Below are 42,163 nucleotides of genomic sequence, written 5' to 3'. Positions count from 1 at the left end.
GCTGGTGTGTAAGACCAGAGCTCTAACCACTGAGCTATACGCGCTGATGGCGCGCCACGGCGCCGATGCAGACAAGAATCTATCGCGCCACCGGGCGACGCGAAAATCGCCCGAGTGGGTCCGCTACGAGTGCAGAGCGGTGAGAGCCCGCTCCCAGAGCGTGTCGTCGCGTGCCTCCCCGGGCCCGACCACGTCGGAGAAGGTGATGATGCCGTCCTGACCGACGACGAACGTGCCGCGATTGGCGTACCCGGCCCGCGCGTTGAACACCCCGTAGTTCATCGCGGTCACCCCGTGCGGCCAGAAGTCCGACAGGATCGGGAACAGGAATCCCTGCGCCGACGACCAGATCTTGTGCGTCGGGGGCGGACCGACCGAGATGGCCGCCAGGGTGGTCCGGTCGGTCTCGAAATCGGGGAGACGGTCACGCAGGATGGCGAGTTCGCCCTCGCAGGTACCGGTGAAGGCGAGCGGGAAGAAGACCACGAGGACCTTCTTGGTGGCGCGTGCCGCCTGCAGGCTCACGCGCTGGTTGTTCTGGTCGCGGAGCTCGAAGTCCGGCGCGATCGAGCCGGGCGGTAGCGGTCGCGACGGAGTGGCGGCCGGGGAGTCCATCGCCACGCGAGCCATCTGGTCGAGCGATCCCGCACCGGTGGCGGAGGAGTCGATCACGCGCGCTTCGCCGACCGCGACTTGGGTTGCACCAAGCGCGATCCGGACCAATCCCCCAGGCTGATGACCGAGGTCTGGGTGAGTCCCGCCGTCGGCGCGGACTCCGCGATCTCGGCCGGGTCGACATATCCCGACGTGCCCGTCTTGGGGGAGAACACCCAGACGTATCCGTCGTCGGCGAGCGGTCCGATGGCATCCATCAGGGCGTCCACGAGATCGCCGTCGTCATCGCGCCACCAGAGGACGACGACATCGATGACCTCATCGGAGTCCTCGTCGAGCATCTCGGCGCCGACGCGATCCTCGATGTCGACGCGGAGGTCGTCATCGGTGTCCTCGTCCCACCCGAGCTCCTGCACCACCATGCCCGGCGTGAATCCGAGCTTCTCGGCGCGATTACCATCCGCAGCGGCAACCAACGCGTGCGACCTCCTCATAGGTTTCCCGACCGAACATGTCGTGCGCCGACGTCCCGATGGGAAATCGGCCGATTGGTACTAGAGAACAGCGTGTGCGGCCAAGTTGCAAGCCGAGTCGCCGATCCCGCGCGGGTGTCGGACGGCGTCGTGGCCGGTGAGCCCGATATCGGACCCACCGAAGGCGTTCATCCTCCCGGCGAGCCGGACGGCGACGCCGGAACCGCGGGCGTGGCGGAGGAACTCGATGCCGCGTACGGGCCGCAGGAATCGAGGATGGCGTCGCGGGCGCGGATCCAGGCAGTCGATGCGGCGTTGAGCGGCGCCCGCGTCCTGGTGCCGACCGCTCGCGACAACGCAGCTGTACGGTCGACGAACGCCTGGGCCGGCGCACGGACTCCGTCGGACACCTCACCGGTCAGCGCGTCGGTGATAGCCCCTGAGCCGCGGGCGAACTCATCGACCGCCCGCCGGTCGACTCCCCCGAGATCTGCATAGTCCTGCTTCGAGTTCAGGGCGGCGACGAACGCGTTGTAGGTACGCAGCATCGACACCGCGGAGGTGGAGACCGTCGCGCACAGACTGTACTCGGCCTCCGACGTCGCGGCCTGACTGCTGCGGGCCGCACTCGAGGACTGATCGGCGCGGTACTGGCCGGCCGCGACCGCGTCGACCCGGCCGGACCCGTCCACGGCGGAGGTGCACCCCGTCGCCAGGCAGAGCAGCGTGCCCATCATCAGCGCGCCGACCGCGTGATGCGTGCGCGCCGACGCGCCCGCGCTCTGACCCTTCACAGATGAATAGTGCCTCAGCCGACACAGGCGGACCAACACGTCAGCCGAGTCCGACACGCCGCTGAGCACCCGCTGGAGGAGACCTATCGCACCTAGTTGACCGCTGCGGTGCCAATCGGAGATCACATACGGCACGATTGGTGACGTACCTCGCTCCGGCGCCACCATGCCGGGTTCGGGGTCGCACCGACGCGGACGCACATTCCGCTCTCGGTGAGCCGATCAGGTTCCGGCCACAACATGCCGGTCGACACGAGGAGTTATCCACCAGTGACAGAGCAGAGCACGCAGGAAGCACGCGGCGGCAGCGGCAAGGACCGCTCCTCGGGCACCGACCGGGTCCGCGTCATCCGCGAAGGCGTGGCGTCCTACCTACCCGACATCGATCCGCAGGAGACCGACGAGTGGTTGGAGTCCTTCGACGGGCTGTTGGAGAACGCCGGTCCGGGACGCGCGCGCTACCTCATGCTGCGACTGCTCGAACGCGCCAGCGAGAAGCGCGTGTCGATCCCGTCGTTGACCTCGACCGACTACGTGAACACCATCCCGACCGAGAACGAGCCGTGGTTCCCCGGTGACGAGGACGTCGAACGTCGATTCCGGGCGTTCATCCGCTGGAACGCCGCGATCATGGTGCACCGCGCCCAGCGACCGGGCGTCGGCGTCGGCGGGCACATCTCCACCTACGCCTCCTCGGCGGCGCTCTACGAGGTCGGCTTCAACCACTTCTTCCGCGGCCAGGACCACTCCGGCGGCGGCGACCAGATCTTCATCCAGGGCCACGCCTCCCCCGGCATCTACGCGCGCGCCTACCTCGAGGGCCGGATCGACGAACACCGCATGGACGGGTTCCGTCAGGAACACAGCCACGCAGGCGAGGGCGGCGGCCTGCCGTCGTATCCGCACCCGCGGCTCATGCCCGAGTTCTGGCAGTTCCCCACCGTCTCGATGGGCCTCGGACCGATGAACGCCATCTACCAGGCGCGGTTCAACCACTACCTCAACGACCGCGGCATCAAGGACACCTCCGACCAGCACGTGTGGGCGTTCCTCGGCGACGGTGAGATGGACGAACCCGAATCGCGCGGCCTCGCCCACGTGGCGGCCACCGAGGGTCTCGACAACCTGACCTTCGTCATCAACTGCAACCTGCAGCGTCTCGACGGTCCCGTCCGCGGCAACGGCAAGATCATCCAGGAGCTGGAGTCGTTCTTCCGCGGCGCGGGCTGGAACGTGATCAAGGTCGTCTGGGGCCGCGAATGGGATGCCCTCCTGCACGCCGACCGCGACGGCGCCCTGGTGAACCTGATGAACACCACGCCCGACGGCGACTTCCAGGGGTACAAGGCCAACGACGGCGCGTTCGTCCGCGAACACTTCTTCGGGCGCGATCCGCGCACGAAGGAACTGGTCAAGGACATCTCCGATGACGACATCTGGAAGCTCAAGCGCGGCGGCCACGACTACCGCAAGGTTCATGCCGCGTACGCCTCGGCGATGGCCCACAAGGGGCAGCCGACGGTGATCCTGGCGCACACCATCAAGGGCTACACCCTCGGCAAGCACTTCGAGGGCCGCAACGCGACGCACCAGATGAAGAAGCTGACGCTCGACGACCTCAAGGACTTCCGCGACAGCTGCCGTATCCCGATCACCGACGAGCAGCTCGAGAAAGACCCGTATCTGCCGCCGTACTACCACCCCGGCGCGGATGCACCGGAGATCCAGTACATGCTCGACCGGCGCAAGACCCTCGGCGGATTCCTGCCCGTCCGACGGACGAAGAGCAAGACGCTCAAGCCGGCGACCGACGGTGTCATCAAGGCCATGGCCAAGGGTTCGGGCAAGCAGCAGGTCGCCTCGACGATGGCGCTCGTGCGCATCTTCAAGGAACTGATGCGCGACAAGGAGGTCGGCAAGCGCGTCGTGCCGATCATCCCGGACGAGGCCCGCACCTTCGGTATGGACTCGTGGTTCCCGTCGCTGAAGATCTACAACCGCAACGGTCAGCTCTACACCTCGGTCGACGCCGAGCTGATGCTCGCCTACAAGGAGAGTGAGATCGGTCAGATCCTGCACGAGGGGATCAACGAGGCCGGCTCGACCGCATCGTTCACGGCGGTCGGGACCTCGTACGCGACCCACGACGAGCCGATGATCCCGCTCTACATCTTCTATTCGATGTTCGGCTTCCAACGGACCGGCGACGGCCTGTGGGCCGCGGCCGATCAGATGGCGCGCGGGTTCGTGATCGGTGCGACCGCGGGTCGGACGACGCTGACCGGCGAGGGTCTGCAACACGCCGACGGGCACTCGCTGGTGCTCGCGTCGACGAACCCGGCGGTGGTGGCCTACGACCCGGCCTACGCCTACGAGATGGCGCACATCATCGTCGACGGGCTGGGGCGGATGTACGGCGACGACCCGGAGAACATCTACTACTACATCACCGTCTACAACGAGCCGATCTCGCAGCCGGCGCAGCCCGAGGACCTCGACGTCACCGGTGTGCTCAAGGGCATCTACAAGTGCCACACCGCACCCGAGAAGAAGCAGTACCCGGCGAACATCCTGGTCTCGGGCGTCACGATGACCGACGCGATCCGGGCGCAGGAACTGCTCGCCCAGGACTGGGACGTCGCGGCCGACATCTGGTCGGTGACGTCGTGGGGTGAACTCACCCGCGACGGTGTCGCCTACGAGAAGGCATCGCTCCGTGATCCGGACGGCGAGCACGAGCAGCCGTTCGTCACCTCGGCCCTGTCCTCTGCGCAGGGACCGTTCGTGGCGGTCAGCGATTTCATGCGTGGGCTGCCCGAGCTGATCCGCGCGTGGGTGCCCGGCACCTATCTGACCCTGGGTACCGACGGGTTCGGGTTCTCCGACACCCGTCCGGCCGCGCGCCGGTTCTTCAACGTCGACGCCGAGTCGATCGCTGTCGGCGTGCTGGCGGCCCTCGCTCGGGAGGGACACATCGAGTTCTCCGTCGCCGCGAAGGCCGCCGACCGGTACGACATCACCGACGTCCTCGCGGCGCCGGAGCAGACGTCGGATCCGGGCGTGTCCTGATCGATCACCGTCGTCCCACACCGCGCCGCAGCTCATGCGGTGGCGCGGTGCGGGGCGATCGGCGGATCCCCGCACGTCGAGCACCTACAGTGATCAGGTGACCGACAGCCCCCACGTGCCCGAACAGAACCCCGGTGACCTGTTCAGCGCGCGGGGCGCGCGCGTGCCGGCTCCGGCCAACATGCACGACGCCCTGCCGGACACGTTGTTGCGGCGCGTCAAGCAGTACAGCGGTCGGCTGGCCACCGAGGCCGTGCACTCGATGCAGGACCAACTCCCCTACTTCGCCGATCTCGAGGCCGGTCAGCGCGCCAGCGTGCAGCTGGTCGTGCAGACCGCGGTGGTCAACTTCGTCGAGTGGTTGCAGGATCCCGACGGCAACGTGAAGTTCACCGTGACCGCGTTCCAGGTCGTGCCCCAGGATCTGGCGCGCCGGATCAGTCTGCTGCAGTCGGTCGAGATGGTCCGCGTGGCGATGGAGTTCTTCGAGAAGTGGCTCCCACTGCTCGCCCGCAACGACGCGCAGCTGCGGGCGCTCACCGAGTCGGTCCTGCGTTACGGCCGCGAGATCGGCTTCGCCGCCGCGGCCATCTACGCCTCGGCGGCCGAGTCCCGTGGCGCATGGGACTCACGGCTCGAGGCCCTCGTCGTCGACGCGGTGGTCCGCGGCGACAGCGGCCCGACTCTGCTGTCGCGCGCCGCGGCCCTCAACTGGGACGCCGATGCGTCCGCGACGGTCGTCGTCGGGTACCCACCACCCGAACTCAACGTGTCGGTCCCGCTCGCCATCCACACCACCGCCCGCCAACACGAACGGTCGGCGCTGTCGGTCGTGCAGGGAACGCACCTGGTCGCCATCGTCAGCGGGCAGATGGACGCGAGTGATCCCTTCGTGGCGAAACTGCTGACCCATTTCGCGGACGCGCCGGTCGTCATCGGGCACACCACCGCCAACCTCGGCGCGGCCCATTCGAGTGCCGTGGAGGCCCTGGCGGGCATGGACGCGGTGGCCGGCTGGCCGGGGGCACCACGTCCGGTGCACAGCTGGGAGCTGCTCCCCGAACGCGCGCTGCTCGGCGACTCCGCCGCCGTCACGACGCTCAACGACTTCCTGGTGATCCCCTTGGCCAAGGGCGGGGCCACCCTGACGACCACGCTCGACGCGTACCTGGATTCCGGCGGATCGGTCGAATCGTGCGCACGGGAACTGTTCGTTCACCCAAATACTGTGAGATATCGACTAAAGCGGATAGCCGAGGTGACCGGCCGGGACCCCATGAATCCGCGCGACGCGTACGTCCTGCGGGTGGCTTCGACGGTTGGACGTCTGGCACAGGTTCGACACGAACCGCATACATGAGTCCCATGCGTCACACTGGTTTCGGTTTTTCTGGTGAACCTCCTATTGAGCCCCGGTTTCGACTGTTCACTATCACGAGTCTCGATACGGTGACAAACGGGATACGTGCAGACAGCCGTTTGTAGGAACCGCACAAAAGCTCGGCGCAAGGTTCGGCCCCACCAACACCCACACGACGAGCCCACAGGGTGTTCTCTGATCAAGTGCTCTCGTTGCTAGCGCCCGGACAGGGCTCACAGACCCCCGGGATGCTCGAGCCGTGGCTCGAGCTACCCGGCGTACAGGACCAGGTCGCCACGTGGTCGAAACTCACCGGCCTCCAGCTCGAGCGGCTCGGGACCACCGCGACCGCCGAGGAGATCACCGACACCGCGGTGACGCAGCCGCTCGTCGTCGTGTCCGCCCTCATCGCGTACGACGAGATCGTCAAGCGCGGATCCCTGCCGTCGGAGCTCGTCGTCGCGGGCCACTCGATCGGGGAATTGGCCGCGGCCGCGATCACCGGCGTCATCAGTCGTGACGAGGCCGTCTCCCTGGCTGCCATCCGAGGCGCCGAGATGGCCAAGGCCTGCGCGCTCGAACCCACCACCATGGCCGCGGTCCTCGGCGGCGACGAGCAGCAGGTGCTCGACCGCCTCGCCGAGCTCGACCTGATCCCGGCCAACCGGAACGCGGTCGGCCAGATCGTGGCCGCCGGACGGGTCGAGGCGATCGACGAGCTCATCGCCAACCCGCCGGAGAAGGCGCGAACCCGTAAGCTGTCCGTCGCAGGCGCCTTCCACACCCGGTACATGGCGCCCGCCCAGGACGCGGTGGCCGCCGCCGCCGCGTCGATCACGCCGCAGGACCCCACCTGCGTGCTGCTGTCGAACTTCGACGGCAAGCCGGTCACGACGGGCACCGACGCCCTCGCGAAGCTGGTCGCCCAGGTGACCAACCCGGTTCGATGGGATCTCTGCTCGGCAACGATGCGCGAGCTCGGGGTCAGCGGACTGGTCGAGCTGCCCCCCGCCGGGGCGCTGACCGGTATCGCCAAGCGCGAGTTGAAGGGCACACCGACCCGTGCCCTCAAGACCCCCTCCGATCTCGAGGCGATCACAGAGCTTGGATAGCGGCGCCGCACACCGCAGGCGCCCCCGGAGGACGAGCACACCGTGATCGTCGGTCCAAACGGTGGTCAGACCACCGCTTCCGGAACCATGTGAAGTCGAAGAACGAACAACAGAAGGGAGTCACCCAGTGGCGACTCAGGACGAACTCATTGCCGGCATCGCGGAGATCATCGAAGAGGTCACCGGTATTGAGCCCTCCGAGGTCACCGTCGACAAGTCCTTCGTCGACGACCTCGACATCGACTCGCTGTCGATGGTCGAGATCGCAGTGCAGACCGAGGACAAGTACGGAGTGAAGATCCCGGACGAGGATCTGGCCGGCCTGCGCACCGTTGGTGACGCCGTCTCGTACATCCAGAAGCTCGAGGCCGAGAACCCGGAAGCCGCCGCAGCCATCAAGGCGCAGGTGGACTCCAACAAGAAGGCTGAGTGAACTAATTGACATCATCTCTTCGCGAATTCTCAACAGCGGCGGGGAACTTTCCCAGCGTCGTGGTGACCTCCATGGTCGCCACGACGTCCGTGGGTGAGGATCTCGACTCCACCTGGAAGGGCCTGATCGCCGGCGAGTCCGGTATCGGTGCTCTCACCGATGACTGGCTCACCAAGTACAACCTGCCGGTTCGTATCGGCGGCAAGTTGGTGAAGGACCCCACCGAGGAGGTGTCACGCGTCGAGGCACGACGCATGAGCTATGTCGAGCGCATGGCCCATGTGATGAGCAAGCGGTTGTGGGAGCAGGCGGGCGAGCCCGAGGTCGACCACGACCGTCTTGCGGTCGTTCTCGGTACCGGCCTCGGTGGTGGCGACGCCCTCATCGCGGCCCACGACGCCATGACCCTGACCGGCAACTACCGCAAGGTGTCGCCGCTCGCGGTGCCGATGACCATGCCGAACGGACCCGCAGCGGTCATCGGCCTGAACATCGGTGCCCGGGCCGGGGTCATCACCCCGGTGTCGGCCTGCTCGTCGGGCTCGGAGGCCATCGCGCACGCCTGGCGGCACATCGTGCTCGGCGACGCCGACATGGTCGTCACCGGCGGCGTGGAGGGCTTCATCGACGCGGTCCCGATCGCCAGCTTCGCCATGATGCGTGCGATGAGCACCCGCAACGACGATCCGGCGGCGGCGTCGCGTCCGTTCGACAAGGACCGCGACGGCTTCGTCTTCGGCGAGGCCGCGGCTCTGATGGTGATCGAACGTGAGGACCACGCCCGGGCTCGTGGCGCGCACATCCATGCGCGTCTGCTCGGCACCGGCATCACGTCCGACGGCTACCACCTGGTGGCACCGCATCCCGAGGGAACCGGTGCCGCGCGTGCGATGCGTCGCGCGCTGGAGACCGCCGGGCTGCAGAGCAGCGACATCTCCCACGTCAACGCGCACGCGACATCGACGTCGATCGGCGACACCGCCGAGGCGCTGGCGATCAATTCGGCAATCGGCGAGCACGCTGCGGTGTACGCACCGAAGTCTGCGCTCGGGCACTCCATCGGGGCTGTGGGTGCATTGGAATCGGTACTGACCGTCAAGGCGATCGAAGACGGGGTCATCCCGCCGACGCTCAACTTGGAGAACCAGGACACCGAGTGCAATCTCGACGTCGTCGCCGGTGAGCCGCGGTACGGGCAAATCGACTACGCCATCAACAACTCGTTCGGATTCGGTGGGCACAATGTGGCGCTCGCCTTTGGGCGCTACTGACACACGTGCTGCGCTCGCGCACACAGTGACTCTGTCGAAATCGTTAGGAGAATCGATGACCACCATGGCTCCGATCACTTCCCAGGAGGAATCCGTCGATCCACGCGACCCCTTGCTGCGATTGACCAATTTCTTCGATGAGGGCTCGATGTCGCTGCTGCACACCCGCGACAAGTCGGGTGTGCAGGCCGCGGTCGGCCGGGTGAAGGGCGTGCGCACCATCTCCTACTGCACCGATGGGACCGTCATGGGCGGTGCCATGGGCGTGGTGGGGTGTGCGCACATCGTCAACGCCATCGACACCGCCATCGCCGAGCAGGCACCGATCGTGGGCATCTGGCACTCCGGTGGGGCCCGCCTCGCCGAGGGTGTCGAGGCGCTGCACGCGGTCGGCAAGGTGTTCGAGGCCATGGTGCGTGCCTCGGGGTACGTACCGCAGATCTCGGTGGTCGTCGGCTTCGCCGCCGGCGGCGCCGCCTACGGGCCGGCCCTCACCGACATCGTCATCATGGCGCCGGCCGGTCGGGTGTTCGTCACCGGACCGGACGTCGTCCGCAGCGTCACCGGCGAGCAGGTCGACATGGAGTCGCTCGGCGGACCGCTGACGCACGGCAAGAAGTCGGGCGTCTCGCACATCACCGCCGATTCGGAGCCGGACGCGCTGTGGCGTGCCCGCCGCCTGATCGGGACGTTCAGCCAGCAGGGGCACTTCAGCCGTCAGCGCGCCGAGGCCGGGGACACCGACCTGAGGGCGTTGCTGCCCGAGTCGAACCGTCGGGCCTACGACGTGCACCCTGTCGTGCACGGTCTGCTCGACACCGACCTCGCCGCCGACGGTGAGACCGAGATCTCCAGCTTCGAGGAGATCCAGCCGAAGTTCGCACCCAACATCGTGGTCGGTTTCGGGCGGTTGTCCGGCCGGAGTGTCGGTGTGGTCGCCAACAACCCGCTGCGCATGGGTGGTTGCCTCAACTCGCTGAGTGCGGAGAAGGCAGCGCGGTTCGTCCGCCTGTGCGACGCATTCGGTATCCCGCTGATCGTGCTGACCGACGTCCCGGGCTACCTGCCCGGTGTCGGTCAGGAGTGGGACGGCGTCGTCCGTCGTGGGGCCAAGCTGCTCCACGCGTTCGCCGAGTGCTCGGTCCCCCGCGTGACGCTGGTGACCCGCAAGATCTACGGCGGCGCCTACATCGCGATGAACTCGCGGGCGCTCGGCGCCACGGCCGTGTTCGCATGGCCCGGTTCCGAGGTCGCCGTCATGGGGGCCAAGGCCGCCGTGGGCATCCTGCACAAGAAGGCGCTGGCCGCTGCGGCCGACGACGAGCGTGAGGCCCTGCACGAACGCCTCGCCGTCGAGCACGAGGCCATCGCCGGCGGTGTCGGACGTGCGCAGTCCATCGGTGTCGTCGACGAGATCATCGATCCGGCGAAGACCCGCAGCATCGTCGCCGAGGCGCTGGCCTCGGCGCCGGCACGACGCGGACGGCACAAGAACATCCCGTTGTGACCGTCAGCTGATTCTCGAACGAGAAAGGCCCTGGACTCCGCGGAGTCCAGGGCCTTTCTCGTCGTACCGGTCGGGTCAGCCGACGCGCTGGTGCAGCCAGGTGACCTCGGCGCCGGCACCGCCCATGCGGAACGCCTCAAGGGCCTCGTCCCACGCGGTTCCCAGAGCGGCGTCGAGTCGTCCGGCGAGGCCGGCGCTGTCGGGCTGAGAGTCCATCAGGGCGCGCAGCTGGAGCTCCCCGATCATGACGTCGCCGTTCGCGCTCATCGAGCCGCGCCACAGCCCGAGACCGGGCACGTGGCAGAACCGTTCGCCATCGACGCCCTCGCTGGCGTTCTCGGTGATCTCGAACCGCAGGGCCGACCACTCGCGCAGTGCGTTGGCCAGACGGGACCCCGTGCCGACCGGACCGGTCCAGTCGACGGTGGCGCGCTGCAGACCGGGCGCGGCGTCCTGCGCCGACCACTTCAGGTTGGCGCGCGCATCCAGGGTCGACGACAACGCCCACTCGACATGCGGGCACAACGCTGTCGGCGACGAGTGGATGTAGACCACGCCCGTCGTCAGGTCAGCGAACTGCGAAAGAGTGCGCATTGTTCTACCTCCGGGTCTCGACGAGGAACGTCTTCCCCAACGACCTTGCGACACCGCGGATAGCACAACTTCGATCACAAGTGTGCCTCATGTGACCCGTGTTGCGCCAGTGTCAGTTGAGATCGAAGTGATCAGGCCCGGTGTTCGGCGCGGATCGCGGCGACGACCGCATCGTTGAAGTCCGCCCACAACGGCTTCGCCCAGGCGCCGAATGGGCGATCGGTCAGCACGACGCAGGCCGCCTTCAGGTCCGGATCGACCCAGAGGAAGGTCCCCGACTGACCGAAATGGCCCACGGTCGCGGGCGAGTTCGTCGACCCGGTCCAGTGTGGTGATTTCTCGGCGCGGATCTCGAACCCGAGCCCCCAGTCGTTGGGGCGGTGTCTGCCGTACCCGGGCACGAAACCGTCGAGACCGGCGAAGTGGACCGAGGTGGCGTCGGCGAGCGTCTCGGCGGCGAGCACCTGCGGGTCCAGCAGTTCGGCGGCGAAACGCGCGAGGTCGGTGACCGTCGAACGCACACCGTGGCCGGCGGGCCCGTCGAGATCGGTGTCGGACAGACCCAGCGGCTCGCACACGGCCTGCGCGAAGTAGTCGGCGAAGGCGATGTCGGTCGCCGTGGCGACGGTGTCGGCGAGGACGGCGAATCCCGTGTTGGAGTAGATGCGTTGCTCCCCCACGCCCGCCTGCGTCTCGTCGGAGTCGAACGCGAGACCGGATGCGTGCGCGAGGAGGTGCTCGACGGTCGCGCCGGGCGGGCCCGCCTCCGACGTCAGGTCGACGGCCTCCTCCTCGACGGCGACGAGGACTGCGTAGGCGGTGAGCAGCTTGCTGACCGACGCGAGAGGGAACCGTCTGTTCGGGTCCCCGTGGTGCGCGACGGTCGAGCCGTCGCGCACGATCGCCGCGGCGACGTTGTCCACCGGCCAGTCGTCGAGATGATCGAGTACGGACATGTCGTCCATCTGATCACGACCGACCGGCGGACGAGACGTCGCACGCCGGACGACGAGGGGTCAGCGATCCTCGTCGGTGAAGCGGATGACCCCGCGGATGTTCTTGCCGTCGAGCATGTCCTTGTAGCCCTCGTTGATCTGCTCGAGCTTGTACTGGCGCGTCACCATGTCGTCGAGATTGAGCTTTCCCGACTTGTACAGCGACAGCAGCATCGGGATGTCGAGCTTGGGGCTCGAACCACCGAAGATGGTGCCCTGCAGGTTCTTCTGCAGCAGCGTCAGCATCGCGAGGTTGAGCGTCACATCGGTCTCCATCATGGAGCCCATGCCGGTCAGCACACAGGTGCCTGCCTTCGAGGTGATGCCCATCCACAGGTCGACGTCCTTGCCATGGACCTCACCGACGGTGACGATGACCTTCTTGGCCATGGCCCCTTCGGTGACCTCGGCGATGGTCATCGCGGCCTCCTCGACGCTGGCGAAGGCGTGTGTCGCGCCGAACTTCATGGCCTGCTCGCGCTTCCACTCCACCGGGTCGATCGCGAACACGTAGCGGGCACCGGAGATGACCGCGCCCTGCAGCGCCGAGATCCCCACGCCACCGACACCGACGATCGCGACGTCCTCGCCGACCTGCACGTCGGCGCTGTGGGTGGCCGAACCGAAGCCCGTCGGCACTCCACAGCCGACGAGGCAGGCGACCTCGAACGGGATGGACGGATCGATCTTCACCACCGAGGTCTCGTGCACCACCATGTACGGCGAGAACGTGCCGAGCAGTGTCATCGGGTAGACGTCCTCACCGGCCGCGGTGTGCACGCGGAAGGTGTGGTCGGAGACGGCCTCACCCTGGAGCAGCATGGCGCCGAAGTCGCACAGGTTGCTCAGACCGGATCGGCACGACGGACACTTGCCACACGACGGGATGAACGACAGCACGACGTGGTCGCCGACCGCAAAGTCGGTGACACCCTCACCGACGGCGTCGACAACACCGGCGCCTTCGTGGCCGCCGAGCACCGGGAACCCCGCCATCGGGATACCGCCGGTGACCAGGTGATGATCGGAGTGGCACATACCGGCCGCTTCCATCCGGATCCTGACCTCGCTCGCGCGCGGGTCCCCGATCTCGATCTCCTCGATCGCCCACGGCTCGTTGAAGTTCCTGAGCAATGCACCTTTGGTCTTCATCTGACTCCTACTCCTCGCCTGCCTCGGCCCACGGCCGAACAACACCTTGCCCGTGACACTAGTCACTACCGAGCAAAAATGAAACGTGTTCTAGTGAGTGCTCGGCGTTTGCGCGCGGGCACGGCGCGGGTGGTCGCCGCCTGAGCGTGAGCTAGCGTTGTCGTACTCGTCGCGGGCCGAGTTCGAGGTGGATCGATGGCCCCGTTGGTCGAACGTTTCCCGTCCCGGTGTCCGCGCGGGCACCGTCTCGGCATCCGTCGGATGCTGGTCGGTTGGGACAATCAGTGCGACCCTCCGCAACGCATCTGGGTGTGCCTGCGGTGCAACGCGGTGATGCACCGACACGACTACTCGTGGCCGGAATGAGCCCGACGGTCGCAGCTGCGGCGACGGTCATCGGCGAACGGCGATCCCAGCGAGATGAGCCGACCTGGAATCGCATCCCGCTCGTCTCTCACCAGGAAACCCAGACGCACCAGTCGGCTGCCGAAGCGCTTCGGACAGGGCATAGTTGAACGGGTGTACACCGACCCCGAGGCACCGAGAGGCGCCCTCGATGCGCCCGGCGCGGCCCCGTCGGTGTCCGACGAATCCTCCCGGACCCGGTGGTCCGCCACGCCGCATCGGCGGGCCGCCGAGACGTCCGACCGACCGGTGACGTCGGCCGTGCGTCCCGGCCGTCGGACGTCCGGGATCGTCGCGCACTTCGATGCGCGCTCGGCAGCAGTGCTCCTCAGTACGAGCGGAGCGCTCCCGCTCCCCCTGCTCGCCTTCATCTCACCCGGCATCATCCGCGCCGGCGGATGGCCCTACCTGGGCGCGATCTGGGTGTTCACCTTGATCGTCTTCTCCACGACGGCGATCGTCGGCCGACTGAGCGACCGACTCTTCGCCGTGTTCGGGATGATCGGGATGTTCGGCATCGCGGGGTCGGCCTACCTGGTCACCGAACCCGCCGCCGCGGGCGTGATCATCACCCTGCTCGCGGCCATCCCGGCCATATCGGCGATGTCGTCGACCCCTCGGGTGGTCGTCACCTTCTCGCTCGTCGCCGTCGTCCTCGCCCTGGGGCTCGCTTTCGTGGACCCGTCGTCAGTCGCCGGGGTCTTGGTGAAATGCGGTGCCGGCGTTGCCAATGTCATGGTTCCGGTGTTCATCGTGGCGGCGCTGCGCAGCTCGCTGGAGATAACCATGGCTCGGTACGCCGTGCTCGGCGACACCGACCCGCTCACCGGACTCCTCAACCGCCGAGGTTTCCTCACCCGCAGCAGAGAGCTGCTCGCCGAGGTCGCCGAGTCCGGCGATCAGATCGGGTTCCTGCTGATCGACGTCGACCACTTCAAGGCGGTCAACGACCGCCTCGGCCACGCTGTCGGTGATTCGGTGCTCGTCGACACGGTCGTCGCGATCGGCCGCGCCGCGCCGGGGCGGTCGCTGATCGGTCGATTCGGGGGCGAGGAGTTCGTACTCCTCTGCCCCACCAGTGGCCAGGCTGCGCTCGCCGCAGCAGCGGAGCGGATCCGACTGGCCGTGTCGTCGATGTCGACGGTGACGGTGAGCATCGGGGCAGTCACGGCGCCGTTGTCCAGCCGGGGCGCGGGGGCGCCCAACATCTCTCAGGTCATCGACCATCTGACCCACCTCGCCGACCGTTGGGTCTACGTCGCCAAGAGCGCCGGCCGCGACAGAGTCGTGTGCCTGTCGTCGTCCCCGATTCACTTCGTCGGCGGTGACTCGTCGTCCCCCGGTGCACCGGGGCGCTGACCGACGCGGGCTCAGGCGACCGACTGGTTCTCCGTCTCGGCGACGAATCCCTGCCAGACGAGCGCGTCCTCGCGTATCTGCCGCCAGACCGCGGGATCGGCGAGCCGCTGCATCGTCTCGCGGTCCCACCACATGAGGCTGGTGCGGTAGCGCTGGTCGGGGTACGGGGTGTCGGCGACTCGCTTGTCCACGCGGCCACCCGAACTCGACCAGCGCCGCAGGACGTGTTCTGCCGCGGTGGCCATGATGAAACGCGCGCCGGTCGTCGTCATCGTCGGGATGGCGACACGGGCGAGCAGCGCCGACACCGCCCCCGGATCGCCCACCGCCGGATCGACCCACGCCGTCTTCATCTCCACCACCCCGAACGCCAACCGCGACTCGATCGCGCGGATGAGCTCGTCGCGACCCTCGTTGCCGTCCCATTCGACGAGCGCATGGCTGTCCCGCACATCGAGATAGGGCCCCTGCGCGCGATGGCCTCCACGGACCACTCCCGACGAGTCCACAGCCACATAGAAGAGGGTCGTGGTGTCGCCCCGGACCACCTCGTCGTGGTCGAGCGCGGCGCTCACCCCGTGCGCGGCGTAGAGCCGTCGTGCGCCGTCGAGGTACTCGATCCACAGATCCGGGGCACTGCGAGGAGTACCGAGGACGAGGTTGCACCCGCTCGCGACGTCGAAGACCGATATAGGTTCGGACAGTCGCGGCGATGTCGACCGGAATCCATCGATCACGAAATCCGGATTTGTCAGGGACATGGATCAGTTCCTCCTCGTGCACTGGCCGATGACGTCGATCAGAACAAAGAGCGTCCGCCGGGATCTGATCAGATCAATTGTGATGATGTGAATCGGGAATGACAGAAAAAGCGTCGTGGATGGCAATGGAAATACCGCACATCGCAGACCGCTCGCACCATAATCGAAGTTACGCGCATTGTTGTGGATCATCGACCGGACAGGGCTGAAGATGGCGAATACAGAAAGCGTGTCGAGAACGCGATGGAAGCGATCAAATGATGTGGGCGTCGAGATCCTCGACTCAGAAGATGCCGCCCATCACGCCCGACTCGCGACGATCAGGGCGGACCCTGCCGTCGCGCTCCTCGACACGCTGGGCGACCAACGGACCTCGCTCGCCGAGCTGATCCCATCACCCGAGGGCGATCTTCTGACGGAATCGTCGCGATGGGTGTACTACCCGTGGCGGGCGAGCCTGGTCCGGGTGCTCGGACCGCGGGGATTCCGTCGCCTGCGTCTGGACCGGAACCAGAACAAGATCACCGCTGCCGAACAGGATCGACTGGCGGGCACAGCCGTGGGTGTCCTCGGACTCAGTGTCGGGCACGCCGTCGCCCACACCCTGGCCGTCGAGGGAATCGCGGGAACCATTCGGCTCATGGATTTCGACACCATCGATCTGTCGAACCTCAACCGCGTACCCGGTTCGGTGTTCGACCTCGGGGTCAACAAAGCGGTCGTCGCCGCACGGAGAATCGCCGAACTCGATCCCTACCTCAGGGTCGAGATCGTTCCTGGCGGCCTCGACGAGAAAACGGTGGCCGAGTTCCTCGACGACCTCGACATCGTGGTGGAGGAATGCGACTCCTTCGACGCGAAAGTGATCGTGCGCGATCATGCGCGCGCACGCGGTGTCCCGGTGATCATGCAGACGAGCGACGGCGGAGTGCTCGATGTGGAGCGTTTCGACCTCGACGGTGAGCGCCCACTGTTCCACGGCCTGCTCGGCGAGATCGACGCCGCCGCCCTCTCCGGATTGACCACGCAGCAGAAGGTCCCGCTGGGGATAACGCTGCTCGACGCCGCTCGGGTGACCGCGCGCATGGCCGCGTCGGCGGTGGAACTGGGACGAACCATCTCGACCTGGCCGCAGCTCGGAAGCGATGTGGCGCTCGGTGGCGCCACGTGTGCCGCAGCGGTCCGACGGCTGGCCCTGGGATCTCCCCTGCCCTCCGGCCGGATACGCATCGATCTCGACGCCGAACTCGGTGCGATCGACGATCCGCTCGCGACCACCGCCCCGTCGGTCCGATCGACTGCGGGGGCTGACGACGTCGCGTCGACCTTCGCCACACTGCCCAACCGCGAGGCGGTCGTCTATGCGGGCACACGGGCCCCCTCGGCGGGTAACGCCCAACCGTGGCGGGTGTCGCTCGACGACGCGGGGCTGACGGTGACCCTGCGCGAGGGTGGTCAACGTGGGGACATCGGCCGCCGCGCGAGCGCGGTCGCACTCGGCGCGATGGCGTACAACATCGAGGTCGCGGCGGCGGCGCGTTCGGTGGCGGGGGATCTCGTGGTGACCGGTTCGGGAGCCGAACTGAGCCTTCGTTATTCGTTCGGCAGCGGCGGCGACCTCGAGGGCGCGGGACTCCTGGGTGCGATGCTGCGACGGGCCACCGACCGACGGCCCGGTGACGGGACCTCGCTGACGGCCGAGGAGATCGACGCGCTGAGGACGGCCACGGGTACATCGGGCGGTATCGCGCGGATGATGACCGACCGCGCTCAGATCATCCGGTGTGGTGGGGTCCTGGGCGCGCACGATCGGATCCGATACCTGACGCCCGCCCTGCACGCCGAGATGGTGGCGGAGGTCCGGTGGCCCGACTCCGATGCCGACCCGACGACCGGGCTCACCCTCGACACCCTGGGAGTCGCCGACAACGGGCTGGGCATGCTCGAGGTCACCCGGCGAGCCGACGTGATGGCATTGCTCGCGGACTGGGACGCGGGCACCGCTCTGGCGATGCCGACGCAGGCCCTCGTCGCATCGGGGTCTGCGGTCGTCGCGATCTGCCAGATGGGCGACACGTCAGCCGATCTCGTCCGCGGAGGCATCGCCGCGGAGGCGATGTGGGTTCGTGCGACCGAGATGGGCCTGTCCGTCTGTCCGGTCACCCCGGTCTCGCTCTACGCGCGAGATGACACTGATCGCGAGGTCCTGTCGCCGGATCGCGCGGACGAACTGGCCCACCTCGACACCGAGCTACGGGAGCTGTTCGGGGTGGACGACGGTGCGTCGATCGCCATGGTGATGCGCGTCTTCCGTACCGTCGGCGACCCGCCGGTCAGTCGGCGACGACCGCACATGGCGGAATGACTCAGTACGCCCCGTCGCTCTTGACCACCGCACGTGCGGTGCGCCAGAGGATGAGCACGTCCTGCATGATCGACCAGTTCTCGACGTACGACAGGTCGAGTCGGACCGATTCCTCCCAGGACAGATCCGAGCGGCCCGAGACCTGCCAGAGCCCGGTGATGCCGGGTCGCACGAGCATCCGTCGGGTGACGACGTGGTCGTAGGTCTCGACCTCCTCGCGCAACGGCGGACGCGGGCCGACCAGACTCATCGATCCGCCCATCACGTTGAACAGCTGCGGCAGTTCGTCGAGACTGTAGCGACGCAGGAACTTGCCGACACCGGTGACGCGGGGATCGTCCTGGATCTTGAACAGCACCCCGTTGCCCTGGTTCTGCGCGGCCAGTAGTTCACGCTGCGTGTCGGCACCGACGACCATGGAACGGAACTTCCACATCGGGAACGCGACGTTACCGACGCCGATGCGTTCCCCCTTGTAGAACACCGGCCCCGGCGAGGTCACCTTCACCGCGATCGCGCAGGCCAACAGCACCGGCGAGAGCATCAGCAGCAGCATCGAGGTGGCGATGCGGTCGAACGCGGACTTCAGAAAGCGGTTGGCGCCCTGATAGCTCGGCTTGTCGATGTGGAGCAGCGGCAGGCCGGCGACGGGTCGCACCATCATGCGCGGTCCCGCGACGTCGGTGACGCCAGGAGAGACGAGCATCTCGACGTCCATGTCGTCGAGATCCCACGACAGCTCGCGCATCGCCGAGTGACCGAGGACCTCGGCGGAGGTGACGGCGACGGTCGTGGCGCCGGACAGTGCCACCGCGCTACGCGCATCGGAGAAGTCCCCGAAGACGGGGATCTCGTAACCGAACGACTCGATGATCTCGGGGTCGGACGGCTTGCCGATCGGGACGCACAGGCCCACGACCTCATAGCCGAGTTCGGGATTCTGCTGCAGACGGTCGATCATCGGCTTGGCCGATCGGACGCCGCCCATGATCAGCACCCGCTCGAGGTACTTGCGGGACTTGCGCATCCCCACCAGGTGGCGCCGCATCCCCCATCGGGCGAGCAGCAGCATCACGGTGCCGAGCGGGAAGGCGACTGCGAGGAACCCGCGCGCGATGCTCAGGTTGAGGAGCTGGCAGACGATCGCGAACACCCCGAACGTCATCACCGATGAGGTGACCACGCGGCTGTACTCGGTGGGTCCGGCCCCGAGTACGCGGCGATCGGAGCTCTGCGTCACCCGCAACATCGCGAACCATGCCATCGCGATCAGCAGTGCAGCGATGATCGCCGGCCAGCTGAAGCTCCCGAGCGTGTGGCTCAGGTCGTAACCGAAGCGGGCGACCAGTGCGACGAGAACCGCGGTGAGGACGACCACGAGGTCGACGAAACGGGCCCGCGCGGCGTAGCGGTAGAGCCAGCTCTGCGATCGCGGCTGCACGAAGCGGGCATCGGTGGACGACGCGGCGGTGCGACGGGACGTGGAAACGCGGAACGGTATGGACACTGCGACTTCCTCACGCTGACGAACTGACCAGGCGAAACCGCGCACCACTCTGTGCGATCTCCGATGAAACGGTGCAATGCGGACCACGGATGTCGACGTGCCGCCGCCCACTTCTCCCAGGTTCTCTTTCGAAAGCCTAAGGGAATGTGACGGTGCTCGCAGCTCACCTTTTCGCGTCCTTGACGGCTAGGTCGTTCACCGGCACGCATTCGTTACCAAAAACCCGTCGCTTGAGATCACCACACTCCGTCCATGACCACGACGAGCCCACCGGACTCGACGGCCTGCTGGTCTTGCGTGGCGGCTCGACGAGGTCCACGTGTCACATCGCCGTCACGAGATGTTTCCCTGGGATTCGCCGCACCGTCCTGACCCGCGATCGATCAGTCCGGCAGGTCCACCGTCATCGCGCCGAGGGCCATCGTCGCCAGCAGGGCGCGCGCCCGCTCTGTCGGCAGATCCGGGAGCCGCGGGGAGGAGTTGATGAGGCCGAACACGGCCTGCGCGCGCGTGGACGCGTCCGCGCGCGGCACGCCCAGGAGAGCCATCATTACGTCGACCCACAGGTCGACGTAATGGCGCTGCAGCCGACGGACGTCGTGACGTGCGTCGTTGTCGAGCGACGACAGATCCCGATACTGCACCTCGATCAGGTCCGGCTCGGTCAGCGCGAAATCGACGTGGAAAGCAATCAGCCGACGGATGGCCGTCGACGGGTCGTCACGACTGTCGATGACGGCGGTACCGCCCGCGAGCAGGCGCCGCGACACATCGATGAGCATCTGAGCGAGCAGATCGTGTTTGTTGGAGAAGTGGCGGTACATCGCCGGACCACTCACACCCACCGCCGCACCGATGTCCTCGAGACGCACGCTCGCGTAACCCCGTTCGGCCATCAGCCGTGCGGCGGCCGCCAAGAGCTCCTCGCGACGGGCGGCTTTGGCGACATCCCGTCTGTTGGTCGCATTCACCGCGCGACACGAGACAGATTCGCACAGTCCGACGGCGCTGATCCACCGTCGAATCGATCGACGAGCCAGTCGAGAGCGTTCGAGATGTCTATGTCGGAGTGGCCCTTACCGGGTTGCTCGCTCACTTCCACGGTGTCGCCCAGTGCACAGGCCTCCAGCACCGCCTTGCGCGTCCATGCCGGGTCGATGAACGTGTCGGCGTCACCGAACACCACCAGCATCGGTGCAGCGGCTGCGCGCTTGGGTACCGCGTAGGACTCGAGTAGGTCGGTCAACCGCTTCGCCGCGGCATCGTCGCGCGGGGCGAGCTCGAACCGGCCGATCTGTTTGATCGCGGCGTCGCGACGGGCGACCAGGGGGCCCGAGCACGCCCCCAGCACGTCCCAGTTCGCCCGTACCGATCCGCTGCGGTAGTCGTCGCGAACGATATCGGAGTGTGTGCGCGCCGCCGATTCTATGATCGCCTGGACTGCAGGCCCCTGATCGACGGTCAGCGTTCCCGACCGCGCCTTGTCGACGAGGCCGACGACATCGGCCGCCGGTGCCGCGTCGACGGTTCCGACGAGACGCAGTTCCGGGGCGTAGGTCGCGCTCTCCTCGTTCGCCGCCCAGATGGCCCCGCCTCCCTGAGACGACCCGTATCCGCCCCAGTCGGTCGAGACGTTGCCGTACAGGGCGCGGACAGCGCGGACCGAGTCGATGATGTTGCGTCCCGCCGTCGCCGCGTCGAGGTACGGGTGCACACCCGGCATCCCGAGGCCCTGATAGTCGGCGATGGTCACCGCGTATTTCGCGCCGACGAGGCCCTGGGCCAGACCGATCAACCCCAGTAGGTCCTTGGACCGCGACGGGGCGCAGTCGTTGTCGATGCCGCTGGTCCCGTGTCCGACGGCCACCACCGGCCACCCGCCGGGCGGCGCATCTCCGCCCGGGGTGAACACCGACCCGCTCACCGTGGTCGGCTTACCCGCCCTGTCGGTGGACACGTACTCGATGCGCGCAGCCTTGGTTCGGGCCAGTTGCATCGGTAGGGGGAGATCGGTCATCTCCTGCGCGCTCTTCACCGATCCGGGTGTCGATCCCCCGGTCACGTCGAGGTCGTCCTTGTCCTCGTGGATCAGCGGCCACACGACGACGAGCGCCACGGCGACGCCGACGACAACCACGAGACCGACCACCGACACGATCACCTTGACCGATCGGGTCATGCGGATTCGACTCGGACGGTTCCGCCGCGGCTGACTCGAAGTGTCGCCCGTTCGCACCGTACGACGGTCCCCGAGCTGTCGGAGCGTTCGTCACTCATGGGGAGACCATACTCGGGACGCCATGCACCGAGCATGTCGCCGGAGAGCAGGTGGGCGCCGGTCCGCGGCGAATAGAACACCTCCGTCTGCACGACCGCCCCGACCTTCTGGTGCCCGTTCTCGAATGCACCGGCGGGCAGGTGGCCCTGTTTGTCGAGCAGTTCCATCACCGGCCCCGGAGACGCGAAACACTCTCCGCCCGTACAGATCACGTCACCGTTGACGAACTCCTGACGAATCGAGGGAACGCCCCGTGACGACACGTCCCGGTACCACGGCGTGACACGTCCACCGAGGTCCACCGAACTCGCCGACGCCGCCGCGACTATCCGACGGTAGGTGGTGTCGTCGTCGACGCCGTCCGCCACCAGCGCCTTCAGTGCCGTGAACGCCGACTTCCGGGAGAAGTCGAAGTCGATGAGGCCGAAGGTGTTCTCGCGATCGCCCGCCGCTTCGGCCCGATCACGCAGTTCGTGGATCATGATCGGCCCCGCGAAAGACAACTGGGACCATTCACGTACCGATGAGACCAGCAGATCCGCCTGGCGCCGTTCATCGGTGGACGAGGCCCCGGAGGCCGGGAAGCCGACCTCGGTGGCCCAGATTCGTTTGCCCCCGTCACCGTGGCGTCGCATGACGTCGTACATGTCGGCGGCCATGCGCATCGCCGACACCGGGTTGCCCGGGTCGAATGCGTACGACTGCGGGTACGAGTACGGGTGGATCGACACCGCATCCATGAACGGTCCCCCGCCCGCCGCGTAGACACGTTCGAGGAACGTCAGTCCGTTCATCGTCGTGTCCGAGTCGACTGCGGTGGCCACCGACCCGCCGAGCACCACGCTGCGTGGGCTCGCGGACTTGATGGCGCGATAGGCGGACCTCAGCATGCGCGTGTAGAACTCCGGATCGGGCCCGGGCCGGAAGAAGAAGCCTCCGTTGGGTTCGTTCCATATCTCGTACGTCGTCACCCGCCCACCGAAGTGCCGGGCCACCTGACCCGCATACCGGCCATAGGCCGCCGGCGACGACGGCCTCTGGGAGAACTGGTCTCCCTGCTTCGAGTCCCACGTCGGCGTGTAGTCGATGATCCCGACGACCTCGATGCCGTGGCGTTCGGCGGAATCGACGACACGGTCCACCGGCGCCCAGTTCCACACGCCACGTGCGGGTTCGACGAGTGGCCAGGGTATGTCGAGTCGGAGCAGATTGACCCCGAGGTCGTTCATGGCCTCCATCGAACGACGTAGTTCCCGATCGTCTGACGCGAGGAGCAACGTCCCGCCGCCCACCCCCGTGCGGGCAAGGGTCTGCGGCGGGGCGAGTTCGGTCGCGACCGCGGGCGAACTCGCGTCGTCACCCGAGGATCTGCCCGATGTACATCCGGCCACCGCCATCGCGATGACCAGAGCGACGATCGCGACACCAGCACACCCGTGTCGACGCCTGTTCCGGGAGTGTGATGCATATCGCTTAATGCGATTCACTATAACGAAGGAGCGCTAGTGAGTTTTGATCTTTCGCGCAAAACTGATCGCGGGACGTTCGACGAATCGGTACGTGACCGCTGATACCGCAACGGTCACGATCGACAGCAGGACGAGATTTCGGACAAGGCCGGGCCAGGTGTCGCCGGCCATCAATCCCCACTTCCCCAGCGCCAACAACAGCGGGAAATGCCAGAGGTAGACACTGAAGGAGATCCGACCGAGGAACGCGAACGGGCGCCAGTCCAGTATCTCGGCCGGGACCGATCGGCGACCCTCGGCGATCGGGAGGACGACGATCACGATGAACAGTCCCGATGCCAGCGACATCAGCGTCGCCTGGTAGTTCGACCCGAGGGCGATCAGGACCAACATCGCGAACAGAGCCGGCAGCAGTGCCGCGATGGAGAACACACGTATCCGACGAGCCGTCGTCGAACCGATCAGTCCGGCGCTCACAGCCGCGAAGACAACGGCCGCAGCCATTCCGAACGCGAATGCGTCGGCCCCGCCCAAGAAACTACGCAGGACGACCGCGCACCAGTACGGTCCGAAATTCTGTTCGCCGATATCGCTGACCCCTTCGCGCACCGCGAGCCAGGCGCCGACGCCCTTGCCGACCACACCCAACAGCAGCACGGCACCGGTCATGCCGAAGGCGAGGGTCAGGGGCCTGACACCGGTGCGCCGGCGGAGCGCGAACATCGCCACCCCGATGATCGGGAGGGCGATGTAGAAAGCCACCTCCAGCGTCAACGACCACGCCGGGTTGATCCCGGTCTGGATCAGCCCGGGCAGATACGTCTGCACCAGCGTGAGATTGGCCAGCAGGGCACCGGGCTCGGTCATCATGCCGGTGCCTGCGGTGGAACCCGAGACGAGCGACGTCTGGGCATTGCGCAGATACACCGCCTGCAGAACGAAGTTGGCGATCAGGAAGATCACCAGGTAGCCGGGAAAGATCCTCAGCGCCCGGTGGATCACATAGTCACGTACGTGGGGCTGCGACGAGTCCCCGCGGAAGAGCGCTCGAACCATGGGCAGGAACAGCAGAAAACCGGACAGGGCGAAGAACAGGATCAGTGCCTGACCGAGAAACTGGATCTTGCCGGAGGCCGCGGTGTCCGGCGAGTAGTGGCCGGTCACATGAATGGTGAGGATGGCCATCGCGGCGAATCCACGAGGACCGTCGAGCCCGCGGATGCGGCCCGGTTTGATCCCGGGTGTGACCGATCCGGACACCGCCGGTGCGGGCAGTCCGGCATCGGGTGCACGATGTGCCATCGTCCGTCCTCATATCAGCGAGCGACGCTGCCGCATGTACTCCTCGTCGGTCCATCCTCGAAACGACTTCGGAGCCATGACAACGCCGTAGAACTGTCGACATCGGCGTGACCTTTACCCGATTGCAGGTCCGCCTCGATATTGTCGCCGATTCGGCATGCACGTGCAATTGCACCGGTCGTCCACTCGGGACGCGCGAGGACATCCTTGTCGCCGTACTGCACCAACATGGGTGCACTGGCCCTGACCTCGGGAACACTTCGTTTGGCGAAGTACTCGCGGAGCGTTGCTGTCGCGCTGTCAGACGCCGGCCGGAGATCGTCGGGGGTGATCGCCTTGACCGCGATCGTGCGTTCCTGTGCGTATTGCGGCGAGCACTGGGACAGGATGTCCCACTTCGACGTGACCACTCCACGGCGGAAGTCGTCGAGGTCGAGACCGGGGTTCTCGTGCTTCAGGGCGAGCAGGAGCCACTGTATCGACCCGTACTGGTCTTCCGACAACGACTCGTCCGCCGCCGAATCCGCCAGCGGTCTCAGGTCTGCGATCGGCGAGACGCTCGCCGTGCCCTTGAGGGACAGATCCGATCCATACGAGCGAGCGAGGACGTTCGCGGCCCAGACCGCTTGCCCGCCTTGCGAGATACCGAACCCCACCCACCGGTTCGACACCATCGACGACAGGCGGCGAGCGGCGCGGACGGAGTCGATCAGGTTCATGCCCTCCGTCGTCGCGTCGAGATACGGGTGGGTCGGGTCGGTACCCCCCGGGATCCCGAGGCCCTGATAGTCAGGAACCGTCACCGCATATCCGATGCGTAGGAGCGCGGTCACCACGACCGACACCCCGAGAAGCGTCGGGTCCAGTGACGGACCGCATTCACCGAGGACGCCGGTGGTTCCGTGACCGAACGCAACCACCGGCCACCCACCCTCGGGGGCAGCACCGCTCGGCACGAACACCGAACCGGACACCGTCGACTCGGAGTCGTCGATCCCGGACGTCGAGCGATATTGCACGCGGGCCGACAGCGAGGCAAGCGACGTCACGCGTCGGTCGAGCAGCGGCATGTCGGTTGCGGACACGAGGCTGCCGGGGCCCGTTCCACTCGAATCGAACTGCAGGGGTGCGCCGATCGACTCGTCATCGGTGGCGAGCGACGCCGAGCCGGAATCGGTCGAGCCGCCGCAGCCCGCGACCACCACGACCGCGCATGCGAGCACGACGGCGAGGCGCACCCGGACCGTCCTCGATCGGCGTGCAGCGATCATGGCGTACCTCCTGCTGTCCCGAGATCTCTCAACGTGTGGTGCACATCGTTCTTGTCCGAGATGCGGTCTCGCACCGCGTCGAGGCCGATCAAGATGATCGCGGCGATGAGGAATCCCATGCCGGCGCCGAGTCCGACGGCAGTGACCGCGGATGTCTCCGGGACCTCCACCGCCGGCTGCGCGGGATCGACGATCTGCAGTTCGAACTTCTCCGTACCGACCAGCGTCGACTCCACCTCGACCACCACCTGACGCATCTGGACCGCCACCGCCGTCGCCAGTGTGACCGCGGCATCCGCGGTGTCGCCCTGGGTGTGGATTGCGAGTACGGCACTGTCGGTGAAGGTCGTCACGGTGATCCGTTCCAGGAGGTCGGCCACGGTGAGGTCGTCCCCGAGCACGTGCTCGCGATCCGCCGCGATGACACGTCGGAGCACCTGGTCGGTGGTCGCGAGGTTGCGGTAGGACTCCGCGCGGAGCCGCCCCGCCAGATCACCGACGAAACCGGCAGTCACCGAGGGCGGGCCCGGAACGGTGATGAGCACCCGTGATTCGCTCTCGTAGTGCGGTGACTGGAGCGTGCTGGCCGCGAATCCCGCGGCGCCGCCCGCACACACCGCGATCAACACCACGAGCCAGAAACGGCCCATCAATCGCCCGTAGTCACCGACCGTCGAGGTGGACGGAGACCTCACGGGCGCTGTTCGCAGTTCGTGAAGGTCCAACCGCTCGTTCGCACGGTGTTGATGAACGCCACCGACTGACCGGCGTCGAGCTCTGCGGAGGTCTCACCGACTCGTTTGATCACGTCGAGCTTCTGGCCGTTCGCGCACGAACGCGCGATCGCGCGCTCGGTCCATTGCGGTGGACTGGACTGGTCGTCGGTGCCGTAGGTCACCAGGGTGGGCGCCGGGTTGGTGCCGATCGGCAACGCGCGCTCGGCGAGTTTCGATCGCACGAAGGCGGCAGCGGCCGGCGACGCAGGACGGAGGTCATCGGGACCGAGCGAGGTCAGCGCACGCACGATGTCGTCCGGCGAGGTGCGAGCCGAGGGCAGGCATTCCAGTGCTGTCGCCCAGACACTGCGGGCGAACGGAGACCGGTAGTCGTCGAGTCGCATCGACGGGTACGTCTGCGACATCGTCTGCAGCAGATAGATGTACAGCGGGTACTGATCCCGGGTCATCGTGCCGTCCACCGCGCGATCGACGAGCTCGGTCATGTCCGCGAACGGCGAGATCGCCGCGGTTCCGAGCAGCGTCAGTCCCTGCCCGTACGCGGTCGCGCGGTCCGCCGCAGCCCAGGCCGCGAGACCTCCCAGCGACGAGCCGTACGCCACCCACTGGGTGCTGACGTTCTCGGGTGCGATCGCACGGATCGCGCGGACCGCGTCGATCATGTTGTTGCCGTACGTCTTCGAGTCGAGGAACGGGTGGACGTACCCGGGCTGCCCCAGCCCCTGATAGTCCGACATCACCACGGCGTAGCCGCCCACCACGAGTGCGGCCAGGACTCCGGCATTGCCCAGCATCGAGCTGAACAGTGACGGGGCACACACGGGTTTGACGCCCGAGCTCGGATGCCCGTAGGCGACCACCGGCCACCCACCGTTGGGCGGCGGACCGTTCGGGATGACCGCGATTCCCGACACCAGCGTCGGGGAGTCGTCGATTCCCGAGGTGGAGCGGTACACGATCCGCTTGACCGTGGCGCCGACCGCGAGAAGATCGCCGTCGACCGCCTCGGTCGGATCGGCAACGGAGACGACAGAGCCGGGATTGCGGTTGTCCACCGGCTTGGTGATCGACGGCGTCGGGAACGCAGACACCAGTGGCGTCGACGGCTCGTAGGGCCGCAGAGGTATCGAGGTGTTGTCGGGTGGGGCGGTCGCACAGGAGACCACCGCGATCGCGATTGTCGTCAGCGCGAGGAACAGACGCAGCGCCCGTTTCCCGCGTGTCCCCGCCGCTGCGTCAGATCCCGCTCGACGAGGTCGGGAGTTCACGCCTTCTCCGGCGGGTTCTCGTCGCCTCCCGCGCCATCACCATCGCTCGTGTGACCCGGCTTCTGCGCTCGTGGGGCTTTCGTGTGGGTCAACGCGACACCCACCACCCGTGCACCCACCGACGTCAAGGCGTTGGCCGACGTGCGCAGTGACGACCTCGTCGTCTTGTTGGCACGCGCCACCAGGATCGCGACATCGGACAGGGCAGCACACACCACCGCATCGGAACTGGTGTCGGTGGCGGGGCTGTCGATGATGACGTGATCGAACCTCTCCCGGGCGTGTCGCAACGTCTTCTCGAATCCGTCGGAGGCGATCAGCTCGCCCGGATTCGGCGGATGGGGGCCGCAGGCCAGGATGGACAGGTTGTCGCGGATCCGGACGACGCTGGAGGCGAGATCGTCCTCACCGACGATGAGAGCCGACAGTCCGCGCGTGGTCGACTTCCCGAAGGCGCTGCCCACCGTTCCGGCGGCGAGATCGGCATCCATCAGCAGCACGTCGTGGCCCGCGTCGGCCAAGACCACGGCGAGTCCCACCGCGACGCTGGTGCGACCGGCACCGTCGCCCGGACCTGCCACCGTCACCACGCGGGGCGCCGAGCTCGAACCCGAGGCGGCGGCGCCGATGAAACGGAGGTTGGTACGCAGCCGTCGGTAGGCCGTCAGGTCCGCGGATGACGACGTCGCGACGACGGGTGCCGCCACCGCGTCGCTGTCCGGCACCTCGGCCAACACGTGGAGACCGTCCTCGGAGGTGAGGGTGTCGGCAGTCTTGATGCGGCGGTCCAGCACCGCGATGGCGAGGCTGACCAGTACGCCGAGCAGCAGGCCGACGAAGGCTCCCGCGGCCACGAGTATCTTCCAGCCGTAGCCGGTGGGGGTGGAGGGCAGGTCGGCATCGTCGAGGACGATCGCCGTCGCCGCGGCCGCACCGCCGCGTCGAGAGGTCTCGAGTTCCTGGACGACCGCCGCCGTCTCCTGCGCGACCGCATTCGCGTACGACTGGGCGCGTCGCGGTGCGCCGTTCGTCACCGTCACGGCCAGGATCACCGTCTTGGGTACCGCTGCGGCGGTCGTCGCGCCGCGCAGGTCATCGGGGCTGATCGCGCCACCGAGGGCGCTCGATGCGCGCCGGGCGACCTGATCGCTGGTGGCGATCGCGGCGTAGGAATTGACGCGTTCCTGCGCGAAGAGGTTGTTCTGGTACGACTCGCCGACCGAGGTTCCGCCTTCTGCGGTGACAAAAAGACGCGCCGTGGCGGCGTACTCAGAAGTCGTGCCGAACTGGTAGTAGGCAAACCCGCCACCGGCACCGACCACCGTGAGCAGAACAATCACCCACCAGAATTTCACGAATATCCGTACATACTCGCGAATTGCCACGCGACAGACCCCCTCGATGTTCCTGGCAAACCGGCCGCTGGCACCTGATCCGCACGACTTTTCTCGCCCTCGATAAAACCACCGACGCCATCTACGCGCGGGCCGCCCAACTATAACCCGGAGGCACCGGCCGCGTGCCACGCCAACTGTGGCGAGAAACGCGACCGGACTTGCATATCGCCCCTCGGATGCAAAGATCAGCAAGTGATCGTGATCGGACCCCTCATCGTCGTGCTCGCCGCGGCCGGCGCATTCGGCTCGATACTGCTGGGCGGCTCGATTCTCATCGCCGCACTGGCAGGACTCGCCCTGATCGTCGGTGTGTTCGTCGGGCTGCGTCACCCGACCTGGCTGCTGTGGGCGACCGCAGGGGCCGCCGGACTGTTCCCGGCGGGCTACCTCCCGGGCGTGCACGTCCCGATGGTGTTCAGTCTGGCCATGGGCTTCCTGTTGGCCACCCTCGTGCACCCGGTGGAGAACAAGAAGATCTCCACGATGGAGTGGTTCGTGATCGCGCTGCTGCTCATGTCCTTCCTGTCGTTGGTGGTCACCGCGGGGTCCCCGGTCGACATCATGGAGTTCGTCAAGTGGGCGGCGGCGGTCTCCCTGGTCATCGCCCTCATGCGACTTCCCAGGTCGCAGGTCTTCCGGTTCGGGCAGGTGTATGTCTGCGCCACAACGCTTTCCGGTCTGCTTGCCATGGGGATCGTCTTCGGTGACCCGGCAGGGAAGGTACTCAAGTCGCTGTCGATCCTGGGCTACGGAACCGAGGCCGAATCGACTCGTTACGTCTACAGCGGCGACAAGCCGACCGCTCGACTGGCCGGCACCTTCCTCGACCCCAACGCCGCGGGTATCGGCATACTCGTCGCGCTCCTGATCTGCGTCATCGTGTTCGCGGGGTGGACACGATTCGTGCTCGGGGGCATCCTCCTGGTCTGCCTCATCCTCACGTTGAGCCGCGCCTCGCTGTTCGCGCTCGTCTTCGGAGTGGTGATGATGCTCGTCTTCCAGAGCCTCAGCGTGCGGCAGCGAACCGGCATCATCGCGACTTTCGTGCTGGGATTCTGCGCCGCACTGTCGGTGCCACAGATCCGCAACCGGTTGCTGACCTCTTTCAGCAGCCAGGACACCGGATCGTCGGCCCGCCTGGACGCAATCCGCGATTTCCCGGGCGCCCTCACCGGACGGTGGATTTTCGGCCGGGGCTGGGGCCTTCCCGAATTCAAGGATCCGGCGCTGGCATTCACCACCAATTTCGTGGCCAATGCCCCGCTGTTGTCGGTGTATCGCGGCGGGGTCCTGGTCGGAATCACTTTTGTGATCGGAATGTTGTACAGCTGCACGCTCGGATACCGATGCCTGAGATCCGACCAGTGGAATCTCGGTTTGTACGGTGGCAGCTTCATCGGCTTCTTCCTCATCACGATGCAGCTCGATATCGGCACCGTCACCATTCCTGTGAGTACTGCCGGACTTTCCTTTCTGCTGGTGTTCCTGATACATGCGTCCGACATGGCAAAAGAATCGTCGACAAAACATTCGTCGCCGGATCACGACCTTCTCGCCGTTCCACCTCAACCCGTCAGCCGGTAAGCACGTGATCGCTCCGGTGACGCGGCGCTTCGCCTCGATGCTCGTCATCTGCATCATCTCGGCGGCGCTCGTCCAGTGCTCGGGCGGCGATCCGCACGGCGACGAACCGAGCCGGGCACCCGCGGCCACCACGGAGTTCCGCCCCGCGGCAGTGGTGCAGGGTCTGGCGCTGTCGACTGCGCCGTACTTCGAGTCCCGCGACCAGACGGTCGCGACGTATGACCTCGCACAACGGACGTCGCTGCGATCCATTCGCCTGCCGATCGCGTGGGGGCTCGTGCAACCCGTCGACGCCGGCGCCTATGACTGGGGTGTCACGGACCGGATCGTAGACGATGCGGTGGCGCGGGGGCTCAGCATCGTCGCCAGCATCGCCAGCACGCCCGCCTGGGCGGCGGCACCCGGGTCCAGTGGGCCCTACGCCGAACCGGGGGACCCACAGGCCTTCGGCCGGTTCGTGGGGGCGGTGGCAGCGCGCTATCGCGGCAAGATCACCGCCTACGAGATGTGGAACGAGCCCAACGGCGCGTTGTTCTACAACCCGACACCGGACCCGGTTTCCTACACCGCCCTACTCCGCGCCGGTTACCGGGCGGTCAAGGCCGTCGATCCCGCCCTGCCGGTCATAGCAGGTTCACTCGGCGCAGTTGTCGATTCACCGTCCACCCGAGATCCCGTCGCGTTCTTGCGATCGATGTATGCCGCTGGAGCCGGCGGTAACTTCGACGCACTTTCGTTTCATCCCTACAAGAACGACCTGAGCCTGTCCGCCGCGTGGCTACTCCGCGATTCACCGGGGCAACAACTGACCGCGATTCGAAAATTAATGATCGCCAATGGCGATGATCGAAAGAAGATCTGGGCAACCGAATACGGCGTACCGACATCGACGGTCACCGAGGCCCGACAAAATGAGATGCTCACCGATTTTGCGGAGAAATGGAGAGAACTGCCCTATGCCGGTCCGGTGTTCTATTTCACCGACCGCGACCTGGCAACCGGCGACGGCGACCCCGAGAACAATTTCGGACTCCTCCGAACCGATCGGAGCCCCAAGCCGGCGCTGGCGACGCTCGCCGGGTTCGCCCGCGACGGTGTACCCGACACACCGGAGTTCACACGGTTCCAACGGGAACCGGTCGAGACGTCTCTGGGCGAGATCGTCAGTCCGGTCGTGCCGATCGCGAACACCGGGAGGTTTCTGAGGATGCATCTCAACGGTGCCGTGTACGAGACGCCCGTCGGATTCATCAGTGCGCCCGCACCGGTGGTCGCCCGCATCGCCGAGTTCGGCACCTACCCGCGCACACCCCTGGTGGCGGGCCGTCAGGACCTGGCCAACGGGCTCCGCGTCTACTACTCACCCCAGACGGGCGCGCATGTCGCCGGTGACGGCATCACGTCGGTCTGGACGCCGAACCTGGGACTGGCCATCACCGACGAGGTACCCCAGAGCAGCGGTGGCGTGATGGTCACCTTCGAACACGGATTCATCACGTGGAGTTCAGATGTCGGCGGAGTCGCCACGCTCAGATGACACCTGAGCCGGCTGAGGTTGGGCGAACAGCCGCCCGCGGTCAGCGAGCCGGAAGCAGGCCCAGGACGCGGTGGTAGGCGCGTCGTGCGGTGCTGCTCCGCCGGAGTGCGTGCACGGGCTTCCTCGGTACGCGGACGAGAACGGTCACCGGGTTGCCGTCGAACGAGGACTCGTCGAGCGCGGTCCAGAAGGAGTTCTCGTACGCCGCGACAAGGTGCGCGCGGTAGCGCTCGCAGTACTCCGGCTGGGTGAACAGCACCTTGTTGTGCCCGATCGCGAACGGACGCAGACCGCCGGTGCGGAGGTATTCGAGCGTGCCCACGCAGACGCCGGGCCAGTACTGGTTGAAGACGTCATCGGCGATGACGACCCCGCCGTCGACGAGCACCGACTCCGCCAGTGTCATGTCCGAACGGACGATCTGGGCTGTGTGACCGCCGTCCACACTGAACAGTCGGATGTCGGACAGCTCGGGGATCGAGGTGGCTGTCAACGCCGTCGAGTCCCCGGCGTGGATCGTGACGTCACCGTCGGTCCAGCGACGGAGATTCGTGCGGAAGCGACCGAGATCGCCCTTCCCGGAGTTGTCGATGTTGGCGTCCTGATCGTCGAACAGATCGATCGCGACGGCGCGACTCTCCAGCAGTGACAGCGCGAGGAACAACTGGCCGTGGTGGACACCGATCTCGGCCGCACCGCCGGACACCCCGAGTTCGCGCTGCACCTCGTCGATGTGTTTGAGCAGTGGAAACACCTCCGGCTTGGTGTAACCCTCGACCAGACGTCTCCCCACGCGGTTGTAGTTCTCCAAGGTCTTCTCCAGTGCGGCCACACCCGAAACACTAACGGACCCTGCGCGAACTGGCTTGCCCTCGGGCGAACGGATCGTCGTGGTTCAGCGGCGTGCGGTGACGAGTCGCTCGACCGCGGCATGCGGAATCCGCGCTTCCCACCGCTGGGCGTTGACATCGAACAGCGCCGAACCGTCGCGTACGGCGGCATCTCGATCGAGCAGGTACCGACGACACTGATCGATGAACCCGGCGTCGTCGCCGAACTCGGCGACGTCGAGTACCGGGCCGAGCGAACCGACGCCTGCGGGTGTGCCGACGATGGGCAGTCCTTTCGAGGCCGCGTCGAGAATCTTGACGCGAACCCCTCCCCCGGTACGGATGGGCGCGATCATCGCCCGGCAGGTCCCCAGGAACGCATGCAGATCGTCGACGAAGCCCAGGTCTCGGACACCCGGTGGCAGCGTACATTTCGAGCCGCCGGCCGCGGGTTCACCGATGATGCACAACTCGGCGTCCGGTATCCCGGCCGATATCCGTGGCCACAGCCGTACGGCCTCACCGAAGGCCTCCTCGTTCGGAGGAAAGGTCCTCGTTCCCATGAACACCAGGCGTGGCGCGGTCTGGGTCAGATCGAGCCGACGATCGGCGGGGAACGTCAGGTCCAGCCAGAGTGCGGAGTCCACCCCCCGCGCGCGATACCGGTCGACCTCGTCGCGGTCGTAGGTGCCGACGAGCGTCGCCGCCGACGCCACGCGCAGTTCGTCGCGCTCGATACGCGGCGCTTCCATGCGCCCGACCATTCCCCGGGTGAGACGCCAGATCAACGACTCGGAGACCTCCGAACTGATCGTCAGCTTCGCCGCGTCCCGCCGCCCGGACGCGAGAAATGCCTCGGCCATGTAGCTGTGCACGGCGACGTAGACATCGGCATCGGATCCGTCGATCGCGGATGTGAGTTCGGGGACGTCGTACCGCACGTGACACAGGCTCATCCGTTTGCGCGCACTCCCGACGAGCAGACGTACGGGATCGACGCGGGGCTTGGGCACACGGGTCATCCCGGGCGTGGACGACGACGCCGCCGAGGACAGACAGATCACCGTCACCTCGTCGACCTGCTCGCGTGCGATCGCCATCAGAACGCGCGCCATGGCCATGTCCCCGCCGTGTTCGGTCTCGGGATCCTTGGAGAGCAGAAATGTCGTGTGGGTCATGAGTTGTCCGGCATCCGGTGCTTGGCGTGCGGCACATTCTGTAGCGCCCTGGGTGGGCGGTTGAGTACGTAGAAGTAGATGGCGAGCAGGATCCCGTCGGCGATCACCGAGGAGATGGCGGCACCGACCGCACCGATCGAGACGAACAGCGTCACCAACCCCAACTTGATCGGGACCACCACCGCCGCCGCGCCGCTGCGTACCACGTCGCGACGTTGGATCGACAGGATCGTGGTGTAGACGTAATTGATGACGCGGAAGAAGACGAACGCGGACATGATGATCACCGACGTCGCGAGTTCGGTTGCGAGGGGCAGGATCTCCATCACGATGCCTGCCAGCAGGAGGAGCAGGGCGGCAGCGCCGGCCAGCGAGACCGTGTGTTTGAGCGGCGGACCGGAACTCAGCGTGCCGGCACCGTCTCGCAACTTCTCGTGATACGTCCCGCCGAGCGCCGCACCGACCTGGGCGACGGCCCACGCACACACCACCGCGACCGAGTAGTAACCGGCGACGGTGCTGTCGGTGAGGAAGCCCAGCAGCAGTACGTCTCCCTGTAGGTAGAGCGCCGTCGCGAGGTTCTCGCCGAACAGGACGGCGGCCATCTTGATCGGACCGGGGAAGGCCGGGCGGTCACCCCACACGACCCTGATCGCCATCAGCGCGACGACCAGGTACGGGATCGCGTAGAGGATGCTGGCGATCGCGAGAGTCGGGTCCGGGACCAGATACAGGTAACCGCCACCGAGGATCACGGCCGACACCTGCCGCGTCGTGTCCATTCGCTGGACCTTGTCGGGGTGACCATCTCGGTGACGGCGACTCTTGTACGCCGCGAACACCATCTCGCCGCCGCTGGCCACGAGACCGAACCACAGCAGGTAGGACACCGGGTACAGGATGATCCCCAGGACGATCATGCTCACCGCGATGATCACGCGGAGCGACCGTTCGGCCCGGAAACGCTCCTCGCTCTCACGTATCGAGCGGACCGCGAACGGATTGTCGATCGGTGCGGAGACGATGGCGCCGATGGCGAAGGCCATCGCGTACTGGCCGTAGCCGCCGACACCGATCTGAGCGATGAGGGTCACCGTCCACAGCAGGCCCGTGCCGCGTCCACCGTAGGTCCACATCGCCGCGGCCAACGCCTTGGTGATGTGTTGTCTACCGGTCAGATCCTCGGCCGGCTTGCCGATCAGTGGTGTGCCGTCGACGTCGCTCATCGCGCCCACAGATCCGTGAACTGGGCGACGACGTTCGCCGGACTGCGACGAGTCCGGAGAATCGACAGTTCAGCGCTCAGTCGCCGTAGCCGATCGTCGTCGTCGACGAGTTCGCCCGCGGCGATCGCCAGAGCGGACGCGACGTTCTCGTCGCCGGAGTCGATGACGACCGCACCGCCGTCGTCACGCATCTCGGCCAGCGCGCCGTGAGCGGTGCTGACCATCGGCGTGAGATAGGCGATGGAATGCGCCACCGCGCCCGAAGCGGGGTAGGCCGGTCCGTAGTTCAACTGGCTCCGATTCCCGTAGGGCACGACCAGGGCGCGGATCGAGGCGAAGAAGTCGTCGAGAGCGGTGCCGTCGAGCCCGCCGAGGATCTCGACACCGTCGATGGCAGGCAGCGACTCGGTTCCGCGACCCGCGATCCGTAGCGCGATGCTCGGGTCCAGAGCGGCCCGGATCGCCGCGACCTGATCGAAACCCTTTCCGCGGTAGACGAGCCCGAACAGACCGACCGCTCGCGGACGGTCGACGGCGGCGGGTATCTCCGCGCGTTCGACCACGAAGTGCGGGATGTGATGGACCGATGCCCGCGGATAGCGCTCCTGCGCGGCTCTCGCACCCATGCGGCTGAGTGCCACCAGGGTCCGCGTCCCCGCCACCCACTTCTCCGACCGGCGGGCGAGCGCGACGGTGGGCACGTGCACTCCGTGATTGAGCCATTTGCTCCGCGAGAGCAGTCGGGTCCGAAGCGGCCACCAGACCAGTCCCGGCGGATCGTGCACGGTCATCGAGTTGTGAACAGGGCCGTGTCGCCGTTCGAGAAAAGCTGTGGGCCAGAACGACTCGACCGACCCACCGGAGATCTCGCTGTGCACCACCGCGTCCTGACGATCGGCGAGGTGTCCGCGTATGGCGCGCCGTCGCCTGATGAGCGCGCGCACGGTGTCCTCGCCGGGACCGGGATGCCGGATCTCCACGACGTCGGGGACCCGGCCACGGAGCGCCTCGACGAACACGTCGGCGTAATGGCCGACCCCGCCCGCCCGCGACTCGGGCGCGATGTAGATGACCCGCGACGGGGCGACGGGATCGGGCGTGTGGTCAGTCATGTCCGTCGGGTTCACCCTCGTCAGTAGAACAGGGGCCGATAATACGGAACGTATTGCAGGGCATCCGGGTTGCGCATCGACTTCACCCGGGCCGGGACACCGGCGACCATCTCGAGGTCGTTGACCGGACGGGTGACGCAGGCCGCCGCGCCCACCACGGCGCCACGTCCGATGTGTGCACCACCGAGCACCATCGCGCGGGTCGCCACCCACGCGTAGTCGCCGACCTGCAGCGGCGCGAAAACGGGCGGGAAGTCCTTGTGGTTGGGGTCGTGGCCACCGGCGATGAACTGGGTGTCGCTGGCGATCACCACGTTGTCCCCGATCGCGATACCGCTGCGCGCATCGAACAGAACGCGAAAGCCGATCGAACAGTTCTTCCCGATGTTCAACAGATCGATGTCGAACACCTGCAGGCCACGCAGGAAGGTCGTGCCCTCACCGATCGTGGCCCCGAACAACTTGAGGTAGTTGCGTCGGATGAAATGGAAGGGGATGTGCGTCACCAGCGTGTTGAACAGCAGCCCGCCGATCCGATTGCGGACTTTGTAGGAGAACGACAGCTCCTCGAAGCTCCATCGTGTCTTCCAGCCGGGTGGGTCGGGAAGAGTGAGGGTCTTGGTCGGTTCCTCCGGCGTGGCCGGGAGGTCGGGACGCTTCTCACTGTTTGCGGTCACACCTTCTCCTTGTTTCGTGCACGGTCGAGGCGATCGCTCATGTGTGCCTCGACCATTGCTGTGACGATCTGCTCGAACCCGCGTGTGGGCGCCCAGCCGAGCACCTCTCGTGCTCGCCGGGAATCACCGACGCAGTCGGTGGGGTCCGCCGGACGCATGAGCGCCTCGTCGGTGACCACATGCCGTTCCCAGTCCTCGATACCCGCCGCCGCGAACGCGGCGGCGACGAAGTCGCGAACCGAATGTGATATCCCGGTGGCGATCACGTAGTCGTCGCCGGTGCCGGTGAGTGCCATCCGCAGCATCGCGTCGACATAATCCGGCGCCCAGCCCCAGTCCCGTCGAGTACTGAGGTCGCCGAGGGCGAGATGGTCCCGCTCACCCCGTGCGATCAGTGCGGCGCCGTGGGCGATCTTGCCCGTGACGAACTCGATTCCGCGGCGGGGTGATTCGTGGTTGAAGAGTATGGCGTTCGACACCGCCAGACCTCGGGTGCGGTAGACCGTCGCGAGTTGGTGCGCGTAGGCCTTGGTCGCTCCGTACGGGGATGTCGGGGCGAGGGGATCGTCCTCGGTGCGGGCACCCTCGCGGGCGGCACCGAAGATCTCCGAACTCGAGGCGTTCACGAAAACCACCGGTTCACCCGACCGCTCCTGCTGCAGATGAGCGAGGTTGAGCAGCGAGGTGGTCGCGAGCGCGTTGACCCGAACCGTGTTCATCGGATCGTGCCACGACCGACCGACCGAGGACATACCGGCGAGATGGAACACGTACCGCGGCGCCACCTCGTCGAACAATCGGGTCGTCGCGTTCTCGTCGACGAGATCGACCGCATGCGAGATGATCCGGTCGACCACCGGCACTCCCGGCGTCGAGACCGAGCCCGGACGATGGACACCGTGCACCGCCCAGCCGTCGTGCACCAACCGTTCGGCGAGGTAGGAGCCGTCCTGCCCGTGAACCCCGGTGATCAGTGCGGTCGGTGGTGACGTGGTCACTCAGGCTCCGGCGCGGATCGCCGACGCCGGGGCCCCGCCCGCACCGGTGCCGCCCTCGGCGGCCAGATCGCTCTCCACCATCATCGTGACCAGGTCCTCGAACGACACCTTCGGTCTCCACCCGAGCTTCTCGTGCGCCTTGGCCGAACTGCCGATCAGCAGATCGACCTCGGCCGGGCGGAAGAAGCGCGGATCGACGTGTACGTGTCCGGACCAGTCGTCGATACCGACGGTCCCGAAGGCGATGTCGAGGAATTCGCGGATCGAGTGCGTCTCACCGGTCGAGATGACGTAGTCGTCGGCGGTCTCCTGCTGCAGCATGAGGTACATCGCCTCGACGTAGTCTCCGGCGAATCCCCAGTCGCGCTTGGCGTCGAGGTTGCCCAACGACACCGTGGTCTGTTTGCCGGTGGCGATACGGGCGACCGCCTGACTGATCTTGCGGGTGACGAATTCGACTCCGCGACGCGGGGATTCGTGGTTGAACAGGATGCCCGAGCTCGCGTGCATCCCGTAGGACTCGCGATAGTTGATGGTCATGTAGTGGCCGTAGACCTTCGCGACGCCATAGGGAGACCGCGGCCACAGCAGCGTCGTCTCGCTCTGTGGGACCTCCTGAACCCGACCGAACATCTCCGAGCTCGACGCCTGATAGAACTTCACCTCGTGGTCGGCGATGTCCTGGTACAGACGCACCGCCTCCAGCATGTTCAGCACGCCACCGCCGGTGACGTCGGTGGTCAGCCGGGCGTTCTCCCAGGAGTAGGCGACGAAGGAGATCGCCCCCAGGTTGTAGACCTCGTCGGGTCGTGCGAGGGTCATCGACTTCATCAGGCTCGACAGGTCCAGCAGGTCGCCGGTCACGATGCGGACATCGGGCAGGATCTCGCGCAGCAACTCCATCTTGGGGTTGTTCTGTCCTCGGATCAGCCCCCAGACCTCGTAGCCCTTGGACAGCAGCAGCTCCGATAGATAGAGGCCGTCCTGTCCGGTGATTCCGGTGATCAGCGCACGCTTGGCGGTCACGGGGATACCTTTCTGGTGCCGGTCGAGGCCAGGTTGTCGACGATGTCGTAGAGCTGGGCGGCGAAGTGTTCGTCGCTGAACCGGAGGACGTGCTCCACGATCCTGCGCCGGTCCCATCTGATGGTCTCCAGTCGGGTGACCGCAGCCCTGATCTGTGCCGGTTCCGGCTCGTCGAAGTAGACGGCCGTCACATCCTCGATCGCCGTGTCCAGGAACCCTCCCCACCGCAGCAGAGCAGCGGGCTTGCCGTAGGCGGCGCCCTCGATCGGGGTCAGGCCGTAGTCCTCGTAACTCGCGGCGACCACGGCAGCGCAATTGCGGTACAACCAGGCGATCTGGCTGTCGGACAGATCCGAGACCATTCGGACGTTGTCGGGCAGGGTCCGCCGAAGATTGTCCGCTTCGGGACCGCGACCGACCACCACCAGTCGGCGGTCCGTGCCGCGGAAGGCCTCGATGATCTTGTCGACGTTCTTGTAGGCCAGCAACCGGGAGATGCACAGGTAGTAGCCCTCGGTGACCCAGGGCTCCACACTCGCGACGGGTTCCGGGGTCTCCTCCGTCTCGATGGTCGCGGGCGCGGGCAACACAGTCGACGATCGGTCGTACGCCGCGGTTATCCGGTCGACCACCGCGTTCGAGATCGCGAAGTACGCGTCGCACGAGCGTGCGGCGCGTCTGTCCCAGGCTTTGAGTGCGGGTGTCATCGCCGCGAGAGCGACCCGTTTCTTCCAGCCGGCGGCGTCTCCGAGGTAGGACTCGGGCTGGTAGAGCCAGCGGGCCGGCGAGTAGCAGTAGACGGCCTTGCTCCCCGTGGTGCGGAACCCGTGTGCCCACCCGCTCGAGCTGACCAACACCACGTCCGCGTCGATCAGGATCGACGAGGCCGCCAAAGGCAGCAGTGGCAACGCCGCACGATGATTTCGTCGCAGCGCACCGATTCTGTTCAGGGGCGAAACACGGATATCCATACCCTTGAATTGTGGATAGGTGTTGTCCGGGTCGTACAGGGTCGTGTAAATGACGGCTTCCGGAAACGCCTTCGCCATCGACAGCACGACTTTCTCGGCGCCACCACGCTGTGTCAGGTAATCGTGGGCGATCGCCACACGAAGCGGCTTCGACGCTGCGGGCACGTCACCTCGGATCTCGTTGTCGCTGACGGGGCGAGTCGATGCATCGGCACCGTCTGAACGAAAGACGACTCTCACCAAGGAAACTCCTCGTTCGGCGGTGGACCAGGATTGGACCTCACCACGATCCATGACTGCATCTCACGCATCGAGGCGCTGCCAGTTCAGTTCGTATCGCCGTTCGCAGACACACTGTTACCGGTTGTGACGCGGACAACTCATACGCCGGTTATCGACAGTTGACTGGGCGTAAGCATACCTTGATCACCCTCCGCGGACCTGTTTGGCTGCGCAGTTGAATTCGCCCGTTTCAGGGCGGCTGACGATCGCCGGAGTCCCGACCAGGGCGGAATTGGCCGACCGTACATTTCACCGGCGCGCATCTGCGACACACACGCGCCGAACCCAGCTGCGTGCGACGTCCCGAACGCTGCACACTCCGGACTCCCGGCGCACATCACGAAACGATAACGCTGAAAAGCGAAGGTATCAATTGCCTGGTCAAAGCATTGTCGACCGTCGATATACGTGTGCCGGCGTGAGACGCTGGCGACGTTCAACCGGTACGGATGGAGGATCGCGGACATGGCGAACCAGAACAGAGCGGTGTATCGAGCATTCGCGTCGCAGGTGCGGCAACTGCAGGGCGTCGACGTCTCGGATGCCGCCATCGACAGCTTTCTCTCGGCGCTGACCGCAGGTGCTGCGGCGGCGGTGGGCACGGCCACCTACGCGTGCATCACCGTGGTCGAGAACGGTGTGGTGTCGTCGCTCGCCCCGACCGACGAGGTCGCCGGTCGTCTCGACGAGCTGCAGGCCAAGCACGACGTCGGCCCCTGCCTCGAATCGGCGTGGCGGCAGCGGGTCGTACGCGTGGACGACTACGACACCGACGATCGGTGGCCCGACTACATCAGCGACGCACGGATGCAGACCCCGGTCCGGGCGAGCGTGTCGTTCCCGCTGTTCCGCGAGTCCGATGTGATGGGCGCGTTGACACTGCACTCGGTCGAGGCGGATGCCTTCGACCCCGACGCGGTGCAGATCGGACGGACGTTCGCGGCACAGGCGGCGTTGGCGATGCAGAGCGACACCCGCCAACACCAGTTCAGCGAGGCCCTCGCGTCACGCGACACCATCGGCCAGGCCAAGGGGATCCTGATGGAGCGCTACGACCTCGACGCCGATCAGGCGTTCGCGATGTTGCGACAGGTCTCGCAGGACACCAACGACAAGATCGTGGATCTCGCGGCGCGGCTGGTGACACTCGACCATCCACCACGCACGAGCTGACACGCACGAGCTCGGGTGTTCCGGTGGCGGTGGTGGGGCGGGCGGGGCTCGAACCCGCGACCAAGGGATTATGAG

General features: G+C 66.6%; 36 protein-coding genes. 12 read left to right on the top strand and 24 right to left on the bottom strand.

From position 1 onward, the window contains the following. Nucleotides 1-123: 123 nt before the first annotated feature. From JHC79_RS09705 to JHC79_RS09695, 3 genes are all read right to left on the bottom strand, one after another. Nucleotides 124-615, bottom strand: coding sequence for a peroxiredoxin (locus JHC79_RS09705; protein WP_296390069.1), 492 nt, complete (start codon nt 613-615; stop codon nt 124-126). Nucleotides 616-668: 53 nt separating this feature from the next. Beyond that, on the bottom strand, nt 669-1,091 hold the full coding sequence (locus JHC79_RS09700) for a DUF3052 domain-containing protein (RefSeq protein ID WP_296390060.1): 423 nt from the start codon (nt 1,089-1,091) through the stop codon (nt 669-671). 185 nt (nt 1,092-1,276) lie between these two features. Next, nucleotides 1,277-1,882, bottom strand: a complete 606-nt coding sequence (locus JHC79_RS09695) for a hypothetical protein (protein WP_296390058.1) — start codon at nt 1,880-1,882, stop codon at nt 1,277-1,279. Between the two features lie 348 nt (nt 1,883-2,230). Between JHC79_RS09695 and aceE the strand changes: the two genes are divergently transcribed. The 6 genes from aceE (at nt 2,231) to JHC79_RS09665 (ending at nt 10,634) form a co-directional block, all read left to right on the top strand. Then, nucleotides 2,231-4,951: a pyruvate dehydrogenase (acetyl-transferring), homodimeric type gene (gene aceE, locus JHC79_RS09690; protein WP_296390067.1), complete on the top strand. Its 2,721-nt coding sequence runs from the start codon at nt 2,231-2,233 to the stop codon at nt 4,949-4,951. A 181-nt stretch (nt 4,952-5,132) separates the two neighbouring features. Continuing rightward, nucleotides 5,133-6,311, top strand: coding sequence for a helix-turn-helix domain-containing protein (locus JHC79_RS09685; RefSeq protein WP_296390064.1), 1,179 nt, complete (start codon nt 5,133-5,135; stop codon nt 6,309-6,311). 203 nt (nt 6,312-6,514) lie between these two features. Next, the gene (locus tag JHC79_RS09680; protein WP_296390056.1) at nt 6,515-7,423 is read left to right on the top strand and encodes an ACP S-malonyltransferase; all 909 of its coding nucleotides are present in this window, start codon (nt 6,515-6,517) and stop codon (nt 7,421-7,423) included. 127 nt (nt 7,424-7,550) lie between these two features. Next, nucleotides 7,551-7,856 (top strand): meromycolate extension acyl carrier protein AcpM, encoded by a 306-nt coding sequence (gene acpM, locus JHC79_RS09675; RefSeq protein ID WP_296390054.1) that lies wholly within the window; start codon nt 7,551-7,553, stop codon nt 7,854-7,856. Between the two features lie 5 nt (nt 7,857-7,861). Beyond that, on the top strand, nt 7,862-9,127 hold the full coding sequence (locus JHC79_RS09670) for a KasA/KasB family beta-ketoacyl-ACP synthase (protein WP_296390052.1): 1,266 nt from the start codon (nt 7,862-7,864) through the stop codon (nt 9,125-9,127). 55 nt (nt 9,128-9,182) lie between these two features. Next, nucleotides 9,183-10,634: a carboxyl transferase domain-containing protein gene (locus JHC79_RS09665; protein WP_296390050.1), complete on the top strand. Its 1,452-nt coding sequence runs from the start codon at nt 9,183-9,185 to the stop codon at nt 10,632-10,634. A gap of 75 nt (nt 10,635-10,709) precedes the next feature. Here JHC79_RS09665 and JHC79_RS09660 read toward each other — a convergent pair whose 3' ends face one another. The 3 genes from JHC79_RS09660 to JHC79_RS09650 form a co-directional block, all read right to left on the bottom strand. After that, the gene (locus tag JHC79_RS09660) at nt 10,710-11,228 is read right to left on the bottom strand and encodes a DUF3145 domain-containing protein (RefSeq protein ID WP_296390048.1); all 519 of its coding nucleotides are present in this window, start codon (nt 11,226-11,228) and stop codon (nt 10,710-10,712) included. 131 nt (nt 11,229-11,359) lie between these two features. Beyond that, the gene (locus JHC79_RS09655; RefSeq protein ID WP_296390062.1) at nt 11,360-12,184 is read right to left on the bottom strand and encodes a serine hydrolase domain-containing protein; all 825 of its coding nucleotides are present in this window, start codon (nt 12,182-12,184) and stop codon (nt 11,360-11,362) included. Nucleotides 12,185-12,244: 60 nt separating this feature from the next. Beyond that, nucleotides 12,245-13,375 (bottom strand): NDMA-dependent alcohol dehydrogenase, encoded by a 1,131-nt coding sequence (locus JHC79_RS09650; protein ID WP_296390046.1) that lies wholly within the window; start codon nt 13,373-13,375, stop codon nt 12,245-12,247. 195 nt (nt 13,376-13,570) lie between these two features. On the opposite strand from JHC79_RS09650, the gene JHC79_RS09645 reads away from it, so the two are divergent. Both JHC79_RS09645 and JHC79_RS09640 read left to right on the top strand, forming a co-directional pair. Then, a complete protein-coding gene (locus tag JHC79_RS09645) occupies nt 13,571-13,741 on the top strand; it encodes a hypothetical protein (protein WP_296390044.1) in 171 nt (56 codons plus the stop codon). Between the two features lie 153 nt (nt 13,742-13,894). Next, complete coding sequence (locus JHC79_RS09640; RefSeq protein WP_296390042.1) at nt 13,895-15,139, top strand: GGDEF domain-containing protein; 1,245 nt, start codon at nt 13,895-13,897, stop codon at nt 15,137-15,139. An 11-nt stretch (nt 15,140-15,150) separates the two neighbouring features. On the opposite strand, the gene JHC79_RS09635 is transcribed toward JHC79_RS09640, so the two are convergent. Further along, nucleotides 15,151-15,900: a hypothetical protein gene (locus tag JHC79_RS09635; RefSeq protein ID WP_296390040.1), complete on the bottom strand. Its 750-nt coding sequence runs from the start codon at nt 15,898-15,900 to the stop codon at nt 15,151-15,153. A gap of 211 nt (nt 15,901-16,111) precedes the next feature. Between JHC79_RS09635 and JHC79_RS09630 the strand changes: the two genes are divergently transcribed. Then, a complete protein-coding gene (locus tag JHC79_RS09630; RefSeq protein ID WP_296390039.1) occupies nt 16,112-18,265 on the top strand; it encodes an Rv1355c family protein in 2,154 nt (717 codons plus the stop codon). 1 nt (nt 18,266) lies between these two features. Here the strand turns inward: JHC79_RS09630 and JHC79_RS09625 are convergent, their stop codons facing one another. The 9 genes from JHC79_RS09625 to JHC79_RS09585 form a co-directional block, all read right to left on the bottom strand. Beyond that, complete coding sequence (locus tag JHC79_RS09625) at nt 18,267-19,772, bottom strand: sugar transferase (RefSeq protein ID WP_296390037.1); 1,506 nt, start codon at nt 19,770-19,772, stop codon at nt 18,267-18,269. Nucleotides 19,773-20,155: 383 nt separating this feature from the next. After that, nucleotides 20,156-20,743 carry a TetR/AcrR family transcriptional regulator gene (locus tag JHC79_RS09620; RefSeq protein ID WP_296390034.1) on the bottom strand — a complete coding sequence of 196 codons (588 nt, stop codon included), beginning with the start codon at nt 20,741-20,743 and terminating at the stop codon, nt 20,156-20,158. Then, nucleotides 20,740-21,951 carry a lipase family protein gene (locus tag JHC79_RS09615; protein WP_296390033.1) on the bottom strand — a complete coding sequence of 404 codons (1,212 nt, stop codon included), beginning with the start codon at nt 21,949-21,951 and terminating at the stop codon, nt 20,740-20,742. Before JHC79_RS09615 ends, JHC79_RS09620 begins: the two co-directional genes overlap by 4 nt. Then, entirely contained in the window at nt 21,948-23,447 is a 1,500-nt protein-coding gene (locus JHC79_RS09610; RefSeq protein ID WP_296390031.1) for a cellulase family glycosylhydrolase, read from the bottom strand. Before JHC79_RS09610 ends, JHC79_RS09615 begins: the two co-directional genes overlap by 4 nt. Nucleotides 23,448-23,552: 105 nt before the next feature. After that, on the bottom strand, nt 23,553-24,821 hold the full coding sequence (locus JHC79_RS09605) for an acyltransferase (RefSeq protein ID WP_296390028.1): 1,269 nt from the start codon (nt 24,819-24,821) through the stop codon (nt 23,553-23,555). A gap of 14 nt (nt 24,822-24,835) precedes the next feature. Further along, nucleotides 24,836-26,092: a lipase family protein gene (locus tag JHC79_RS09600; RefSeq protein ID WP_296390026.1), complete on the bottom strand. Its 1,257-nt coding sequence runs from the start codon at nt 26,090-26,092 to the stop codon at nt 24,836-24,838. Then, complete coding sequence (locus JHC79_RS09595; protein ID WP_296390025.1) at nt 26,089-26,787, bottom strand: protein tyrosine kinase; 699 nt, start codon at nt 26,785-26,787, stop codon at nt 26,089-26,091. Before JHC79_RS09595 ends, JHC79_RS09600 begins: the two co-directional genes overlap by 4 nt. Beyond that, nucleotides 26,784-28,097: a lipase family protein gene (locus JHC79_RS09590; protein WP_296390023.1), complete on the bottom strand. Its 1,314-nt coding sequence runs from the start codon at nt 28,095-28,097 to the stop codon at nt 26,784-26,786. Before JHC79_RS09590 ends, JHC79_RS09595 begins: the two co-directional genes overlap by 4 nt. Continuing rightward, a complete protein-coding gene (locus JHC79_RS09585; protein WP_296390021.1) occupies nt 28,094-29,482 on the bottom strand; it encodes a polysaccharide biosynthesis tyrosine autokinase in 1,389 nt (462 codons plus the stop codon). The genes JHC79_RS09590 and JHC79_RS09585 overlap by 4 nt, the downstream gene beginning before the upstream one ends. Nucleotides 29,483-29,692: 210 nt before the next feature. On the opposite strand from JHC79_RS09585, the gene JHC79_RS09580 reads away from it, so the two are divergent. Both JHC79_RS09580 and JHC79_RS09575 read left to right on the top strand, forming a co-directional pair. Further along, nucleotides 29,693-31,078 carry an O-antigen ligase domain-containing protein gene (locus tag JHC79_RS09580; protein ID WP_296390019.1) on the top strand — a complete coding sequence of 462 codons (1,386 nt, stop codon included), beginning with the start codon at nt 29,693-29,695 and terminating at the stop codon, nt 31,076-31,078. Between the two features lie 4 nt (nt 31,079-31,082). After that, nucleotides 31,083-32,615, top strand: a complete 1,533-nt coding sequence (locus JHC79_RS09575) for a cellulase family glycosylhydrolase (RefSeq protein ID WP_296390017.1) — start codon at nt 31,083-31,085, stop codon at nt 32,613-32,615. Nucleotides 32,616-32,655: 40 nt separating this feature from the next. On the opposite strand, the gene JHC79_RS09570 is transcribed toward JHC79_RS09575, so the two are convergent. The 8 genes from JHC79_RS09570 to JHC79_RS09535 all read right to left on the bottom strand — a co-directional run bounded on the left by JHC79_RS09570 (nt 32,656) and on the right by JHC79_RS09535 (nt 40,570). Then, a complete protein-coding gene (locus JHC79_RS09570) occupies nt 32,656-33,447 on the bottom strand; it encodes a class I SAM-dependent methyltransferase (protein WP_296390015.1) in 792 nt (263 codons plus the stop codon). A 63-nt stretch (nt 33,448-33,510) separates the two neighbouring features. Further along, the gene (locus JHC79_RS09565; protein ID WP_296390014.1) at nt 33,511-34,623 is read right to left on the bottom strand and encodes a glycosyltransferase family 4 protein; all 1,113 of its coding nucleotides are present in this window, start codon (nt 34,621-34,623) and stop codon (nt 33,511-33,513) included. Next, on the bottom strand, nt 34,620-35,849 hold the full coding sequence (locus tag JHC79_RS09560) for a hypothetical protein (protein WP_296390012.1): 1,230 nt from the start codon (nt 35,847-35,849) through the stop codon (nt 34,620-34,622). The genes JHC79_RS09565 and JHC79_RS09560 overlap by 4 nt, the downstream gene beginning before the upstream one ends. Continuing rightward, nucleotides 35,846-36,961 (bottom strand): hypothetical protein, encoded by a 1,116-nt coding sequence (locus JHC79_RS09555; RefSeq protein WP_296390009.1) that lies wholly within the window; start codon nt 36,959-36,961, stop codon nt 35,846-35,848. Before JHC79_RS09555 ends, JHC79_RS09560 begins: the two co-directional genes overlap by 4 nt. A gap of 20 nt (nt 36,962-36,981) precedes the next feature. Further along, nucleotides 36,982-37,638, bottom strand: a complete 657-nt coding sequence (locus JHC79_RS09550; RefSeq protein WP_296390007.1) for an acyltransferase — start codon at nt 37,636-37,638, stop codon at nt 36,982-36,984. Then, complete coding sequence (locus JHC79_RS09545; RefSeq protein WP_296390005.1) at nt 37,635-38,636, bottom strand: GDP-mannose 4,6-dehydratase; 1,002 nt, start codon at nt 38,634-38,636, stop codon at nt 37,635-37,637. Before JHC79_RS09545 ends, JHC79_RS09550 begins: the two co-directional genes overlap by 4 nt. Continuing rightward, nucleotides 38,637-39,662: a GDP-mannose 4,6-dehydratase gene (gmd, locus tag JHC79_RS09540; RefSeq protein ID WP_296390003.1), complete on the bottom strand. Its 1,026-nt coding sequence runs from the start codon at nt 39,660-39,662 to the stop codon at nt 38,637-38,639. Continuing rightward, nucleotides 39,659-40,570, bottom strand: coding sequence for a glycosyltransferase (locus tag JHC79_RS09535; RefSeq protein WP_366782551.1), 912 nt, complete (start codon nt 40,568-40,570; stop codon nt 39,659-39,661). The genes gmd and JHC79_RS09535 overlap by 4 nt, the downstream gene beginning before the upstream one ends. 810 nt (nt 40,571-41,380) lie before the next feature. Here JHC79_RS09535 and JHC79_RS09530 point away from each other — a divergent pair. Continuing rightward, nucleotides 41,381-42,088, top strand: a complete 708-nt coding sequence (locus JHC79_RS09530; protein WP_296389998.1) for a GAF and ANTAR domain-containing protein — start codon at nt 41,381-41,383, stop codon at nt 42,086-42,088. The last annotated feature ends 75 nt before the right edge of the window (nt 42,089-42,163 follow it).

The sequence above is a fragment of the Williamsia sp. genome (assembly GCF_016462415.1).
GTDB lineage: Bacteria > Actinomycetota > Actinomycetes > Mycobacteriales > Mycobacteriaceae > Williamsia_A.
This window is presented reverse-complemented; position numbering and strand designations above follow the sequence as displayed.

Coding starts and splice junctions, on each gene's coding strand:
- JHC79_RS09705 (WP_296390069.1), bottom strand. CDS start 615: ATGGACTCCCCGGCCGCCACTCCGTCGCGACCGCTACCGCCCGGCTCG.
- JHC79_RS09685 (WP_296390064.1), top strand. CDS start 5,133: ATGCACGACGCCCTGCCGGACACGTTGTTGCGGCGCGTCAAGCAGTAC.
- JHC79_RS09665 (WP_296390050.1), top strand. CDS start 9,183: ATGACCACCATGGCTCCGATCACTTCCCAGGAGGAATCCGTCGATCCA.
- JHC79_RS09660 (WP_296390048.1), bottom strand. CDS start 11,228: ATGCGCACTCTTTCGCAGTTCGCTGACCTGACGACGGGCGTGGTCTAC.
- JHC79_RS09655 (WP_296390062.1), bottom strand. CDS start 12,184: ATGTCCGTACTCGATCATCTCGACGACTGGCCGGTGGACAACGTCGCC.
- JHC79_RS09650 (WP_296390046.1), bottom strand. CDS start 13,375: ATGAAGACCAAAGGTGCATTGCTCAGGAACTTCAACGAGCCGTGGGCG.
- JHC79_RS09645 (WP_296390044.1), top strand. CDS start 13,571: ATGGCCCCGTTGGTCGAACGTTTCCCGTCCCGGTGTCCGCGCGGGCAC.
- JHC79_RS09635 (WP_296390040.1), bottom strand. CDS start 15,900: ATGTCCCTGACAAATCCGGATTTCGTGATCGATGGATTCCGGTCGACA.
- JHC79_RS09630 (WP_296390039.1), top strand. CDS start 16,112: ATGGCGAATACAGAAAGCGTGTCGAGAACGCGATGGAAGCGATCAAAT.
- JHC79_RS09615 (WP_296390033.1), bottom strand. CDS start 21,951: ATGACCCGATCGGTCAAGGTGATCGTGTCGGTGGTCGGTCTCGTGGTT.
- JHC79_RS09610 (WP_296390031.1), bottom strand. CDS start 23,447: ATGGCGGTGGCCGGATGTACATCGGGCAGATCCTCGGGTGACGACGCG.
- JHC79_RS09605 (WP_296390028.1), bottom strand. CDS start 24,821: ATGGCACATCGTGCACCCGATGCCGGACTGCCCGCACCGGCGGTGTCC.
- JHC79_RS09600 (WP_296390026.1), bottom strand. CDS start 26,092: ATGATCGCTGCACGCCGATCGAGGACGGTCCGGGTGCGCCTCGCCGTC.
- JHC79_RS09565 (WP_296390014.1), bottom strand. CDS start 34,623: ATGACCCACACGACATTTCTGCTCTCCAAGGATCCCGAGACCGAACAC.
- JHC79_RS09560 (WP_296390012.1), bottom strand. CDS start 35,849: ATGAGCGACGTCGACGGCACACCACTGATCGGCAAGCCGGCCGAGGAT.
- JHC79_RS09555 (WP_296390009.1), bottom strand. CDS start 36,961: ATGACTGACCACACGCCCGATCCCGTCGCCCCGTCGCGGGTCATCTAC.
- JHC79_RS09530 (WP_296389998.1), top strand. CDS start 41,381: ATGGCGAACCAGAACAGAGCGGTGTATCGAGCATTCGCGTCGCAGGTG.